48 protein-coding genes and 2 pseudogenes (1 of these 50 running past the window's edge) are annotated in these 57,671 nt (G+C 64.8%); 29 read left to right on the top strand and 21 right to left on the bottom strand.

The genetic code is table 11. From position 1 onward, the window contains the following. Positions 1-309 carry the 5' end (the start) of a winged helix-turn-helix domain-containing protein gene (locus FJV80_RS20350; RefSeq protein ID WP_185975235.1) on the bottom strand. Its footprint begins 1,206 nt before the window's first position, so 309 of the gene's 1,515 nt are visible here — the first part of the coding sequence; the start codon lies at positions 307-309; its stop codon lies off the left edge, out of view. Between the two features lie 230 nt (positions 310-539). Between FJV80_RS20350 and FJV80_RS20345 the strand changes: the two genes are divergently transcribed. The 8 genes from FJV80_RS20345 (at position 540) to FJV80_RS20300 (ending at position 8,782) form a co-directional block, all read left to right on the top strand. Beyond that, a complete protein-coding gene (locus FJV80_RS20345) occupies positions 540-782 on the top strand; it encodes a DUF1127 domain-containing protein (protein WP_245318143.1) in 243 nt (80 codons plus the stop codon). 141 nt (positions 783-923) lie between these two features. After that, positions 924-1,295 carry a hypothetical protein gene (locus FJV80_RS20340; protein ID WP_095773373.1) on the top strand — a complete coding sequence of 124 codons (372 nt, stop codon included), beginning with the start codon at positions 924-926 and terminating at the stop codon, positions 1,293-1,295. Positions 1,296-1,406: 111 nt separating this feature from the next. Continuing rightward, the gene (locus tag FJV80_RS20335) at positions 1,407-2,033 is read left to right on the top strand and encodes a CDGSH iron-sulfur domain-containing protein (protein ID WP_142877247.1); all 627 of its coding nucleotides are present in this window, start codon (positions 1,407-1,409) and stop codon (positions 2,031-2,033) included. Positions 2,034-2,091: 58 nt separating this feature from the next. Next, positions 2,092-2,394: a cupredoxin family copper-binding protein gene (locus FJV80_RS20330; protein WP_095773371.1), complete on the top strand. Its 303-nt coding sequence runs from the start codon at positions 2,092-2,094 to the stop codon at positions 2,392-2,394. Positions 2,395-2,570: 176 nt separating this feature from the next. Beyond that, a complete protein-coding gene (locus FJV80_RS20325) occupies positions 2,571-4,613 on the top strand; it encodes a hydantoinase/oxoprolinase family protein (protein ID WP_142877246.1) in 2,043 nt (680 codons plus the stop codon). A gap of 299 nt (positions 4,614-4,912) precedes the next feature. After that, positions 4,913-7,096 carry a malate synthase G gene (locus tag FJV80_RS20315; RefSeq protein WP_142877245.1) on the top strand — a complete coding sequence of 728 codons (2,184 nt, stop codon included), beginning with the start codon at positions 4,913-4,915 and terminating at the stop codon, positions 7,094-7,096. Between the two features lie 379 nt (positions 7,097-7,475). After that, entirely contained in the window at positions 7,476-8,066 is a 591-nt protein-coding gene (locus FJV80_RS20305; protein ID WP_142877244.1) for a DUF308 domain-containing protein, read from the top strand. A 128-nt stretch (positions 8,067-8,194) separates the two neighbouring features. Beyond that, a complete protein-coding gene (locus tag FJV80_RS20300) occupies positions 8,195-8,782 on the top strand; it encodes a TetR/AcrR family transcriptional regulator (protein WP_142877243.1) in 588 nt (195 codons plus the stop codon). A gap of 60 nt (positions 8,783-8,842) precedes the next feature. Here FJV80_RS20300 and FJV80_RS20295 read toward each other — a convergent pair. Then, a pseudogene (locus tag FJV80_RS20295) lies at positions 8,843-10,376 on the bottom strand (YifB family Mg chelatase-like AAA ATPase). A gap of 181 nt (positions 10,377-10,557) precedes the next feature. Further along, a complete protein-coding gene (gene gshB, locus FJV80_RS20290) occupies positions 10,558-11,502 on the bottom strand; it encodes a glutathione synthase (protein WP_142877242.1) in 945 nt (314 codons plus the stop codon). 223 nt (positions 11,503-11,725) lie between these two features. Between gshB and FJV80_RS20285 the strand changes: the two genes are divergently transcribed. The 4 genes from FJV80_RS20285 to FJV80_RS20270 all read left to right on the top strand — a co-directional run bounded on the left by FJV80_RS20285 (position 11,726) and on the right by FJV80_RS20270 (position 16,865). Then, the gene (locus FJV80_RS20285) at positions 11,726-12,970 is read left to right on the top strand and encodes a glycosyltransferase family 2 protein (protein WP_142877241.1); all 1,245 of its coding nucleotides are present in this window, start codon (positions 11,726-11,728) and stop codon (positions 12,968-12,970) included. After that, entirely contained in the window at positions 12,967-13,428 is a 462-nt protein-coding gene (locus FJV80_RS20280; protein WP_142877240.1) for a GtrA family protein, read from the top strand. Before FJV80_RS20285 ends, FJV80_RS20280 begins: the two co-directional genes overlap by 4 nt. A gap of 60 nt (positions 13,429-13,488) precedes the next feature. After that, on the top strand, positions 13,489-15,306 hold the full coding sequence (locus FJV80_RS20275) for a GtrA family protein (protein WP_142877239.1): 1,818 nt from the start codon (positions 13,489-13,491) through the stop codon (positions 15,304-15,306). Between the two features lie 209 nt (positions 15,307-15,515). Then, positions 15,516-16,865, top strand: a complete 1,350-nt coding sequence (locus FJV80_RS20270; protein WP_095773360.1) for an EAL domain-containing protein — start codon at positions 15,516-15,518, stop codon at positions 16,863-16,865. 18 nt (positions 16,866-16,883) lie between these two features. Here the strand turns inward: FJV80_RS20270 and FJV80_RS20265 are convergent, their stop codons facing one another. Then, positions 16,884-17,075 carry a hypothetical protein gene (locus tag FJV80_RS20265; protein ID WP_142877238.1) on the bottom strand — a complete coding sequence of 64 codons (192 nt, stop codon included), beginning with the start codon at positions 17,073-17,075 and terminating at the stop codon, positions 16,884-16,886. 57 nt (positions 17,076-17,132) lie between these two features. On the opposite strand from FJV80_RS20265, the gene FJV80_RS20260 reads away from it, so the two are divergent. The 5 genes from FJV80_RS20260 to FJV80_RS20240 all read left to right on the top strand — a co-directional run bounded on the left by FJV80_RS20260 (position 17,133) and on the right by FJV80_RS20240 (position 21,594). After that, positions 17,133-17,900, top strand: a complete 768-nt coding sequence (locus FJV80_RS20260; protein ID WP_095773452.1) for an SDR family oxidoreductase — start codon at positions 17,133-17,135, stop codon at positions 17,898-17,900. Beyond that, the gene (locus FJV80_RS20255) at positions 17,897-18,856 is read left to right on the top strand and encodes a 2-dehydro-3-deoxygalactonokinase (protein WP_185975234.1); all 960 of its coding nucleotides are present in this window, start codon (positions 17,897-17,899) and stop codon (positions 18,854-18,856) included. Before FJV80_RS20260 ends, FJV80_RS20255 begins: the two co-directional genes overlap by 4 nt. After that, on the top strand, positions 18,853-19,491 hold the full coding sequence (locus FJV80_RS20250; protein WP_142877237.1) for a 2-dehydro-3-deoxy-6-phosphogalactonate aldolase: 639 nt from the start codon (positions 18,853-18,855) through the stop codon (positions 19,489-19,491). The genes FJV80_RS20255 and FJV80_RS20250 overlap by 4 nt, the downstream gene beginning before the upstream one ends. Then, entirely contained in the window at positions 19,488-20,363 is an 876-nt protein-coding gene (locus tag FJV80_RS20245; RefSeq protein ID WP_095792421.1) for an SMP-30/gluconolactonase/LRE family protein, read from the top strand. The genes FJV80_RS20250 and FJV80_RS20245 overlap by 4 nt, the downstream gene beginning before the upstream one ends. 157 nt (positions 20,364-20,520) lie before the next feature. After that, on the top strand, positions 20,521-21,594 hold the full coding sequence (locus tag FJV80_RS20240) for a D-alanine:D-lactate ligase-like protein (protein ID WP_142877236.1): 1,074 nt from the start codon (positions 20,521-20,523) through the stop codon (positions 21,592-21,594). Positions 21,595-21,601: 7 nt separating this feature from the next. Here FJV80_RS20240 and FJV80_RS20235 read toward each other — a convergent pair whose 3' ends face one another. Then, positions 21,602-22,138 carry an autotransporter gene (locus FJV80_RS20235; RefSeq protein ID WP_142877235.1) on the bottom strand — a complete coding sequence of 179 codons (537 nt, stop codon included), beginning with the start codon at positions 22,136-22,138 and terminating at the stop codon, positions 21,602-21,604. Positions 22,139-22,220: 82 nt separating this feature from the next. Between FJV80_RS20235 and FJV80_RS20230 the strand changes: the two genes are divergently transcribed. After that, positions 22,221-22,967 (top strand): GntR family transcriptional regulator, encoded by a 747-nt coding sequence (locus FJV80_RS20230; protein ID WP_142877234.1) that lies wholly within the window; start codon positions 22,221-22,223, stop codon positions 22,965-22,967. 22 nt (positions 22,968-22,989) lie between these two features. On the opposite strand, the gene FJV80_RS20225 is transcribed toward FJV80_RS20230, so the two are convergent. The 6 genes from FJV80_RS20225 to dnaK form a co-directional block, all read right to left on the bottom strand. Beyond that, the gene (locus tag FJV80_RS20225) at positions 22,990-23,277 is read right to left on the bottom strand and encodes a DUF1330 domain-containing protein (protein ID WP_095773354.1); all 288 of its coding nucleotides are present in this window, start codon (positions 23,275-23,277) and stop codon (positions 22,990-22,992) included. 15 nt (positions 23,278-23,292) lie between these two features. Continuing rightward, positions 23,293-24,006: an orotidine-5'-phosphate decarboxylase gene (pyrF, locus tag FJV80_RS20220; RefSeq protein ID WP_185975239.1), complete on the bottom strand. Its 714-nt coding sequence runs from the start codon at positions 24,004-24,006 to the stop codon at positions 23,293-23,295. Between the two features lie 11 nt (positions 24,007-24,017). After that, positions 24,018-24,614 (bottom strand): NADPH-dependent FMN reductase, encoded by a 597-nt coding sequence (locus FJV80_RS20215; RefSeq protein ID WP_142877233.1) that lies wholly within the window; start codon positions 24,612-24,614, stop codon positions 24,018-24,020. A 153-nt stretch (positions 24,615-24,767) separates the two neighbouring features. Further along, positions 24,768-25,373, bottom strand: coding sequence for a phospholipid N-methyltransferase PmtA (pmtA, locus tag FJV80_RS20210; RefSeq protein ID WP_095773352.1), 606 nt, complete (start codon positions 25,371-25,373; stop codon positions 24,768-24,770). Between the two features lie 151 nt (positions 25,374-25,524). Next, entirely contained in the window at positions 25,525-26,655 is a 1,131-nt protein-coding gene (gene dnaJ, locus FJV80_RS20205; RefSeq protein ID WP_095773351.1) for a molecular chaperone DnaJ, read from the bottom strand. A 223-nt stretch (positions 26,656-26,878) separates the two neighbouring features. Further along, a complete protein-coding gene (gene dnaK / locus FJV80_RS20200) occupies positions 26,879-28,795 on the bottom strand; it encodes a molecular chaperone DnaK (RefSeq protein ID WP_010912682.1) in 1,917 nt (638 codons plus the stop codon). A 212-nt stretch (positions 28,796-29,007) separates the two neighbouring features. Here dnaK and FJV80_RS20195 point away from each other — a divergent pair, with 212 nt between their 5' ends. The 5 genes from FJV80_RS20195 to FJV80_RS20175 all read left to right on the top strand — a co-directional run bounded on the left by FJV80_RS20195 (position 29,008) and on the right by FJV80_RS20175 (position 38,763). After that, positions 29,008-31,239 carry a hypothetical protein gene (locus FJV80_RS20195; protein ID WP_142877232.1) on the top strand — a complete coding sequence of 744 codons (2,232 nt, stop codon included), beginning with the start codon at positions 29,008-29,010 and terminating at the stop codon, positions 31,237-31,239. 10 nt (positions 31,240-31,249) lie between these two features. Then, a complete protein-coding gene (locus tag FJV80_RS20190) occupies positions 31,250-35,107 on the top strand; it encodes a hypothetical protein (RefSeq protein ID WP_142877231.1) in 3,858 nt (1,285 codons plus the stop codon). A 188-nt stretch (positions 35,108-35,295) separates the two neighbouring features. Continuing rightward, entirely contained in the window at positions 35,296-35,973 is a 678-nt protein-coding gene (gene rpe / locus FJV80_RS20185) for a ribulose-phosphate 3-epimerase (protein WP_095773449.1), read from the top strand. A 352-nt stretch (positions 35,974-36,325) separates the two neighbouring features. Then, on the top strand, positions 36,326-37,069 hold the full coding sequence (locus tag FJV80_RS20180; protein ID WP_095773348.1) for a GntR family transcriptional regulator: 744 nt from the start codon (positions 36,326-36,328) through the stop codon (positions 37,067-37,069). A 179-nt stretch (positions 37,070-37,248) separates the two neighbouring features. Further along, entirely contained in the window at positions 37,249-38,763 is a 1,515-nt protein-coding gene (locus FJV80_RS20175; protein ID WP_095792429.1) for a malonyl-CoA synthase, read from the top strand. 117 nt (positions 38,764-38,880) lie between these two features. Here FJV80_RS20175 and FJV80_RS20170 read toward each other — a convergent pair whose 3' ends face one another. The 6 genes from FJV80_RS20170 to FJV80_RS20145 all read right to left on the bottom strand — a co-directional run bounded on the left by FJV80_RS20170 (position 38,881) and on the right by FJV80_RS20145 (position 45,996). Further along, the gene (locus FJV80_RS20170) at positions 38,881-40,938 is read right to left on the bottom strand and encodes an ABC transporter ATP-binding protein/permease (RefSeq protein ID WP_142877230.1); all 2,058 of its coding nucleotides are present in this window, start codon (positions 40,936-40,938) and stop codon (positions 38,881-38,883) included. 75 nt (positions 40,939-41,013) lie between these two features. Beyond that, positions 41,014-42,126 carry an NAD(P)/FAD-dependent oxidoreductase gene (locus tag FJV80_RS20165; RefSeq protein ID WP_142877229.1) on the bottom strand — a complete coding sequence of 371 codons (1,113 nt, stop codon included), beginning with the start codon at positions 42,124-42,126 and terminating at the stop codon, positions 41,014-41,016. A 9-nt stretch (positions 42,127-42,135) separates the two neighbouring features. Further along, complete coding sequence (nagA, locus tag FJV80_RS20160) at positions 42,136-43,308, bottom strand: N-acetylglucosamine-6-phosphate deacetylase (protein ID WP_142877228.1); 1,173 nt, start codon at positions 43,306-43,308, stop codon at positions 42,136-42,138. Beyond that, positions 43,305-44,339, bottom strand: coding sequence for an SIS domain-containing protein (locus tag FJV80_RS20155; RefSeq protein ID WP_095773343.1), 1,035 nt, complete (start codon positions 44,337-44,339; stop codon positions 43,305-43,307). The genes nagA and FJV80_RS20155 overlap by 4 nt, the downstream gene beginning before the upstream one ends. After that, positions 44,336-45,118 (bottom strand): GntR family transcriptional regulator, encoded by a 783-nt coding sequence (locus FJV80_RS20150; RefSeq protein ID WP_095773342.1) that lies wholly within the window; start codon positions 45,116-45,118, stop codon positions 44,336-44,338. The genes FJV80_RS20155 and FJV80_RS20150 overlap by 4 nt, the downstream gene beginning before the upstream one ends. Beyond that, positions 45,115-45,996, bottom strand: a complete 882-nt coding sequence (locus tag FJV80_RS20145) for an N-acetylglucosamine kinase (protein ID WP_142877227.1) — start codon at positions 45,994-45,996, stop codon at positions 45,115-45,117. Before FJV80_RS20145 ends, FJV80_RS20150 begins: the two co-directional genes overlap by 4 nt. Before the next feature lie 198 nt (positions 45,997-46,194). On the opposite strand from FJV80_RS20145, the gene FJV80_RS20140 reads away from it, so the two are divergent. The 6 genes from FJV80_RS20140 to FJV80_RS20115 all read left to right on the top strand — a co-directional run bounded on the left by FJV80_RS20140 (position 46,195) and on the right by FJV80_RS20115 (position 52,546). Beyond that, positions 46,195-47,154 carry an N-acetylmuramic acid 6-phosphate etherase gene (locus tag FJV80_RS20140; protein ID WP_142877226.1) on the top strand — a complete coding sequence of 320 codons (960 nt, stop codon included), beginning with the start codon at positions 46,195-46,197 and terminating at the stop codon, positions 47,152-47,154. 2 nt (positions 47,155-47,156) lie between these two features. Next, on the top strand, positions 47,157-48,416 hold the full coding sequence (locus FJV80_RS20135; protein ID WP_010912695.1) for an ABC transporter substrate-binding protein: 1,260 nt from the start codon (positions 47,157-47,159) through the stop codon (positions 48,414-48,416). A 236-nt stretch (positions 48,417-48,652) separates the two neighbouring features. Next, positions 48,653-49,582: a sugar ABC transporter permease gene (locus FJV80_RS20130; protein ID WP_095773339.1), complete on the top strand. Its 930-nt coding sequence runs from the start codon at positions 48,653-48,655 to the stop codon at positions 49,580-49,582. 9 nt (positions 49,583-49,591) lie between these two features. Further along, on the top strand, positions 49,592-50,431 hold the full coding sequence (locus FJV80_RS20125) for a carbohydrate ABC transporter permease (RefSeq protein WP_010912697.1): 840 nt from the start codon (positions 49,592-49,594) through the stop codon (positions 50,429-50,431). After that, complete coding sequence (locus tag FJV80_RS20120) at positions 50,428-51,489, top strand: Gfo/Idh/MocA family oxidoreductase (protein ID WP_142877225.1); 1,062 nt, start codon at positions 50,428-50,430, stop codon at positions 51,487-51,489. The genes FJV80_RS20125 and FJV80_RS20120 overlap by 4 nt, the downstream gene beginning before the upstream one ends. Before the next feature lie 58 nt (positions 51,490-51,547). Beyond that, a complete protein-coding gene (locus tag FJV80_RS20115; RefSeq protein WP_095773337.1) occupies positions 51,548-52,546 on the top strand; it encodes an ABC transporter ATP-binding protein in 999 nt (332 codons plus the stop codon). Positions 52,547-52,757: 211 nt separating this feature from the next. Here the strand turns inward: FJV80_RS20115 and FJV80_RS20110 are convergent, their stop codons facing one another. The 4 genes and pseudogenes from FJV80_RS20110 to FJV80_RS20095 form a co-directional block, all read right to left on the bottom strand. Continuing rightward, positions 52,758-53,603, bottom strand: a complete 846-nt coding sequence (locus tag FJV80_RS20110) for a fumarylacetoacetate hydrolase family protein (protein WP_095773336.1) — start codon at positions 53,601-53,603, stop codon at positions 52,758-52,760. Positions 53,604-53,795: 192 nt separating this feature from the next. After that, a complete protein-coding gene (locus FJV80_RS20105) occupies positions 53,796-54,527 on the bottom strand; it encodes an SDR family oxidoreductase (RefSeq protein WP_095788573.1) in 732 nt (243 codons plus the stop codon). A gap of 191 nt (positions 54,528-54,718) precedes the next feature. Further along, a complete protein-coding gene (locus FJV80_RS20100; protein WP_142877224.1) occupies positions 54,719-57,091 on the bottom strand; it encodes an aldehyde dehydrogenase family protein in 2,373 nt (790 codons plus the stop codon). Between the two features lie 67 nt (positions 57,092-57,158). Beyond that, positions 57,159-57,671 (bottom strand): annotated as a pseudogene (locus FJV80_RS20095) (deoxyribose-phosphate aldolase); the annotation flags it as partial.

Raw genomic sequence — 57,671 nt, 5'->3', positions numbered from 1 at the left:
CGTGAAGCGGTAGCCGACGCGCGGAACCGTCGATATCCATTCGCCGCCATCGGCGGGCGAACCAAGCAGCTTGCGCAGCTGCGCGATCTGGACGGTGAGGTTGCCTTCCTCGACCGCCGTCCCAGGCCACGCCGCGTCCATCAGCTCGGCTTTCTCAAGGATTTCGCCGGGCCGTCCGACGAGCGCGGCAAGCAATTTCAGTCCGCGATAGCCGACGGCAACGGGATCGTCGTTCCGAAGCAGCGTTCCCGCCCCCGGATCAAGCACGAACGGACCAAAGGCAAAGCGCGATCCCTGCATAGGGCGCATCTATAGAGCAATTCCGGGAAAAGTGTGAGGCGGTTTCACCGGGAAAAAGCGCACCGCCCTTTCTCAGGGAATGACGCCAAAACAACGCGTTAGGGCATGTTTGGAACTTTTGAGAACTATTTGGCAGGGCTTAATTACGGCGCCCTTCATATCCTGCAGAATTCAGCCTCGTTCAGATCGAAGGCCGCCCATTCTCAAGCCTGTGGGCGCCAAACCATATGGAGGTTGTCATGACCAATATTCTTGCATCGGCTCCCCATCGGGCAGTGCGGCGGGGAATGGGGCAGGCATCGCGCCGGCGCTACAGCCTTGCCACCCTGCGCAACACCATCGCGGCCTGGCGTCAACAGACACGCTTTCGCTGGGATCTCAAGCGGATCTCGGAAGTCAACCCGCATCTGATCGACGATATCGGCCTGACCAGACGGCAGGTCGATGAAGAGATCGCCAAGCTGCCTTTCTGGCAACGATAGGCGAAGGGCGCAATGGCGCCGGTTCGTCGTTTAACTCCTGCGATTATTTCAGGGATTGTCGTCATCCCCCTTTAGCACCGGCCCCCGTCATGGCATGATGACCCCATCGGCCGTGGGGGCCGATTCTTCATCGGGGGTTCCATGTCTTTCATACCAGCGCGCCGGCTTGCCGCCGCGTTTTCTCTCGCCATCCTGTTTGCACCAGCCGCCCATGCCGGCGACGTCACCTTCGCCGTCAAGAACAGCCATCCCAACGCCATGCGCCTCGAGCTCTACAGCCAGGACCGCGACTATGTCTGGCCGGGCAACGGCAAGGACTTCTATCTCGATGACGGCGAGACCAAGTCGCTGCCGATCTCCTGCAACGAGGGCGAATCGATCTGCTACGGCGCCTGGGTCGATGGCGATGAGGGCACCTATTGGGGCGTCGGCCCCGGCAACAAGGAAAAATGCGAGGATTGCTGCTACACCTGCAGCGGCGGCGAGACCGAGGAGATCAATCTCGTCCCCTGACCGGTTTGCCAGCTTGACGGTTTTCCCCATGGGAGCCATAGCCTGTGCCGATACCCAAAGCGCGCCGCGTCTGTTCAGCCGCGACGCGGCCCAGGCAAGAGGAGCACGGCAATGGCAGGCACGGTCGAGGGCGGGAAGATCGACGTCGGCTTTTCCGGCAAGCGCTGCATCCACTCGCGCAATTGCGTGCTCGGCGACCCGCATGTCTTCGAGCCCAACGCGCCGGGACAATGGATTCATCCCGACGCGGCCGGTGTCGAGAAGATCGTCGCCATAGCCGAAAGCTGTCCGTCCGGCGCCATCACCTATGTCAGGAAGGATGGCGGGCCGCAGGAACAGCCGCCGGTGGTCAACACCGTGCGGCTGCGCGAAAACGGCCCGCTCGCCGTGCATGCCGAGATCGTGCTCGACGGTGAAACCTTCTATCGCGCCACGCTGTGCCGCTGCGGCGCGTCGGAAAACAAGCCGTTCTGCGACGGCAGCCACAGCAAGGCCGGCTTCACCGCCACCGGCGAACCGGCGCTGAAGGACGCGCCGGCGCTCGAAGCGCGCAATGGCCCGCTGAAAGTGACGCCGACCACCAACGGGCCGCTCAAGCTCGAAGGCAATGTCGAGATCGTCACCGGCACCGGCCACACGATCGACCGCACGCAACGCACCTTCCTCTGCCGCTGCGGCCATTCGGCCAACAAGCCGTTTTGTGACAATACGCATAAGAAGATCGGCTTCGTGGCATAAAAGGCCGTTCGCCAGCGTTAGTGCAGGATGAGGGTTCGCGCTCAGGAGGAAATCCATCATGCGCACCATGCTCGTTCTTGCTCTGCTTGCCTTTGCCATGCCCGCCTATGCCGCCAATCATGCGGTCCAGATCAAGGGCATGAAATTTAACCCGGCGAAAATCTCGGCCGCCGTTGGCGATACCATCACTTTCACCAATGCCGACCCGATGACGCACACCGCCACGGCGCTCGACGGCTCCTTCGACACGGGCCATCTCGCCACCGGCAAGAGCGCCAAGGTCAAGGTATCGGCTGCCGGCGCACATCCATTCCATTGTGCGATCCACAGCTCGATGAAGGGCATTGTCACGGCGAAATAGCGGCATCCTCGCCAGAGGGTCCCTGGCGCTGTGGTCAAGGCCGCCGATCTCCTCCCAGGGGGAGATCGAGGCTCCTATTGCGGTCATCGCGTGTTGGCCCAGCGCTCGTGGCTTTATCGGCCGGCCGCGATAGGCTAAGGGCGGGGAAGCAAAATTCCCCACCGCCCGGACTGCCAATGACCGCCAAGACCAAGCCAAAACCCCTGTTCCTCGGCATCGACACCGGCGGCACCTATACCGATGCCGTGCTGTGGTCCGAGACCGAAGGCCCGCAGCGGGAGCCGAACAAGGGCAAGGTGCTGGCCAAGGCCAAGGCGCTGACCACCAGGCATGATCTCGCCGTTGGTATTTCCGGCGCGGTCGACGCGGTGCTCGAAAAGGCCGGCACCGATCCGGCCGCGATCAAACTGGTCTCGATGTCGACGACGCTTGCCACCAATGCGCTGGTCGAGGGCCAGGGTGGCCGCGTCGCGCTCGTCATGATCGGCTTTTCCGAAGCCGACCTCGCCCGCGACGGGCTGAAGACGGCGCTCGGCACCGATCCGGTGGTGTTTTGCCTGGGCGGCCACGATGTCCACGGCAATGCCGCCAACCTTGATCTGTCAGAACTGGAAGAGGCCTTGCCGGAACTCGGCGCCTCGGTGTCCGGCTTTGCCGTCTGCGCCTATTTCGCCACCCGCAACCCGGCGCACGAGATCGCCGCCCGCGAGCTGATCCGCGACAGAACCGGCCTGCCGGTCACCGCGAGCCATGAACTGTCGGCCAAGCTCGGCGGCCCGCGCCGGGCGCTGACCACGCTGCTCAACGCCAGGCTGATTTCGATGATCGACCGGCTGGTGGCCGCGACCGAAGGGTTTTTGCAAGCCCGCGACATCGCCGCCCCGCTGATGGTGGTGCGCGGCGACGGCGCGCTGGTCTCGGCGGCGTTCGCCCGCCAGCGGCCGATCGAGACCATTTTGTCCGGTCCGGCTGCCAGTCTGGTGGGCGCCCGCCACATGACCGGGCTCGACAATGCCGTGGTCTCCGACATTGGCGGCACCACCACCGATGTCGCCGTGCTCGACAAGGGCCGGCCGCGCCTGGATCCCGAAGGCGCCACCGTCGGCGGCTTCCGCACCATGGTCGAGGCGGTCGCCATGCGCACCTTCGGCCTTGGCGGCGATTCCGAAGTGGCGCTGGAGGACGGCGCGCTCAATCCAAAGATCCTGCTTGGGCCGCGCCGCCTGGTGCCGCTGGCGCTGGCTGGCATGGCGCATGGCGAGGCCGTCAAATCGGAGCTCGAACGCCAGCTGCGTTCGCCCAATCCCGGCCGCATGGACGGCCGCTTCGCGGTTCGCACCGGCGTGCCGGACAGGCTTGCCGCCGGGCTGACCGCTCCGGAAGCGCGGCTTTACGAGGCGATCGGCGCGACCCCGCTGGCCCTCGACAGGCTGCTGACGTCGAATGCCCAGAACGCCACCTTGAACCGGCTGGTCTCGCGCGGCCTGGTGCATATCTCAGGCTTCACCCCCTCGGACGCGGCGCATGTGATGGGCAAACAGGCCAATTGGGATGCCGCCACCGCGCGCCTCGGCGCCGAGCTGTTCGCCCGCAAGCGCGATGGCCGCGGCCAGCCCATTGCCGCGTCGCCAGAGGTGATCTCAGAGCGCGTACTGGTGACGCTGACGCGCTGGTCGGCCGAATACATACTCGAAACCGCCTTCGCCGAGGACGGGCTCGATGGCGCGGCGACAGTGGCACACGCGCTCGTGCAGCGTGCCGTCGATGCCCATCCCGGCATCGCCCGGCTGAGCGTCGCGCTCGACCGCCCTGTCATCGGCCTCGGCGCCTCGGCGCCGCTGCACTATGCTGGCCTGGCGCCCCTGGTCGGCAATGACTGCTTGGTGCCCGAGGACACCGATGTCGCCAACGCGCTTGGCGCCGTCGTCGGCCAGGTCAGGGTCTCGGCCGAGGCGCGGGTCAGCCAGCCTAGGGAAGGGCTGTTCCGGCTTGCCTCGGGTGAGACGGTGCGTGATTTCCTCGACGAGGCAGCGGCGATCGCGGCCGCCGAGGCCGATGTGCGGGCCATCGTCGCCGGGCGCGCCCGGGACGCCGGCACCGACAATGCCGAGATCGACGTCGCGACCGAATTCAAGGTTTCCACGGTGGAAGCCCAGCGCATGTTCATCGAAGCGCATGTGGTGGCGGTGGCCTCGGGACGGCCAAGGATCGCCGTGTGAGGATGAGAGCGATCTCCCCACCTGTGGGGGAGATGGCCGGCAGGCCAGAGGGGGGCGCTGTCCCGCCGACCTATCAGTGGTTTTCAATCAAGCCTTTTGGCCCGGTCTCAAATCGATCACAGGGTAAAGGTTGCGATCCTTCACGCCCCCCTCTGCCCTGCCGGGTATCTCCCCCACAAGGAGGGAGATCGGCTGCTTCGCCAACCTTGCCTAAAGGTCCCCTTCACCTTAAGCCGAATTGACCCTGTAGACCTGACATGCCAAAGGCGCGCCCGAGCCTTTCGTCTGGAGACAAACTGATGACCGTTCGCATCGAGATCGCCGGATTGCGGATTGCCCGCGAGCTGCATGATTTTGTGGCTGGCGAGGCCCTGCCCGGCACCGGCATCGCCGCCGATGCGTTCTGGAATGGTTTTTCGGCCGTCGTCCACGACCTGGCGCCCAAGAACCGGGCGCTGCTCAAAAAACGCGACGCCATGCAGGAAAAGCTCGACGGCTGGTATCGCGACAATGGCGCGCCCGTCGACATGGAGGCTTACAGGGGCTTCCTGAAAGAGATCGGTTATCTCGTTCCCGAGGGGCCGGCCTTCAGCGTCTCGACGGAGAATGTCGATCCCGAAATCGCCGTCGTCGCCGGTCCGCAGCTGGTCGTTCCGGTGATGAATGCGCGTTATGCGCTCAATGCCGCCAATGCGCGCTGGGGCTCGCTCTACGATGCGCTCTATGGCACCGATGCCATTCCCGAGACCGGCGGCGCCGAAAAGGGCAAGGGCTTCAATCCGGCGCGCGGCGCCAAGGTCATCGCCTGGGCCAAGGATTTTCTCGACCAGTCGGCGCCGCTCACCTCGGGCAAATGGGCCGGCGTCAACGGGCTGTCGTTTGTCAACGGCATGCTGCGGCTGGGCGAGGGTGCCGGTGTCACGACACTCGCCAATCCCAAGCAATTCGCCGGCTATCGCGGCGACGCCGCCAACCCCGATGCCGTGTTGCTGGTGAAGAACGGGCTGCATGTCGAGATCGTCATCGACCGCGCCAACCAGATCGGCCGCACCGATCCGGCGGGCATTGCCGACGTCATCCTGGAATCGGCGCTGACCACCATCCAGGACTGCGAGGATTCGGTCGCGGCGGTGGATGCGCAGGACAAGGTCGTCGTCTACCGCAACTGGCTCGGCCTGATGAAGGGCGACCTCGCCGAGGAGATCAGCAAGGGCGGAAAGACGTTTGTCCGCAAGCTCAACCCCGACCGCGCCTACACCGCGCCGGCTGGGGGCCAGCTCACCGTGCCCGGCCGCTCGCTGATGCTGGTCAGGAATGTCGGCCACCTGATGACCAATCCGGCGATCCTGGACCGCGACGGCAACGAAGTGCCCGAAGGCATCATGGACGCCGCGCTGACGGCGCTGATCGCGCTGCACGATGTCGGGCCGAAAGGCCGCCGCGCCAATTCCCGCGCCGGCTCGATGTATGTCGTGAAGCCCAAGATGCACGGGCCGGAGGAAGTCGCCTTCGCCGTCGAGATCTTCGACCGGGTCGAGGCGCTGCTCGGCATGGCGAAAAACACCATCAAGATGGGTATCATGGACGAGGAGCGGCGCACCACCGTCAACCTCAAGGAGGCGATCCGCGCCGCGCGGGAACGCGTGGTGTTCATCAACACCGGCTTCCTCGACCGCACCGGCGACGAGATCCACACCTCGATGGAAGCCGGCCCGATGATCCGCAAGGGCGACATGAAGCAGGCCGCCTGGATCTCCGCCTACGAGGCGTGGAATGTCGACACCGGGCTCGAATGCGGGCTGGCCGGCCATGCCCAGATCGGCAAGGGCATGTGGGCGATGCCGGATTTGATGGCGGCGATGCTGGAACAGAAGATCGCGCATCCCAAGGCCGGCGCCAATACCGCCTGGGTGCCGTCGCCGACGGCCGCGACGCTGCATGCCACGCACTATCACAAGGTCGACGTGCACGCCGTGCAGGCGGCGCTGAAGAACCGGCCGAAGGCCAGGCTCGACGACATCTTGTCCGTGCCGGTGGCCGTGCGGCCGAACTGGACGCCGGACGAAATCCAGCGCGAACTCGACAACAATGCGCAAGGCATTCTCGGCTATGTCGCGCGCTGGATCGACCAGGGCGTCGGCTGCTCGAAGGTGCCCGACATCAACGATGTCGGGCTGATGGAAGACCGCGCCACGCTGCGCATCTCCTCGCAGCACATCGCCAACTGGCTGCGCCACAAAGTGTGCTCGGAGATCCAGGTGCGCGATTCCCTGCAGCGCATGGCGGCCATCGTCGACCGCCAGAATGTCGGCGATCCGCTCTACCGGCCGATGGCGCCGGATTTCGACACGTCCATCGCCTTCCAGGCCGCCTGCGACCTGGTGTTCAAGGGCACCAGCCAGCCCAACGGCTATACCGAGCCGGTGCTGCACGCGCGGCGGCTGGAGCTGAAGGCGAAGCAGGATCAAGCGGATTTGCGTTGAAACGGCCTGACGCAACGGGTCGACCAAGTATCGTCGGTCCGCGCTGCCCCTCAATTGCCCTGCCGGGCATTTCTCCCCGTAGTGACACCGTAGTGACGGGGAGAAAGACGCTTCTATCGCCGATTCGCCAATCACCAATGTCGCAAGAAGAGCGCCGAGGGCGCAGCAGCTCCCTTCTCCCCGTCACTATACGGGGAGAAGGTGCCGGCAGGCGGATGAGGGGCGGCGCTACAATTGGTTGGACAGCGAACTGGCGCCACGAGATCGAGCGCCGATCACACAAATGCGATGTCGAGGTGACCGGCAATCGTTTCCAGGCGCCTTGACGGTCACTTGGCTACCTACTAGTTGGTAGGAAGTGAAACGAGAGGTCCCCGCCATGTCTGGACAAATGAATGATCAGAGCCGCGCCCCGTCATCAAACGGTTGGCTCAAAAGCTACTACTATCTGCGGTTTGCCGTATCGGCGGCCTGGGTCGCGGCGGCTTTCACCGTCGCGAAAAGCAGCCCGCCGCTCGCCGCCGCCATGCTGGTTGCCTACCCTGCATGGGACGCGCTCGCGAATTACATCGACGCCCAGCGTACCGGCGGGCTCGGCCGCAACAAGTCGCAATTGCTGAACTTCGCCGTCAGCATCCTCGCCACGATTGCGGTCGCCATCGCGCTCGGTCACGGCATGAACGCGGTACTTTCGGTCTACGGCGTCTGGGCCGTTGTCTCCGGCGTGTTTCAGCTCCTGACCGCGGCGCGGCGCTGGAAAACCAACGGTGCGCAATGGCCGATGATCCTGAGCGGCGCCCAATCGGCGCTGGCGGGTCTCTTCTTCGTCAAGATGGCCGGCGGCACGGAGATCATTGGCATCGCCAATGTCGCGCCCTATGCCGCGTTCGGCGCCTTCTACTTCCTCGTGTCAGCTCTATGGCTGTCGGTCAGCGACATCCTTCGCAAGTCACCGCGGGTCGCAAGCTAGAGCGATTCCAGGAAGGGTGAGCGCTTTCCCTTGGGAATTGCGTCAAAACAAGAGTTAGAGCGGTTCGCCGGTTTCCATGAAACGGCGAACCGCTCTAAGTGCAGAGGAGCCCTCCGCCGGAGCAAGTCATGAGCAAGCCTTCGAACACCGCCGATGAGATCCTGGCCGCCGCGCGAAGCTTCATCGTCGCCGGCGGCTACAATGGCTTCAGCTACGCCGATATCGCCGAGGTGGTTGGCATCCGCAAAGCCAGCATCCATCACCATTTCCCCAGCAAGGTCGACCTCGTGCAGACCCTTCTCAAGCGGTACCTCGAGGATGCCCTCACGGGCATGGCAGGGCTCGAGCGCGATGTCCCCGGTCCGCCGGAGTTGCTTCGCACCTATGCCGGCATCTGGGCCCGGTGCATCGAGGATGCGAGCATGCCGTTCTGCGTCTGCGCACTGCTTGCCAGCGAGCTGCCGGCCCTTCCACCGGAGGTTGCCGTTGAAGTCCGGGCGTATTTTCAGTTTCTCTCGGGATGGCTGACTGGCGTCATCGAGCGCGGTGCCGAAAAAGGCACGCTGGCAATTTCCGCTTCGCCACGCGTTGAGGCCGAGGCCTTCATGGCGACCGTGCATGGCGCAATGCTTTCCGCGCGAGCCTATGGCGATGTCTTGACCTTCGGCATGATCCTGACGCCGACGCTGCAGAAGTTGATCCCCGCGACCGAATGATCCGGGCAAAGACGGATCGACCCGGAGAAACGGACCTGGCGTAGCTGCCGATGCCTTCGCCTACGCCGCCTGCGCCACGCGCTCCGAACTCATGCGATAGGAGATCGCCTCGGCCAGATGGATGCAGCCAACGGTTTCGCTGGCGTCGAGATCGGCCAGCGTGCGCGCCACTTTCAGCACGCGGTGGTAGGCCCGCGCCGAAAAGGCGAGCTTTTCGCTGGCGTCCTTGAGCAGCGACAGGCCTGACGCGTCGGGCATGGCGATCTCCTCGATGACGGAGGGCGCGCAATGGGCGTTGGTGGTGGCGCTGGCCACGCCGAGCCGTTCGAAACGCTCGCGCTGGAGGGTGCGGGCGCGTGCCACGCGCAACGCCACATCAGCACTCTTCTCCGCCCGGTCCGGCCTTATCAGGTCGCTGGCCGAGACCGCAGGCACTTCGATCCGCAGGTCGATGCGGTCGAGCAGCGGACCGGAAATGCGTGCCTGATAATCGGTGCGGCAGCGCTCGCCGCGCAGGCAGCGATAGCCCGGCTCGCCGGCCATGCCGCAGCGGCACGGGTTCATCGCCGCCACCAGCTGGATGCGCGCCGGATAGGTGACGCGGTGGTTGGCGCGCGCGATCATGCAGTCGCCGGTCTCCAGCGGCTGGCGCAGCGCATCGAGCGTCTGCGGCGTGAATTCGGGGAACTCGTCGAGGAACAGCACGCCGTGATGGGCGAGCGACACTTCGCCAGGTCGTGCGCGCAACCCGCCGCCGACCATCGCCGCCATCGAGGCCGAATGGTGTGGCGCGCGGAACGGCCGCCGGTCGGTCAGCTTGCCTTCGCCGAGCTTCGCCCGCCACCGAGGCGATCATCGAGACTTCGAGCAATTCCTTCGGCATCAGGGGCGGCAGGATCGACGGCAGCCGCTGCGCCAGCATCGACTTTCCCGATCCGGGCGGGCCGACCATCAGCAGATTATGGCCGCCGGCCGCCGCCACTTCCAGCGCCCGCTTGGCCGTCTCCTGGCCCTTGATGTCGGCAAGGTCGGGCAGGTCGCGCGCCGCGGCGTGGATGCCGGCCTCAGGGCGCGACAGCACCTGCGTGCCGCGGAAATGATTGGCGATGGCGATCAGGCTGCGCGGTGCCAAAATGTCGAAATCCTTGCCGGCCCACGCCGCTTCCGGCCCGCAGGCGAACGGACAGATCAGGCCCTTGCCCTCGGCATTGGCGCCGATCGCCGCCGGCAAGGCACCGGCGACGGCGGCAATGGTGCCGTCGAGCGACAATTCGCCAAGCACGACATAACCGGCCAGCATGTCGCCCGGAATGGCGCCAAGCGCGGCCATCAGGCCAAGCGCGATCGGCAAATCGTAGTGGCTCCCTTCCTTGGGCAGGTCGGCCGGCGCCAGATTGACCGTCACCTTCTTCGACGGCATCGACAGGCCGGACGCATGGAGCGCGGCCTGTACCCGCTCGCGGCTTTCGGCCACCGCCTTGTCGGGGAGCCCGACGATCTGCATGCCGACCTTGCCGGGCGCGATCATCACCTGCACGTCGACCGGCACGGCCTCGATGCCCTGGAAAGCGACCGTGCGAACCCGCGCCACCATTTTCCCACCCCGGATATGAGCCGCAACCCATGCGATAGGCCTGGAACGTGGCCCCGGCAGAAGACAATCACAGATTGCCAGTCAAATCAAGAACATTACAAGAACAAGGCAATCGCTCTGGTTGCAGCCGGATTGAGCCCGGTTGAAAAGGCGGAACATGGTTAATACGACCGAAAACGGCCTACTTGCGCCGCTTCCCCTCGACCGCGTCCCAGAACAGGCTGGCGATGTCGGCGCCGCCAAAGCGCTGCACTTCGCGCACGCCGGTCGGCGAGGTCACGTTGATCTCGGTCATGTAGTCGCCGATGACGTCGATGCCGACCAGGATGAAGCCGCGTTCCCTGAGCGACGGGCCTATGCGGGCGCAGATCTCGCGCTCGCGCTCGGTCAGTTCGGTCTTTTCGGCGCGGCCGCCGACATGCATGTTGGAGCGGGAATCGTGCTCGGCCGGAACGCGGTTGATGGCTCCGACCGGCTCGCCGTCGATCAGGATGATGCGCTTGTCGCCCTTGCGCACGTCCTTGAGATAGCGCTGCACGATATAGGGCTCGCGGAACATCTGGCCGAACATTTCGAGCAGCGAGGCGAGGTTGCGGTCGGCCTCGTGCAGATGGAAGATGCCGGCGCCGCCATTGCCGTAGAGCGGCTTGACGATGATGTCGCCGAACTCCTTGCGGAAGGCTGCGACTTCTTGGCTGTCCTTGGTGATCAGCGTGTCCGGCATCAGGTCGGCAAACTCGGTGACGAAGATCTTTTCCGGGCTGTTGCGCACCCAGGCCGGGTCGTTGACCACCAGCGTCTTCGGGTGGATGCGCTCGAGGATATGCGTGGTGGTGATGTAGTTCATGTCGAAGGGCGGATCCTGGCGCAGCAGGACCACGTCCATCTCCGACAGATCGGTGCGCACCTTCTCGCCCAGCGAGTAATGGCTGCCCTTCTCGTCACGCACCTGCATCTCCTCGATGCGCGCAAACACCTTGCCGTCGCGCAGCGACAGCCGGTCGGGCGTGTAGTGGAACAATTGATGGCCGCGCCGCTGCGCTTCCAGCGACAGCGCGAACGAAGTGTCGCCGGCGATCGACACGGTGGAGATATGGTCCATCTGGACGGCGATTTTCAGCTTCATGGCGGGTCCCCAGCGCAGTCGACGAGAGCGATATAAGGGTCGCCGCGCCTTCTGCCAATCGCGACGTCTGAAGAACGGCAACGGCAGGACGCAACCCCCGCCAGCCCGATCGCGACAAGGCGAGCGGCCGCGTCATCGTTTTCTTAAGCCTTGCCGTACAAGAATAAGCCTCGAATACCCCAACGGCAGGCGCCGGATGGGGGTCCTCGATGGAACAACGACCATGAACGCGCTCACCGCCATCCGCGCCGCCGCGACCGACCAGCTTGAACTCACCATCCTGATGCCGTGCCTCAACGAGGCCGAGACGCTGGCCGTTTGTGTCGGCAAGGCCAGGGCCTTCCTCGACAAGGCCGGCATCCTGGGTGAGGTGCTGATATCAGACAATGGCAGCACCGATGGCTCGCAGGAGATCGCGGCCCAGGGCGGCGCCCGTGTCGTTCCGGTGGCGCAGAAGGGCTATGGCGCGGCCCTGCTGGGCGGCATCGCCGCCGCCAGGGGACGCTTCATCATCATGGGCGACGCCGACGACAGCTACGATTTCGGCGCGCTGGATGCCTTCATGACGCGCCTGCGCGACGGCGCCGACCTGGTCATGGGCAATCGCTTCCAGGGCGGCATCGAAACCGGCGCCATGCCGCCGCTGCATCGTTATCTCGGCAATCCGCTGCTGAGCTTCGTCGGCCGCCTGTTTTTCCGCATCAAGACCGGGGACTTCCACTGCGGCCTGCGCGGCTTCAACGCCGAGAGCATCCGCAAGCTCGACCTGCAGACGACCGGCATGGAATTCGCCAGCGAAATGGTGGTGCGCAGCGCGCTTGCCGGGCTACGCATCGAGGAAGTGCCGACCACGCTCAAGCCCGACGGCCGCAGCCGGCCCCCGCATCTCAGGACCTGGCGTGACGGCTGGCGACATCTCAAATTCCTGCTCGTCTACAATCCGCGCTGGATGTTCTTCATCCCGGGCGCGGCGCTGTGCGGCCTGGGCACGCTGTTCGCGGCCCTGTTGGTGTTTGGACCGCTGCGGGTGATCGACAATCTTTCGCTCGACCTCAACACCTTCGTCGCCGCCTGCTTCATGATCATCACCGGCATCCAGCTCATCACCTTCGGCGCCATATCGCGATACTATGCCGAGATCACCGGCATCCTGCCGCGCAGCCGCGGGTCCGACTGGCTGAGAAGGACCATCAGCACCGACCGTCTTGCCGCCAATGCCGGCATCTGCTTCGCCGGCGGTGTCCTGTTCTTCGGCTATGCGGTGCTGCGCTGGGCGCATCTTGGCTTCGGGCCGCTGAACGATTCCGAAATCCCGCGCATCGTCGTGCTGGGCCTGAGCCTGATCGTCATTTCGTTCCAGGCCTTCTTTTCGGCATTCCTGCTCGGTGTCCTGGAGATTCCGGTCAAGCGGCTGAAAGCCGGCCAGCCCGGCGGATCAGGCGAAGCCGCCGCGACTGCTGAAAAATGAGCCGGCTTCTACGAAAATTCGCCGCCATACGGCTTGTCCGATTTGTCATCGTCGGCATTGGCGCGGCGCTGCTGCTCTTCGTACTGTCATGGGCGTTGGTGTCGGCCGGGATGCCGCCATTCGTCGGAAGCGTCATCGCCTACATGCTGGCCTTTGTCGTGGCATATTCGGCACAGCGTGGCTGGACGTTCGAGGGACGGCACGACCACGCCCATGCGCTGCCACGGTATCTCGCCACCCAGCTGGTCTGCGCAGGGTTTGCAGGCCTGTCCGCCCATGTCGCGGTGTCGATATTTTCCGCCTCGCCGCTGATCATGTCAGCCATCATCACGATCGCCGCAAGCGCCGCGAGCTATGTGCTCTCATCGGTCTGGGTTTTCGCGACGATCAAAGAGCCGCGTGAAGGCATTCGACGGCGGCCCGCCGGCGCGATGCGACGAAGCGCAAGGCTGGTTTAAGATTTGCGCAGTGAGTTCGCGATAACTTCCGTCACGAAAAGAGCGCCCAGAGGCCGTCCCTTGACTCCTGCCGATACCATGGTCTCCGCCGAGGCCGCACCACTTCCGTCACGGCGCAACGACCTCGCGCTCGTGCTCGTCGCCACGCTGGTGATGGTTGCCGTCAGCGCTCTCAGCGGATTCCGTGACTTGACCGACGCCGGCGGCGACAATGACAATCTGCTGCGCCTGGTCGAGGTTCGCGACATGCTGGCCGGCCAGGGCTGGTTCGACCTGCATCAGTACCGGATGGGTCTCGAAGGCGGCTTCGTCATGCACTGGTCGCGGCTGGTCGACGCACCGCTTGCCGCCATCGTTCTCGTAGCCTCGGCGCTGACCGGCAGCATGGCAAGGGCCGAGACAATCGCCGAGGTGCTCTGGCCGGCACTGCTCTTCTCCCTCGCTTTGCTCTTTACCGCCCGCGCGGCGCGCAGTTTCGCCGGTGCCGCCGCCGTGCTGCCGGCCGTCGTCATCGGCGCCGCGGCGCTGCATTTCATAGGCATCTGTTCGCCCGGCTCGCTCGATCATCACAATGTCCAGCTGACGCTGACCATGGCCTGCCTGAGCCTGCTGCTCGATGCACCCGTGCAGCGCTGGGCCGCGCTGCTCGCGGGCCTGTGCGCGGCGCTGATGCTGGCGGTCGGCATGGAAACGGCGCCCTACGTCGCCACCATCGGCGCGTGCATTGCCTTGCTGTTTGTCGCCGACCCCGGCGGCGAGGGGCGGATCGCCAGGGATTTCGGCCTTGGCTTTGCCGGCGTTTCAGGGCTGGTCTTCGTCACCACCATCGCCCCGTCGGCGTGGGGCCAGCCGCAATGCGATGCCTTTTCGACAGTGCAGTTCGTGGTGGCCGCGCTCGCCGGATGCGGCCTCGCCGCCGCGGCATCGCTCGATATGGCCAAAGCCACGCTCGGCCGGCGTCTCGTGGCACTCGGCCTGCTTGGCGTGGTGCTTGCCGCTGTCGTGGTGTCGCTTTTCCCGCAATGCCTGGCGGCTCCCTATGCGAACCTCGATCCGCGCCTCAGGGAATTGTGGCTCGACAACATCGAAGAGGCGCAGTCGCTGTACAAGCTTGTCATCTACAATCGGGTCGCGGTGGTAGAGCGTTTTGCCACGCCACTGGTGGCGATCCTGCTGATGGCGCTTGGCCTGGGTCGTGGCGGCTCGCGGCGGCAGGACAGCCTGGTTGGCGCGCTGCTGGTGGTGGCGTTCCTGGTCAGTGCCTGGCAAGTGCGCGGCTCGACCTTCTCCATTGCCCTGGCGGTGATCCCGCTTTGCGCCTGGATCGCCAAATGGCGGCAGCGGGCCGAAGCCAGCCCGTCGCGCGGCTCCGCGCTCAGGGTGGCCGCGGCCTGGCTGGTCTCGGTCAACGCACTCTGGGCGTGCGCGGCCGTGGCTGCGTCAAGCGCCTTCGAAACCGGTGCGGCCGTCAACGCCGCCAGTGTCAATGGGAACTGCCAAGGCAAGACCTCGTTTGCGGCGCTCAGCCAGCTGCCGGACACCACCGTGCTCGCTATTTCCAATCTCGGCTCGCCCATCCTGGCCTATTCCGGACATCGCGTTTTCGCCGGGCCGTATCATCGCAACGTCGCGGGAAACCTGCTTGCACTCGATACCTTCCTCGGATCGGACGCCGATGCAAGGTCGGTGGTCGAAAGCCACCATGTCGGGCTTGTCGCGCTCTGCCGTGGCAACCCGGAAACCCGCCTGCTCGTCGGCAGGGCGCCTGACGGATTCCTGGCCAGGCTGGCGCGCGGCGACGTGCCGGACTGGCTGGAGCCAGTGGCGGAGACGGGCAGGCCCCTGCTTGAGCTCTATCGCGTCAAGCTTGGCGGCTGAAAATCACCGCGAAAACAAGGGTTTGACGCTCAGCTTAGCCGGCTTTCCCTGGGCGTCCGGCTCTTTGCCGCGGCAACATCGCCGGAGAAACCGGATTGCGTTTTCCGGACCGTGTCCCGGCCGAAAAAAATCGATTTTCGAGATACGTTTCCTAAAGGGTTTGCTGCCAGTCTCCGATATAAATTCCGACGTCAAAAACAGGGACACCGATGCAAACTCCGTTTGGCACCGGTCAGGCAAACAGGGAGAGCACGGATCTGGCCTTCACCGATCCGTTGACCGGGCTTGGCAACCATCGCCGCTTCTTCGACAAGGTCGATCGCCTGATCAGCGACCGCGCCGATGATCCCGCGCCTTTCACCGTCGGCATTCTCGACCTCGACGGCTTCAAGCCGATCAACGATCTGTTCGGCCACAAGGCCGGCGACGACATCCTGATCCAGGTCGCCATGCGGCTGCGCGCCTCGATGGACGGCCATTCGACGGTCTGCCGCATCGGCGCCGACGAATTCGCCTTCCTCTATCCGCTGGTGTTCTCCGAGGAAGCGGCGGCGGAAAAATCCCGCATGCTGATCGAGATCCTGTCGGCGCCATACGATGTCGGCGAACGCACCGCCAGGCTGTCGGCCTCGGTCGGCTGCTCGCTGTTCTATTCCGGCGACGAGACCACCGAGATCCTCATCAACAAGGCCGAAACGGCTCTCTACCACGCCAAGCGCTCCGGCCGTGGTCGGGTCGTCGTCTACACCCGCGAGATGGAAGAGGCGGCCAAGCGCGTCACCCGCATCGAACAGGCGCTGCGCCGCGCCGTCTCGGCCGGCGAGGTGGAGCCGCATTTCCAACCGATCGTCGACCTCACCACGCGCCGCACCATCGGCTTCGAGACGCTGGCGCGCTGGACCGATCGGGACCTCGGCGCCGTGCCGCCGACCGTCTTCATCCCCATCGCCGAAGAGCGCGGCATCATCGGCCCGCTGTCGCAGCTCGTGCTGCGCAAGGCGACCGAGGCGGCCAGGAACTGGCCGAGCGACCTGTTCCTGTCCTTCAACCTGTCGCCCTCGCAGCTCGTCGACCAGAACACCGGCCTGCACATATTGGCGATCCTCGACCGCACCGGCTTTGATCCGCGCCGCCTCGAGATCGAGATCACCGAGACCGGCCTGATGAACGACCCGGCCTCGGCCGCGCAGATCGTCGAGGATCTGCGTCGCGTCGGCATCCGCGTCTCGCTCGACGATTTCGGCACCGGCCAGTCCTCGCTCGGCCGCCTGCGCGAATTCCATTTCGACAAGCTCAAGATCGACCGCGCCTTCGTCTCCTCCATTCTCGACGACCGCCCGTCCGAACACATCATCCGCGCCATTCTCGCCATGTGCGAAGGGCTTGGCATGGATGTGGTCGCCGAAGGCATCGAAGAGGAAGCGCAGGCCGATCGCCTTGTCCAGTTCGGCTGCGCCGGCGGGCAGGGCTATCTCTTTGGCAAGCCGGTCGATGCCGATGCCACGCTCGGCTATCTCCGCGATTCCTTCCGCGGCGCCCTGCGCGCCAAGGCGATCTGACCGGCGATTTCGACGTAATCAGCATTCCGCCGATGTCGCGGCGCGCTTCCACTGCGGCGCATTGTCGTTTTGTCCGACATGAGCCTGCAAATCCGACGTTTCGCCCTTGCCCGCGCGACTTGCGTGGCTAGGATGCGCGCCGTTCACGCCTACAGCGCCGTGCGTCCTTGGGACGCGCAAAGGACGCTGTTGCAACTTGTATTTGCGCATGATCCCTATCCGAAAATCGATCCGATTTTCGGGGTCATGCGCTGGGAGACAAGAAAGATGATGCCATCGGCGGATTTTGCCGACCTCAAGGGCGCCTCGGTGCTGATCACCGGCGGCGGTTCCGGGATCGGCGCGGCGCTGACCGAGGGTTTCGTGCGCCAGGGCGCCAATGTCGCCTTCATCGACATCGCCGAGGGTCCGAGCACGCTGCTTGCCGACCGCATCGAGAAGGAATTCGGCCGGCGGCCGCTCTATCTCAAGACCGATCTGCGCGACATCGAGGCGCTGCGCGCCTCGGCGGCCAAGGCGGCACAGGCGCATGGCGATGTCACCGTGCTGATCAACAATGCCGCCTGGGACGAGCGCCACGCCGTCGAGGACGTGACGGTGGAGTTCTGGGACAACAACCAGGCGATCAACCTCAGACCACATTTCTTCACCGCGCAGGCGGTGGCGCCGGGCATGAAGCGGGCCGGCGGCGGCTCGATCATCAACTTCACCTCGACATCCTACCTCATCAACCATCCCGACATGCCGGCCTACACCGCCGCCAAGGCGGGCATCCTCGGCCTCACCAAAGGGCTGGCCGGCAAGCTCGGGCCCGACCGTATCCGCGTCAACGCCGTCGCGCCCGGCTGGGTGATCACCGAGCGGCAGCAGGAACGCTGGGTGACCGAAGGGGCGCTTGCAGCCCATGTCGCCAAGCAGTGCATCAAGGAGGTCATGCGCCCGGACGACATGGTCGGCACGGTGCTGTTCCTGGCCTCGGATGCCTCGCGCATGCTGACCGCGCAGATGCTGATCGTCGACGGAGGTTTTCTGTGAGCCCGGAATTTGCCGGCGATATGCCGGCGGTAGCCGCGCTTGATTGGGGCACGACCCGGCTTCGCGCATGGCTGATCGACGGCAGCGGCAAGGTGCTTGCCGAGCGCCGCGGCGATGACGGCCTGATCACCGCGCGCGAAAAAGGTTTTTCGAACGTTCTGGAAGGCCATCTGGCCGCCCTGGGCGCGCCGGAAACACTGCCCGTCATCATCTGCGGCATGGCCGGCTCCCGTCAGGGCTGGATCGAGGCGCCCTATGTGAGCGTGCCGGCGCCGATCGGCGCCATCCTCGGCGGTGCCGCCCGCGTGGCTGATCAGAAACGCGACATCCGCATCGTGCCGGGCCTTGCCCAGCGCCTGGCCGATGCGCCCGATGTCATGCGCGGTGAGGAAACACAATTGGCTGGCGCCGGTTTGCCGCCGAAGGGGCGGCATCTCGCCTGCATGCCCGGCACCCATTCGAAATGGGTGCTGGTCGAGGACGGCGCGGTTGCCGGCTTCGGCACATGGCCGACCGGCGAGTTGTTCTCGGTGCTTTCAGCGCATTCCATCCTCAAACATTCGCTGGGCGAGCATCCGGCTCCCGTCGCTGCGGGCAATCCGTTCTTCCGGCAGTGGTGCGAACGCGCGCTCGGCGAGGGCGGTGACGTCACCTCGAAGCTGTTTGCCATCCGCGCCGCCGGGCTCCTGCAGGACCTGAAGTCGGAAGATGCGGCTTCCTGTCTGTCCGGGCTTCTGATCGGCGGCGAGATCGCCTCGGCGAAGCTCCGCTATGGCGCCGGCGCTGCGCCCGTCGTGCTGATTGCCTCGGGCGCGCTCGCTGTGCTCTACCAGGCCGCACTCGGCTTTGCAGGGCTTGCCGTCCGCACCGTCGACGCCGATGAAGCGGTGCGCGCCGGCCTCATCGAAGCCGCGCGCGAAAACGGCATGATCGCCAGAACCGGAGCCTTGGCATGACCGAGACCGCAGTCTTTCCAAAACTCAAGCGCGGGCTGGTCGCCATCCTGCGCGGCCTGAAACCCACGGAGGCGATGGCCATGGGGCAGGCCCTGTTCGATGCCGGCATCGAGGCGATCGAAGTGCCGCTCAACTCGCCCCAGCCATTCTCGTCGATCGCCAGGATTGTCCAAGTGCTGCCGAAAACCGCCCTGGTCGGTGCCGGCACGGTGCTGACGGCGGCCGACGTCGACGGCCTGCACCAGGCAGGCGGGCGGCTGCTGGTCAGCCCCAACATCGATGCCGAGGTGATGGCGCGCGCCATGCACTACGGCATGGTGACCATGCCCGGCGTGTTCACGCCGACGGAAGCTTTTCAGGCGATCCGGCTGGGCGCTTCGGCCCTGAAATTCTTTCCGGCGAGCGCGCTCGGCGCATCAGGCATTTCCGCCATCCGGGCGGTGCTGCCGGCGCAGACCCTGGTCGGCGCCGTCGGCGGCGTTTCGGAGAAGGACTTTGCCGGCTACAAGGCGGTGGGCGTCTCGGTCTTCGGCCTGGGCTCCAGCCTGTTCAAACCCGGCATGAGCGTCGACGACGTCGCCGCCCGTGCGCACGCCGCCGTTGCGGCCTGGGACGCGGTGTTCGGAGAAGCATGATGAGCGCGGTTTCGATTTTTTCCGATCACATCTGCCAGCTCGGCGAAGGCCCGAGCTACGATCCCGCTACCGATGCGCTGTTCTGGTTCGACATCGTCAACGGCCAGCTTCTGGAAAAGCCGCTCACGGGCGCCCTGAAGATCCACGAGCTTGGCCAGATGGCCAGCGCCATTGCCATCATCGACGAGCAGCGCCAGCTGATCGCCACCGAGACCGGGCTTTTTGTCCGCGATGTCGCGACCGGCACGATGACGCTGCACACGCCGATCGAGGCCGATAATCCGCTCACCCGCTCCAACGATTCCCGCGTCCATCCCTGCGGTGCCTTCTGGGTCGGCACGATGGCCAAGGACGAGAGCAAGGGCGCGGGCTCGATCTACTGGTTCTCTAAGGGCGAACTGCGCCGCCTGTTTTCGGACATCACCGTGTCGAACTCGATCTGCTTTTCCGAGGACGGAACGATCGCCTACTACACCGACACCGCGACCGGCCTATTGATGCGCGTCGGCTGCGATCCGGTGACAGGCCTGCCGGTTGGCGAACCGAAAGTGTTCGTCGACCACCGCTCGTCGAAGGGCTACGTCGACGGCTCCGTCGTCGACCGCGATGGTGTGCTGTGGAATGCCGTCTGGGGCGGCAAGGCGGTGAAGGCCTATTCGCCCGATGGCACATTGTTGCGCGAAATTCCCATGCCGGCGACGCAGGCGTCCTGTCCGGCCTTTATCGGCGCCAAGGCCGACCGGCTGGCGGTGACCTCGGCCTGGAAGGGCAAGGACGACAAGCAGCGCAAGCTCGATCCGCAGGCGGGCATGACCTTCCTCGTCGATATCCCCGTCAACGGCCGGTTCGAACCGCGCGTGCTGATCGCCTGAACACCCGCGGCAGGTAATTGTTTTCGCGGGCGTTGTCACGCAAGCGCCCGGCACGGTCGGTTTCGCGAAAGCCGATGGCAGGCGCCGTGGGATGGTAATGCATGTCGTTTCGACGCGACGCGCTCCAAGCCATCGCACCGCTGGAATCCGCCCCATCATGGCAAAGCATAAGCCGAAGCTGATCCTTGTCTACGAGCCGGAGAAGGCTTGTTTCGATCGTCTGATCGCCGACGGCTTCCCATCGCAGCGCGCCACCGAGATCTCATCCTACCTCGCGCAGTCGACGGACATCGCCCCCGAATTCGCCGCACTCGCCGCCGCCTGCGAGGCGCGGGGTCTCGCCTTTGCGCCGGTGGCGCTCGACGATGCCGCCGAGGCGCTGGAGGGTGCGGATGCGCAGAGCACGCTGGTCTGGACATTGTCCGACGGCGTCGCCTATTTCCGTGGCGGCGCGGCTCCCGCACTGGCCCGGCTCAAGGGGTTGCGGACGATCGGCGCCGATGATTCGCTGTTCGCGCTCTGCCAGGACAAGTTCCGCTCCGGTGCCGTGCTTGGCGCGCTCGGCCTGCCGGCGCCGCAGGCTGGCCTTGCCCGTGATGGCAAATGGCTGGTCGAGCCGCCGGCCTCCGCCGCCGGCTGGTTCGTCAAGCCCAACCGGCTTGGCGCCAAGATCGGCATCTGGCCGGATTCACGTGTGGCTGATCTCGGCCACGCGCTGGAGCTTAGCCGGCGGGTCTTCGCCGCCTATCGCGACGATGTCGTCGTCCAGCCCTATGTCGCCGGCCGCAATGTGCGCGCCAGCTTTCTCGCACTGACGCCGCAAACCGGTGTCGAGGCGCTCGGCGTCGCCTTTGTCGATTCCGGCGCGGATTTCCAGACCATGGCGGACAGTATGGCGCTCTACGGCGAGACCGGCGAGGCGGCGAAGGCGGCAGGATTTTATGCCGAACCAGAGCTCGTCGCCGTCGCCGATGTCCAGCCGGTCGCCGACGCCAGGATCAGAGCGATCGCCGGGCGGCTGATCGGCGGGCTCGGCCTGCGCGACGTGTTTTCCATCGACCTGCGCGTCGAGGCCGACGACACGGTTCACCTGATCGAATTCGAGGTCTGCCCCGGCCTTCCCTGCTTCGATTTCCGCGCCTACTGCCGCCGGCAATGGGGCCTGGAGCTTGCCGACGTGATGGCCGAGACGGCGGCAAGCCGATTTATCGGCGAGCGCCACGGCGGCTAGGCTCGGCCTATATCGGCCGTGCGCCGGCCATGTACCTGGCGTTGTCGAACGGCTCCGGCCGGTTGTCGGCCAGGCTCCACAATTGGCGGTCGGTGCCGGGCAGATCGCCGAGATAGACATGCAGGGCGCCTGAGCGGGCACTGCCGGTATTGGCGACCGAGTGAATGGTGCTGGAAGACATGTGCACCAGCGCGGGCGCTGAAAAATCCTGCCGCTCCGGTTTGTCGACCTTTTGGCCGGCGAGCGGGTAGATGAAATTGGTCTCGCCGCCCCAATAGATGCCGATCAGGGCGTCCATCAGATGGTTATGTGGCGGATACTGCACCCCGGGCGAGAGCGTGATGTGATAGATCGTCAGCTGCGGGCTGGCATGCAGCAAAAGCTCGTCGTCCTCCTCCTCGTGAGCCAGTCCGCCGCGCGCATGGAAGCGGTTGGTATAGTCGCTCAGCACGGCCTTGACGTCCTCGAAGGGATTGGCGCCAGCCGCCGCGTTGACGATATCCCTGATCGCGGGGTAGAGAGGGGAGTCGGCCAATAGCGGCATGCCACAGCTCCTGACTGAGATGCTCAGCGAGCATAACTAAGATGGCCAATGCGCGTCAAGGCCGACGCGAAGCGAGAGAAGCATGGGGCCGACCAAAACCACGCCATCGAAATCGGCCGCGCCCCCGGACGGGACGCCGGCGCTGTCGACGGCCGATGTGCTGCGCAGCGAACAGGCCTACGAACAGCTGAAGAGCGACATCGTCGCCTGCGTCCTGTCGCCCGGTGAAGCCTTGACCGAAAAACAGATCGAGGCGCGCTACGGCATCAAGAAGGCGACGATCCGCTCCGCACTTGCCCGACTCATGCAGGAAGGGCTGGTCAGGAGCGAGCCGCGTCGCGGCTATGTCATCACCACGCTGACCCTGCGCGATGTCAACGAGATCTTCGACGTGCGCGGCCTGGTCGAGCCGGAAGTGTTCCGGGTTGCCACCACCGGCATTACCGAGCGCGGGCTGGACGAGATCAGGCTGGCGGCGAGAAAGGTGCTGAAGCCGGAGACGCTGCGCAGCCCCGTTGCGTTCCTCGCGGCCGACCGTGCCTTCCGCCTGGCGATCGTCGAGCTTTCCGAGAATTTGCGGCTGGTACAGCTCCTCAGCCAGATCCTCGACCAGTCGGAACGGGCGCTCCATCTCGGCTTCAAGTCGCGCGATTTCATGCCGCTGATCATCGAACAGCAGAGGCAATTGCTGCAGGCCTGCGAAAAGAGCGACGTTCCCGGCATCGTGAAACTCGCCCGCTCGCAGTGCCTTGCCCTCAAGCACCAGCTGGTGGGGGCGCTGCTTGGCGGAGCCAAGCTGCGGGACGTGAACCTTCAGGACTTCGTCTGAAGCCTGTGGGCCGCGATAGGCTTCAGGCCCCTTCGACCAGCACGATCTCACCGTCGGCGACCTTCTGGCGAATGGCCACCGCGCGCTGATATTCCGGCGAGTGGTAGCAGTCATGCGCGATCGCAAGCGATTCGAATTCGATGATCACGTTGCGGGCGCGGCCAGGCCCTTCGGCCAGCTCATGGGCTCCGCCGCGCGCCAGGAATTTCGCGCCAAAACGGTCGAAGGCGAGCTTCGAAGCGGCGATATAGGCCTTGTAGCCTTCGGCATCGCGCACATCGACGCGGGCGATCCAGTATCCCTTCGGCATTCTTCTCTCCCTTGTCTACGCAGAGCGCATTTCGTCGAGGATCGCCTGCGCTGCCGCGCGGCGGTCGTTTGCCGCGACGATCGGGCGGCCCACCACAAGATGGCTGGCGCCGTTGCGGACTGCTTGCGCCGGCGTCACCACGCGTTTCTGGTCACCATGGTCGCTGCCGGCCGGCCGGATGCCGGGCGTTACCACCGCCATGTCGGGGCCGACGATGCGGCGCACCGCGTCTGCCTCCGCCGCCGAGCAGACGATGCCGCCCATGCCGGCATGCAGCGCCTGTTCCGAGCGCCTCAGCACCAGCGTGTGCGGGTCATATTCGTAGCCGACATCGATCATGTCCTGCTCGTCCATCGAGGTCAGCACGCTGACGGCGAGCAGGCAAAGGTCGCTGCCCCTGGCCGCTTCCACCGCTGCATGCATCGCCTTGGGATAGGCGTGGATGGTCAGCATGGTCATGCCCATCTTGACGATGTTCTCGACGCCCTTGGCCACCGTATGGTCGATGTCGAGCAGCTTCATGTCGAGGAAGATCTTGGTTCCGCCGCTCGCCAGTTCCCTGGCGAAGTCGAGCCCGCCGGCGAAGGCCAGCTGATAGCCGATCTTGTAGAAGGAGACGACGCCGTCGAGTTCGCGCACCGCCTGCTCGGCTTCCCGCACGGTCGGCACGTCGAGGCCGACGATCAGTCTTTCCTGGATGGACTGGGCCCGGATGGATTTGGCCTGCATGGTCGTGGCGGTCACGCCTCGACCCGGGTCGACAGCATGCGCGAGGTTTCGATCAGCGTGCGGCATAAATGCTCCATCGATTTGTACAGTCTTTCGTCACGGAAATTGCCGCCTTCGTCGAAGGCATCGCCGCCGTCCGGCACCGAGCATTCCGGTGTCACCACCTCCATCTGGCAGCGTACCAGCACGGCGCGCAGATGGTTGATGCAGCGTATGCCGGCAAAACGGCCGTTGGAGGACGAGCACAGCCCGGCGACCTTGCCGGCAAGCGGCCTCACCGATCGGCCGCCATCGCGGCGCACCCGGCTCACCCAGTCGATAGTGTTCTTGAGCAGCGGCGGGATCGAGCCGTTATACTCCGGCGTGGCGATCAGCAATCCGTCATGGGCTGATATCAGACGGCCGAGTTTGACGGCGTTTTCGGGGACGCCTTTTTCCTTCTCGAGATCCTCGTCGAGGATCGGCAAGGGATAATCGGCGAGCGAAATGCGGGTCACCTCGGCGCCTTGCACCGCAAGTTCCTTCTGCGCCACATCGGCGGTCCTGCCGCTATAGGCGCCGCGGCGCACCGAGCCGGCGAAGACGAGGATTTTCGGGATCACTGCCATTGGCCACCCTTGTTCCCGGACAGGTACAGCCAGAGGCAGCTCAAATCAACGGCTGGGTCGGTGAATAGGGGAGTAAGGCGGTAAGGCAGTAGGTCAGCAGGGAACAGTCCGGAAATCGAATCGTCATTTCCTACTCCCTTACTCCCCTCTCACTTAATGCGCTTCGCGGCGGTAGATCCACAGCTGCGTCGGCGGGATGTTGCGGAAGATGAAATCGAAATGCTTGACCGTATAGTCGCCGCGACCGGCCGGGATCGGCGACATCGGGCCATAGGTCAGCTGCACGATCGGACGGCCCGCCGGAATGCGGTCGAGCAGGCTCTCTATATAGGCGATGCGCTGGGCGACCGGGAAATTGAGCAGCGGCACGCCGGACACGACGGAATCGAAAATCATCCCGCTCCTCTCGCCAAGCGTGGCGTTGAGGTTGAAGGCGTCGCCCTCGATGACGTTGACGCCGGGATAGAGCTGGCGCAGATGGCGCACGAAATCCGCGCTGTATTCGACGGCATAGAGGTTTTCGGGCCGCACGCCCTGGGCGAGGATGGCACGGGTGATGACACCGGTGCCGGGACCAACTTCAAGCACCGGCAGGCCGGACCTGGGATTGACGATCGAGGCCATCTTGCGCGCGGTGATCGAACTGGTCGGCACGATCGAACCGACCGTCTTCGGCTTGTCGATCCAGCCCTTGAAGAATTTGAGTTCGTCGTCGAACTTCTCGGCAAGCGCCTTCCGCAGTCCGTGACCACGTGTCATGCAAGCTCTCCTCAAGGCTCCCCCGCAAAGCTACTTAACACCTGGTTGACGCAAGGCAAGGCGTTGCGAGACGCATGTCGTGGATAAGATAGATTTCGTCGCGTCTCAAAACACGGCGCGTTTCATCGATTCCCGCGCCGTTCTTGCACCATCAACGTTCGCTGAAGGACTCGAAGAAATCCTTCATGCGGGCGAAAAACCCGCTCGATTGGGGCGAATTGTCCTGCGAGGACAGCTGCTCGAACTCCTCCAGCAACTCGCGCTGGCGGCGCGACAGGTTCTGCGGCGTCTCGACAGCGGTCTGGATATAGAGGTCGCCGATATTGGGCTGGCGCAGCACCGGCATGCCCTTGCCCTTGAGGCGGAACTGGCGGCCATTCTGCGTGCCTTCGGGCACTTTCACCTTGGTCTGGGTGCCGTCCAGCGTCGTCACCTCGAAGGAGCCGCCAAGGGCCGCCGTCGTCATCGAGATCGGCACCTTGCAATAGAGATCGGCACCATCGCGCTGGAAGAATTCGTGCGGCTTCACCGCCAGGAAAATATAGAGATCGCCCGAGGGCCCGCCGCGCAGGCCGGCCTCGCCCTCATTGGCAAGGCGGATGCGGGTGCCGTCCTCGATGCCGGCCGGAATGTTGACCGACAGCGAACGCTCCTCGGTGACGCGGCCCTGGCCGGCGCATTTCGGGCACGGATCCTTGATCGTCTGGCCGCGGCCCTGGCATTGCGGGCAGGTGCGCTCGATCGAGAAGAAGCCTTGCGTCGCCCGCACCTTGCCATGGCCATGGCACATCGAGCAGGTCACCGGCTGGGTGCCGGGCTTGGCGCCGCTGCCGGAGCATTCCGAGCACGAGATCGAGGCCGGCACACGGATCTGCGCGGTCTTTCCCGCGAAAGCCTCTTCCAGCGAGATTTCCATGTTGTAGCGCAGGTCGGCGCCGCGCTCGCGGCCGCCCGACGAGCGGCGCTGGCGCCCACCCATCATGTCGCCGAAAATATCCTCGAAGATGTCGGCGAAACCGCCGGCGCCAAAGCCCTGCGCCCCGCCATTCATGCCGCCCTGTTCGAAGGCGGCGTGGCCGAAACGGTCATAGGCCGCGCGTTTCTGCGGGTCTTTCAGCGTCTCGTAGGCTTCGTTGATTTCCTTGAACTTGTGCTCGCAGGAGTGATCGCCGGGGTTGCGGTCAGGATGGAACTGCATGGCGAGCTTGCGGAAAGCGCTCTTGAGCTCCTTCTCGTCGGCGCCCTTTTGTACGCCCAGCGTTTCGTAGAAATCAGCTTTCATTTTTTCCCGCTGTCCGGATGCTCAACGTCTTGATGCATTGTTGCGTCGTTTGCCGGCACGTCGCCTCGATTTAGGAGCGGTGCTGCCCCGATGCTAGGGCCGGCGCGAACTTGTCCGTGGTTTTCAGTGATTTTTTCGGCAGGCCCCGCACTTTTTTCAGCGAGGGTTGCAAAAAAGCCCGGCTTTACGCCGGGCTTTCCGCTTTATCTTGCCGTCAAGCGGCTCAGGCCGACTTCTTCTTGTCGTCGTCCTCGTCGATTTCCTCGAAATCGGCATCGACCACGTCGGAGTCCTTGGCGGCATCCGCCTTGGCGTCGGCTTCCGCCGCTTCCTTCTGCGAGGCCTCGTACATGGCCTGGCCGAGCTTCATCGAAGCTTCGGCGAGCGCCTGGCTCTTGGCCTCGATGTCGGCCGCGTCGTCGCCCTCGGCGGCGGTCTTCAGTGCCGCGATGGCATCGGAAATCGCCGTGCGCTCGGCTTCCGAGACCTTGTCGCCATATTCCTTCAGCGACTTCTCGGACGAATGCACCAGCGCCTCGGCCTGGTTACGGGCCTCGACCACGGCGCGCCGCTTCTTGTCGGTCTCGGCATTGGCTTCGGCGTCCTTCACCATCTTCTCGATGTCGGCGTCCGAAAGGCCACCCGAGGCCTGGATGCGGATCTGGTGCTCCTTGCCGGTGCCCTTGTCCTTGGCCGAAACGTTGACGATGCCGTTGGCGTCGATGTCGAAGGTGACCTCGATCTGCGGCACCCCGCGCGGCGCCGGCGGAATGCCGACCAGGTCGAACTGGCCGAGCGCCTTGTTGTCGGCGGCCATTTCACGCTCGCCCTGGAAGACGCGGATGGTCACGGCCGACTGCGAATCTTCAGCGGTCGAGAACACCTGGCTCTTCTTGGTCGGGATCGTCGTGTTGCGCTCGATCAGCCGGGTGAACACGCCGCCCAGCGTCTCGATGCCGAGCGACAGCGGCGTCACGTCGAGCAACAGCACGTCCTTGACGTCGCCCTGCAGCACGCCGGCCTGGATGGCGGCGCCGAGAGCAACGACCTCATCCGGGTTGACGCCCTTGTGCGGCTCCTTGCCGAAGAACTGCTTCACGATCTCCTGGATCTTGGGCATGCGGGTCATGCCGCCGACCAGGACCACTTCGTCGATCTCGCCAGCCTTCAGGCCGGCATCCTTGAGTGCTGCCTTGCACGGGTCGATGGTGCGCTGGACGAGATCCTCGACCAGGCTTTCGAACTTGGCGCGCGTCAGCTTCAGCGTCAGGTGCTTAGGCCCGGTCGCGTCGGCGGTGATGAAGGGCAGGTTGATTTCGGTCTGCGTGGTGGACGACAGCTCGATCTTGGCCTTTTCAGCCGCCTCCTTGAGCCGCTGCAAGGCGAGCTTGTCGTTCTTCAGGTCGATGCCCTGTTCCTTCTTGAACTCGGCCGCCAGATACTCGACCAGGCGCATGTCGAAATCCTCGCCGCCGAGGAAGGTGTCGCCATTGGTCGACTTCACCTCGAACACGCCGTCGCCGATTTCGAGCACCGAAATGTCGAACGTGCCGCCGCCAAGGTCATAGACGGCAATGGTCTTGCCATCCTTCTTGTCGAGGCCGTAGGCGAGCGCGGCGGCCGTCGGCTCGTTGATGATGCGCAGCACTTCGAGGCCGGCGATCTTGCCGGCGTCCTTGGTGGCCTGGCGCTGGGCGTCGTTGAAATAGGCCGGAACGGTGATGACCGCCTTCTCGACCTTCTCGCCGAGATAGGCTTCCGCCGTTTCCTTCATCTTCTGCAGGATCATGGCCGAGATCTGGCTGGGCGACTGCTTCTTGCCGCCGGCTTCGACCCAGGCATCACCATTGTCGCCCTTGACGATCTTGTAGGGGACAAGCTTCTTGTCCTTTTCCGTCACCGGATCGTCATAGCGGCGGCCGATCAGGCGCTTGACCGCGAAGATGGTGTTTTCAGGATTGGTGACCGCCTGGCGCTTGGCCGGCTGGCCGACCAGACGTTCGCCGTCGCCCGAGATGGCGACGATGGAAGGCGTCGTGCGCGCGCCTTCCGCATTCTCGATAACCTTGGGCTCCTTGCCATCCATGATGGCGATGCAGGAATTGGTGGTTCCGAGATCGATACCGATTACTTTTGCCATTTTTCTAGTCTCTCCGCTAAGCAGGCTTTCAGGACCCGTGAAGGCGTTCCGACGAAAGCCCCTGTTCACAAGAAATCCCGTCCGGCCACCGGAGTTCCGGCGTCGGACGGCTTGGCGCGTATATAAGAACACGCGACAGCGGGCGCAAGCATTCTGCGCAAGGCTTCCATGAACCTTTCCACCTCCGTCCGCGACAGAGGTCAAGGTGCCGCATGGTGCGGCCCGGAAAGGAAGCCCCCATGACCAGCAACCCAGAGACTCCCAGGTCTCCGGGAACAACAGGAACTCGGCGCGACCACCGCCTTCGGGACGGGGTCGATGCGCTGGGCTTCCTGCTGATTCCGTTGACCCTGCGTAAGAGCAGGCGTATCGTGACAATGAGGAAAGCAGACAATTCGAGCAGGGAAGAACGAGCCGGACCGCCGCGCCTTGCCCTGGTTCGCGCGGCACAGCCGGAGGCTCCTCCCGCAGACTTCGGGGGGAGTTCCATGTCTTGCGATCACGGCCCGTTCGTGCCTTCTCGCGCCAGCCGTTTGCACCGCCTGATCAAGGCAACCGGCGGACTTCTTGTGATTGCCCTGACCGCCGGCCTTTGGCTTGGCGGCGTCGCCCGGGCGCAGGACACCCAGATCATCTATCCCGGCTCGATGGCGGTCACCGGATTTTCCGGCACCGTCATTCCGAACTTCGACGCAGGCCTGCCGCCCGGCGTCGATCCGGTCGACGAAACCTTCATCGACACCACGCGCGCCACCTTGCGCGTTTTCGACGTTTCGCATCTCGGCGGGCCGGCCTCGGGCCAGCTCGTCTTCACGCCGCCGCCCTTCGAGGTGACGGCCGGCCAGATCGGCCAGGTTTTCGGCCTCACCTATGATGACGGCGTGCGCGACGGGGTTCCGTCGGGCGTTCCCAATCTTTACGCCGCCGCAACCTCGCTGCACGGCATCCGCATCGTCACGCCGGACGCCGACAGTGACGGCAGGCCGGAGCGGCAGCGCCGCGGCACGGCAGGCGCCACTTTCATGGATGGCCAGTTCGGCACCGAAAACGGCGGCGGCCCGGGCACCATCTGGAAGATCGACGGCATCACCGGCCAGGTCGCCAAATTCGCCGACATCGACACCGACAGCGGTCCCGGCATCGGCAATCTCACCTTCGATCCCAACCACCGCCAGTTCTTCGCCTCGGATCTCGACACCGGCCTGATCCATCGCATCGACGCCACCGGCAGATTGATCGACACGTTCGATCATGGCGTCGCCGGGCGCCCGGCGCATGGCCTGGCTCCCGTCGCCGACGATGCCGCGGTGATGGACATTCAGGGTGCCGCCTTCGACACGGAAGACCCCGAGACCTGGGGCTACACCCAGGACGAGCGCCGCGTTTGGGCCGTCTCCTACCATGGCGGCCGGCTCTACTATTCGGTCGGCGAAAAGTCGGAAATCTGGTCGGTGGGCATTGCCCGCGACGGCGGCTTTGCCGGCGACCCGCGCTGGGAACTGACGGTCAAGGCCGACAAGGACTACGCCGTCACCGATATCGCCTTCGACAACAGCGGCTTCATGTATCTCGCCCAGCGCGGCCCGGTCGAAAACCGCTATGATTACAGCCAGTTCGCCGATTCCGGCAAAGGCGAGGTCATCCGCTACTGGCACGAGAATCCGGACGATCCGGCAACGGAATCGGTCTGGGTGGAAGTGCCGCAGGAATATGCGGTCGGCTTCCCGCAAGGCAACCGGCAGTCGGCCGGCGGCCTCGACCTGCAATATGGCTATGACGCCGACGGCAATCTCGACACCTCGGTGTGCACGCAGACGCTGGTCAACACCGGCGACAAATTGCGCGACAATCCGACGCTTGCCGAGCAGCTCTCAGCCGGCGGGCCGCTCGCCGTGCATGGCGTGCAGATCACGCCCAAGGTCAAGCCGGCCAACGTGCCGCCCTTCGGTTCCTGGTTCGTCGATTTCGACGGCTATTTCGAAGATCCCGAGGTGGAAGGCCATGTCGGCGACGTCGCCGTCTGGCACCCCTGCGAGGGCCGCGCCGGCTATTATGAAGAAATCCCGGGCGGCTATCTGCCACCCTTCTACCCGCCGGACTTCCCACCGCCCGGCAACCTGCCTCCCTGTCTCGATGTCGAGGACGTCCAGTATTACTGCACGCCTTCGGGCCTCGAGGCCGATCTCTATCTCCATGACCATGCCGGCTTCGGCGGCGATTCGATCAAGGCCCAGTCCAGGACGCCAGGCGTCGCGGTGACCTCACCCATGTCGCATGCGCCCGGCACGCCTTACACGATCGGCATCACCGGCCACTATCCGGGCGACAGAGTGGATGTTGGACTATGCTTCTACAGGAAGTCCGACAAGGACAAGGGTGGCTACTACCCTTGCTGCAAGATGACCTTGCCGCTCCGCACCCCAGCCGTCAGCTGCGAACGTTGAGGAGGGGAAGATGAACAATCTCGCACTCTCCCCGTTCGCGCAAAACCACTCAACCGTCATGGAGACGATCATGAAACCCCTGTCATATGCCAGGCGCGGCGCGCGCTGGCTGATGGCGGCCGGTATCGCGGTCGCCATGCTCACCCCGGTGCACGGCTTCGCTGAAGACCTTGCTCCGGCCGGTCAACTCGAAACCGTCAGTCCGGAGCCACGGCTCGAACTCGACAATCCCCGGGTGATCAATCCGGAGCCCGGCCGGATCGTGCCCTTCTTCACCAAGAAAGGCGGCCAGCGAAGCTGCGACTATGTCGAATATTTCCTGAGCTTCGGCCTGCGCGGCGATCCGAAAGGCTTCGACAATCCGAGCCTCGCCGCCTTGCTGAAAGCCGCAAGGATCGACTTCAAGGACCAGCTGCCGCACGGACTGTCGATCGTCAACGTGCAGGTCGCCGGCGACGGCACGGACGCTTCTGGCGGACCGCTGCCGGCGGCCGTCATCAGCAATTCGGCCGGACCCGACGATACCGCCGATGTTTCCGATTTCCGGATTTCCGCCTCCGACCTCGACGGGTCAGGCGCCGTGAACGAACGCATCATCACCTTCCGGATCACCGCCAAGATAGACCATGCGGCGTTTCCTGCGCCGACGACGGTCGACAACCAGGGCCAGATCAGAGTGAGCCTGAGGGGCGGCCCGGCGACCGTCATCCCGTCGCAGGATCCGGGCAAGCCGGACGACGGCGACTATAAGACCGGTGTGAAGACCTCGATCAAGATCGACGTCACCAAATGCAACCCGCCGCCGCCACCTCCCGGCAAGGAATGCTTCAAGGTGGAACGCGGCACCGTCGATTGCGTGCCCGGCGGCGGCGCCTTCATCTACCACATGCCGGTCGGCCCGGAGATGGGCGGCAAATGGGTGCAGGTTTCGACGACGACGCCCGGCATCACCATCATCCCTGACACCCAGCTGGTGCCTCCAGGCGGCGGCGTGCTGAACTGGAAGATCGTCGGCGCATCGCCCGGCGACGTCATCCACGTCATCGTCACCGGCATCGAGACCTATGCCGGGCCGAAGGAAGGCTGGGGCCTGTGCTGCACGCAGACCATCGACATCGTCATCCCGCGCGACGTCAGATGCCCGCCTGAAAAGCAGCCGGACCTCAAGGTCGAGAAACGCGCCGACGTGCCACGTTGCACGATGGCCGGCGGCTGTGACTTCACCATCCGGGTCACCAATGTCGGCACCGCACCCTACAACGGCAAGATCGTGCTCGACGAGGTGACGCTGCCGGCCGGCTCGACGCTGAGTTCGGGGCCCAATCCGCCCTGGGTCTGCGTGCCCGGCACCACCCCGATGACGTGCACCTATCCGGTGACCACGCTCAACCCGGGGGCCTTTGTCGACCTCAAGCTCGGCTTCAAGCCGGCCGGGGGCTGGCAAGGCAGTGCACTGCGCAACTGCGCGACCTACAACTATGCCGCCAGCGGCAAGCCGTTGTTCGGCAGCCAGTCGAACGACCGTGGCTGCGCCTCGATCCCGATCTGCCGCCGTGGCGATCGTGACCGCGACTGCCAGCCGCCGGTCCAGAAGAAGGTCGACCTGATCCTGAAGAAGCGGGCCCGTACCGAAATCTGCACGCCGGACGGCGTCTGCACCTTCGTGATCGACATCATCAACAACGGAACATCGACCTATAACGGGCCGTTGACGGTGATCGACAACTATCCCAGCGGCGCGCCGAGCTCCTCGACCTTCGGGCCGAGCCCGCCCTGGACATGCGGTCGGAACGGCCCCGGCCAGTTCCGCTGCGACAATGCCGGCATCTCGCTGCCCGCGGGCGCCTCGACGCCGATCTTCGTCAAGGCGGTCATGCCGGCCGGCTACCAGTCGGATACGGTCGAGAACTGTGCCGCGGTGAAGGCCATTCCCGGTGAGGTCGACCTCACCAACAACAAGGCCTGCGCCAAGGAACGCATCCGTCGTCCCAATGGCGGCAAGCCTGGCCTGCGTATCACCAAGGTGTGCAACGGCTCGCTGGCCGGTGCCGCGCTCGTCTCTTGCCGCATCACCGTCTCCAACGCCGGCACGGCCGCCCCCACCGGTCCTGTGCGGGTCAACGATGCCGCCACGCTGGTGTCGGGCGGGGCGCCGGTCCAGATCCAGACCGTCACCCCCGACGGCGCGGAATGGGCGTGCGGACCGCTTCCGGCCAACACGCTGTCGTGCCAGATTCCCGGCGCCGTCATGACGCCCGGAACCAGCAGGCACTTCGACGTCACCGTCTCGGCCAATGGCGAGTTCGAGAACTGCGCGCGCGGCTCCTATGGTCCGGCGCCTGGCGACGACATCGTCTATCCGATCGGCCAGGCCTGCGCCAAGGGTGGCGGCTCCTCGACCATCCGTGTCGAGAAGACCGGCGACCGCGAATGCCGGCTCGGCCAGCCCTGCTCGTTCGACATCACCATCACCAATGACGGGACGAGTCCCTTCTCCGGTCCGGTTCGCATCGGCGATGCGATCGGCGTGGAGGGTCTCGGCCGGCTGGACGGCGTTGCGATCACCTCGATCGACCCGCCCTTCGGCTGCTCGCCCGAACCGGCGACCCTGCCTCTGTCCTGTATTGCCAACTTGACGCTCGGCGCCGGCGAGAGCCAGTCGCATCACGTCACCGTGGTCATTCCCGACGACGGGCGTCTGGCCAATTTGCAGGGCAACGTCAATGGCCAGAACTGCGTTGGCGTCCTGTCTCCCGATACACGGGTGCAGGGCGGCGGCGATGTGCTGTCCAAGGATGCGGCCAATGTGCAGGGCGATCGCGGCAAGGCCTATGCGTGCCATCCCTTCAACATCACCCATGAGGTGAAGAAGGAATGCTCGCCGGGCTTCGTCATGAACGATGCCGGCCGCTGCGTCTGCCCGGAAGGCACCACCTTCCGCAACGGCCAGTGCACCGGCGGCGGCACCAACATTCTGCCGACGCCACCGCCGAAGCGCTGCGTGCTGCTCGAAGGCCAGATCCGCACCGAGGACGGGCACTGCATCTGCCCGCGCGGCACGGCGCTGGAGAACGGCACGTGCGTCAGGACCGACAGGCCCGAACAGTGCACCATCCGCGGCCAAATCCACAATGCCGATGGCGATTGCGTCTGCCCGCAAGGGACCGAGGTGCGCAACGGCGCCTGCCGCCCGGTGCGGCCAAAGCCTGAGGAGTGCCGCATCCCCGGCCAGATCCGCAATGGCGATGGCGACTGCGTCTGCCCGCAAGGGACCGAGGTGCGCAACGGCGCCTGCCGTCCGGTGCGGCCGAAGCCTGAGCAGTGCCGCATCCCCGGACAGATCCGCAATGGCGATGGCGATTGCGTCTGTCCACAGGGCACCGAGGTGCGCAATGGGGCCTGCCGGCCGGTCCGGCCGAAGCCCGAGCAGTGCGCTATCCGCGGCCAGGTGCACGATGCCAATGGCGATTGCGTCTGCCCGCGTGGGACCGAGGTGATCGACGGCGCGTGCCGGCGCAAGCAGCCGCAACTGGAGCAATGCGACATACGCGGCCAGGTCCACAACAAGCGCGGCGAGTGTGTCTGTCCGCGCGGCACCGAGGTGATCGACGGCGCATGCCGCAGGCCCAGGCAGCAGACGGAGTGCGCGCCGGGCACGCAGATGATCAATGGCCAGTGCCAGCCGATCTTCAAGCGGCGCTGCCCGGAAGGCACGATTGGACGGTATCCGAACTGCCGGCCGATCCGGGGACAACCATCGCTGGAGATCAACCCGGGATTGCTGCTGCAGCAAGTGCTGCCACGGCGTCAGCCGCAGGTCGACCAGCAGCAGGATCCAAACAGAATCCTGAAGCTCCAGCAGCAGTAACCAGCTGCTCGACACCAGACCAGAAACCCGCCGGAGCGATCCGGCGGGTTCTTTTTTGATCCTTGGCAATCCTGCCGCGCCATACGCTGCAGGCGGCGCCCGTACCTGCGCCCTCGACAAGTCATCTGGAGCGCATTAGGCAGTCGGTTCAGAGCCCGATGAAAAAGGACGCTTGGAAAGGCCGCAGGATGAGCAGAAAGACCTTGATCGCACCGTCGGTGCTGGCTTCGGACTTTTCGAGGCTCGGCGACGAGGTCGAAGCCGTCGCGGCGGCAGGCGCCGACTGGATCCATCTCGATGTCATGGATGGCCATTTCGTCCCCAACATCACCTTCGGCCCGCCCGTCATCAAGGCGATCCGCAACCGCACCAAGGCCTTCTTCGACTGCCATCTGATGATTGCGCCGGCCGATCCCTACCTCGCCGCTTTCGCCGAAGCCGGCTGCGACGGCATGACCGTGCATGCCGAGGCCGGGCCGCATCTCGACCGCTCGTTGCAGACCATCAGGAATCTCGGCAAGAAGGCCGGTGTATCGCTCAATCCGGCGACGCCGGAAACGATGATCGAATATGTGCTCGACCGGCTCGACCTGATCCTGATCATGACCGTCAATCCGGGTTTCGGCGGCCAGGCCTTCATCCCGGGGATCGTCGACAAGGTGAGAAGGGTCAAGGCGCTGATCGGCGACCGGCCGATCCGCATCGAGATCGACGGCGGCGTTTCGCCCGAAACAGCCCCCCTGGTCACGGCAGCCGGCGCCGATGTGCTGGTGGCGGGCGCGGCCATCTTCAAGGGCGGCAGCATCGAAGCCTACCGCGCCAACATCGAGGCGATCAGGACAGCGGCCGACAAGGCCGCCGGCTAAGGATTCGTGCGGGCCGCCTTGTGCATCCATGCGCCGAGTGTCGAGCCCGGACAAGGCTGATTCGGCCGCCCGATCCGGCATCTTTGCGCGCGGCAGAAAAGACGCTCGCACGAGCACACGAAGAACAGATGATTCTGCGTGCATACGAAACACGTTAAGTTTCCGCTGGTTGTGGAGATGAGCGAGTTTGCCCGACCCGCCAGCGGTTTGGGGTATATTTCTTTGTGCTAAAGTACAATAACGCGATCTTCTGCTTGAGCGCCCGACGGCAGAGGCTGTATAATACATGTACGGAGAGGGACGTTTTTCGGACTCGAATTGCCCAGGCCAGAAATTGGGACGAGGAGTCGCTTTGACGTACGGAGCTGCCAATCTGAACGACGACGGCACAGGATCCAAGAGCACGCTTGCCAGCACCGTCTATCATCAACTGCGGGAGGATCTGCTCAGCGGCGCTCTTGAAACCGAAAGCAAGCTGCGGGTCGAGTGGGTTGTTTCCAAATATGGCGCCGGCGCTTCCCCGGTTCGCGAAGCTCTCAATCGTCTTGCCTCCGAAGGACTTCTTGGTCGCCACGACCAGCGTGGCTTTTTCATCATGCCGGTCAGTGCGGCGGAGCTCGAGGAGCTGACGCGCACCCGCTGCTGGCTCGAGGAGCGGGCGCTGCGCGAATCCATCGACCATCGCACCGCCGAATGGGAGGAACAGCTGGTGCTGGCGCTGCATCGCCTGGGCCGCGCCTCACGTCTTTCGCTGCAAAATGCCACGTCGCTCGATTCCGATTGGGAGAAACTGCACCGCACCTTCCATCGGGTGCTGATTTCGGCCTGCCGGTCGCACTGGCTGGTGGGTTTCTGCGATCAGCTTTCCGATCACGCCTACCGCTACCGGCAAATGGCCAATGACGGCGAAAGCATCCCGCGCGACGATTTCGCCGAACACCGGCTGATCGCCGAATGCGCACTGGACGGCAATGCCGACGGCGCGGTCAAGGCCTTGATCGAGCACTACCAGCTGACCGCTTCCATATGCATGGAGCGTTTCAAGCAAGGCGAAGTCTCAAAGGTCGCCGCCTCGGCCGCACGCGCCCGGCCGTAACGATCTTTTCCCTTGGCGCCTTGTCGCGATCCTTAGCCACCTTTCGGCGGACGTGACGTGCTGGACCGCCGTTTGCGGCCTTGACGGCATGGCCGGGAAACGCGAACTCTTCGCCGCCGACTCATGTCGCCCCAGAGGCACTGCCGGCGTCGCCATTGCCGTCACCGCAGGAAGACTTCATGAGCAATCATCTGTTCGACGCGTTCCGGTCCCGGATGCCGGCGCCCGGGCATCTGTTGATGGAAACCGATGACGGGCGCGCGCTCGGCTATGGCGACATGCTGGCGCGGTCGGCGCAGCTCGCGCATGCGCTCCTGCAGTTGGATGTCGAGCCCGGCGACCGGGTCGCCGTGCAGGTCGAGAAGAGCCCGGAAGCGCTGCTGCTCTATCTCGCCTGCGTGCGCGCCGGCGCCGTCTTCCTGCCGCTCAACACCGCCTACACGCTGACCGAGCTCGACTATTTCTTCTCGGATGCAGCGCCGCGCGTCATCGTCTGCGATCCGGCAAAGGCGGCCGATATCGGCCGCATGGTCGAGCCATCCGGCGCCGTCGTCGTCACGCTCGACCGCTATGGCCGGGGATCGCTGGCGGACCAGGCCTCGCATCTGCCGTCGGATTTTCACGATGTGGTGCGCGGGCCGGATGATCTCGCGGCAATCCTCTACACGTCGGGAACGACAGGCCGCTCGAAAGGCGCCATGCTCAGCCACGAAAACCTGGCCTCGAATGCGCGGGTGCTGGTCGAGCAATGGCGCTTCACGTCGGGCGATGTGCTGATCCACGCTTTGCCGATCTTCCACACCCATGGCCTGTTCGTCGCCACCAATGTCGTCCTGATGGCGGGCGCCTCGATGCTGTTCGAACAGAAATTCGATCCGGCCCGCATCGTCGCGCTACTGTCGCGCGCCACCGCGCTGATGGGCGTGCCGACCTTCTATGTGCGGCTGCTGCAGCAGGATGGACTGGACCGACAGGCGACGAAGACCATCCGGCTGTTCGTATCCGGTTCGGCGCCGCTGCTGGCCGACACGCACAAGGCCTGGCGCGAACGCACCGGCCACGCCATCCTCGAACGCTACGGCATGACCGAGACCAACATGAACACCTCGAACCCCTATGAGGGCGAACGGCGCGCCGGCACGGTCGGCTTCCCCTTGCCTGGCGTGTCGCTGCGCATCGCCGACCCGGACAGCGGCAAGCCGCTGGCCCAAGGCGAGGTCGGCATGATCGAGGTCAAGGGTCCGAACGTTTTTGGCGGCTACTGGCGCATGCCGGAAAAGACCAAGGCGGAATTCCGCGCCGACGGTTTCTTCATCACCGGCGATCTCGGCATGATCGACACCGACGGCTATGTCCATATCGTCGGCCGTGGCAAGGACCTGATCATTTCGGGCGGCTTCAACATCTATCCGAAGGAACTGGAAAGCGAGATCGACGCGCTTGACGGCGTGAGCGAGAGCGCCGTCATCGGCGTCGCCCATCCGGATTTCGGCGAAGGCGTCACCGCGGTCGTCGTGCGGGCGCCGGGGGCGGCGATCAGCGGAGCCGAAATCCTCGGCGCCATCGCCGAGCGCCTGGCCAGGTACAAGCACCCGAAGCAGGTGATCTTCGTCGACGAATTGCCGCGCAACACGATGGGCAAGGTCCAGAAGAATCTTCTGCGCGACGCCTACAAGGATCTCTACACGTCCTAGAGCGTTTCACCGTTTCATGGAAACGGCGAACCGCTCTAACTCTTTGTTTTGACGCAATTCCGGACGGAAAACCGCTCACACTTTTCCTGGAATTGCTCTAGGTAGTGGGGGGCCCCGTTACTTCGTCTTACGCGGCTTTTCGGTCCTCGTGCCGGAGCCCCACAAGGCGCGCTGAAATAGGCCGCGTTTGCGGTTGCGCGGCACGAGGTCGATATCCCCGACCAGTTTCGCGCCGCCCTTACGCCGCTCCAGCGTGATCTTGCGGGTGTGGAACGCTTCCAGTTCGGCGCGATGCGCCACGCTGACGATGGTCACCTCTGGCAGTTCGCGGATCACCGTTTGCATCATCTGGTCCTGGCTCTTTTCGTCCAGCGCCGACGTCGCCTCGTCCAGCACGACGATGTCGGGGCGATGCAGCAAAAGGCGCGCGAAGGCGACACGCTGTTTTTCGCCGCCCGACAGCGTCTGGTCCCAGGGCGCTTCCTCCTTGATCCGGTCGGCGAGGTAGCCGAGGCCGACCTTGTCGAGGGCGGCCTTGATCTGGTCGAGCTTCCACTTGTTGGGGGCCGCTGGGTAGGCGACCACCCGGCGCAGTGTGCCCGAAGGGACGTAGGGCCGCTGCGGCAGCATGAACAACCGCTTGTCGGGATGGAAATCGACGCTGCCGCTTCCCCACGGCCACAGACCGGCGAGCGCCCGCACCAGCGTTGACTTGCCCGAGCCGGATTCGCCTGAAACCAGCACCCGTTCGCCCGATTCGACGGCGACCTCCGTCTCCTTGACCACAGACGTGCCGTCGTCGAGCGTCACGCAGAGCTCGTTGAGGGAAAGCATCGTATCGCCCTTGGTCTCGCCGTGCTGGATGCGCCCGAGCTCGTCGCTCTGCTCGGCGCGCTCCAGCCCGTCGAGCGACATCATCAGCGAGGCGATGCGGCGCGCGGAGGCGTTCCAGTCGGCGAGGCGCGGATAATTGTCGACCAGCCAGCCGAAAGCGCCCTGCACGATGGCGAAGGCGGAGGCCGCCTGCATGACCTGGCCGAGCGACATCGAGCCTTCAAGGAACTTTGGAGCACAGAGCAAGACCGGCACGACGGGTGCGAATAGGCTCGAGCCCTGCGAGACCAGGGCCGTGCGCATATGCTGGCCGGTCAGTTGCGCCCATCGCTTCAGCACGCCGCCGAAGGTCCTGTCGATGCCGCTGCGTTCCTCCTCCTCGCCGCCGAGCAAGGCGATGCTCTCGCCGTTTTCGCGCACGCGCGTCAGCACGTAGCGGAATTCGGCTTCCGTCTGGTTCTTCTCTTCGGACAGCCGCACGAAATCGCGGCCGATGACGAACATCGAGGTGGAGGTGATCGCGGCATAGATCACCGCCGTGACGACGAGGAAGCCGGGCACGGTGAAGGTCGAGCCTCCCAGGGTGAAGCTCAAGGCCCCGCCAATCGTCCACAGCACCACGATGAAGGTCGACGCCGACAGGGTGGCAACGATCACGCCGGCGACGAAATCGACCGGCGCCTCGGTGGCGACGCGCAGATCTTCCGAGAGGCGGGCCTCGGGGTTCTGGTGGTCGCCCTGCACGAGATTCAGCTGGTAATAGCGGCCGTTGGCGAGCCAACGCGCTATCACCGAGGCGGTCAGCCAGGAGCGCCAGCGGCGCTGCATGGTCATGCGCAGATAGACCTGCGCGACGACAAGGCTGATGCTGCCAAGCACGACAGGCACGAACACCGCGCTCAGGAAATAGACGGTGTGGGCGTCGCGCTTCTCGATGGCGTCGAAGATCGAGCGGTTCCAGACGTTGATCCCGTACTGGAAGCCGAGATTGACGACGATCAGGACCAGCAGTCCGACCGTCAACGGCCAGCCGAGCTTGTCGCCGTGCCGCCCCCAATAGCCGCGTCCGCTGATCCAGAACCGCTTCAGCAGGTACTTCTTGCGCGCCTCCTCTGCCTGCTTGGGCGTCAGTTCGGGATCGGGTTCGACGGCTTCCGGCGGCGGAGCTTCGCTGGCAGTCCCGGACGCGGCCGCTTCGACGGTCGACATCCTCTTGTTGCGTGGCTTCTTTTCGCGCGGCTCCTCGGCGCGCGAGCGATCGTCACGCTGCCGTCGCGGCTTGGGGGCGCCGCGCGGTTTGATGCCGTCGGCCGGTCTGGATCTGGGTTTCGCCTCGGACATACGCCCCGACAACGAGCTCGAAATCAAAAGGTTTCATGATGGCCGCTTGAGATGACAAATTCCTGACCGCGCCCGTTATCGCGGGTGCAGCAGTTCGACGACATGGTCGGCGATGGCCAGGCTTGCCGTCAGGCCGGGGCTCTCAATGCCGAACAGATTGACGATCCGCCCGGCGCCATGATCGGCCGGACCCTGGATGATGAAATCGGCGGCAGGCTGGCCGGGGCCAGACAATTTCGGCCTGACGCCGGCATAGGCCGGTAGCAGGGCGCCCTCGGCAAGGTCGGGCCAATAGCGCCGGATCGCTTCGTAGAAGACGGCGCTTCGGCCGGGGTCGACCGTATAATCCACACGGTCGATCCATTCGACATCGGGCCCGAAGCGCGCACCGCCGCCAAGGTCGAGCGTCAGATGGACGCCGAGGCCGCCGTCGACCGGAACCGGATAGATCAGCCGCGAAAACGGCGAGCGGCCGGGAAGCGCGAAATAATTCCCGCGCGCCAGCCACTGCCGGGGGATGAAATCCTCGGGGAAACCGTCGATCCGGGCGGCCAGGGCCTGGGCCTCGAGGCCCGCGGCATTGATGAAGGCAGCCGCTTCCAGGGCGAAGGTCTCGCCATTGGCATCGCGCGTGTCGATCCGGATCCCGCCGGTCCCGATCGTCGCTCCGGCAACGGTGGTCAGGAAAGCCAAGGACGCACCGGCGGCTTCGGCCTCGCCGCGCAGCGACAGCATCAGCGCATGGCTGTCGACAATGCCCGTCGATGGCGACAGGAGCGCGCCCGCGCATGTCAGTGCAGGTTCCAGGTTTTCGGCTTCGTCACGCGTCAGGAACTGCAGGTCGTCGACCCCGCAGCATCGCGCATTGGCCTCGATCTTCCGCAATCCGTCGGTCTGGCTTGGCTCGCTGGCGACGATCAGCTTGGCGGTACGCTTATGGGCGATGTCGTGCTCGGCGCAGTAGGCGTAGAGACGCCGGCGCCCTTCGACGCAGAGCCGGGCCTTCAGGCTTCCCGGCGCATAATGGAGCCCGGCATGGATGACTTCGGAATTGCGTGAACTGGTGACGGTGCCGATCGCATCCGCCTGCTCGACCACCACCACCTCGCGGCCCGACACGGCAAGCGCCCTGGCGATGGCAAGCCCGACGACGCCTGCTCCGGCGACGACACAATCGATTGTCTGCATGGCCCGCCTTCAGCGTGAAGCGCCGGCCTCGAACACCTTGTCGCCGCCGATCCAGACGCTTCCTATGCCAAGATCGTCCGACAGCGCAACGATGTCGGCCGCCGTGCCGTTGGCCAGGCGGCCAAGCCGGTGCGATTGGCCTATCGCCTGCGCCGGATAGAGCGAAGCCATGCGCAAGGCCTCGGACAGATCGACACCGACGACATCGTGCATGAACCGCACAGCCGAGATCATGTCGAGATCGGCGCCGGCCAGCGTGCCGTCGGCAAGTCGGAGGCTCCCGTCCTTGCGGTAGATGGTGCGGCCGTTGAGCGTGAACGAGGTCATGTCGGTGCCGATCGTCGCCATCGCATCGGTGACCAGCACGATCTTGCCCGGCCCCCGTTTGGCGTCGAGCGCGATCCGGATGGTTGCCGGATGAACGTGGATGCCGTCGGCGATCAGCCCGGCTGACAATGTGCCGATGCTGACGGCCGCGCCGACGAGGCCGGGCTCTCGGTTGCCGATCTGGCTCATCGCGTTGAACAGATGCGTGACCACGCCGGCACCGGCCTCGGCAAAGGCTTTTGCCGTGGCATAACCCGTGTCGGAATGGCCGAGGCTGACGATGATGCCGGCCTTGACCAAGGCCGCAACGCGCGCCGGATCGACGGATTCCGGCGCGATCGTGGTGAGCAGCACCGGTAGTTTCGGCCGCGCCGCGATCAGCATTGCCTGGTCGGCATCCGTCATCGGCCGGATCAGCGCCGGGTCATGCGCGCCCTTGCGCGCGATCGACAGATGCGGGCCTTCGAGATGAAGGCCGAGGAATCCCGGCACCTTTTGTCGAGCGGCGGCCGCGCCGGCGGCGATGGCGGAAGCGGTGATCGCGGGCGTGTCGGTGATCAGCGTCGGCAAGAGCGCCGTCGTGCCGAAGGGCGCATGCGCCCGGCAGATGGTCTCGATCGAGGCCACATCGGGATGGTCGTTGAGCATGACGCCGCCGCCGCCATTGACCTGGATGTCGACGAAGCCCGGCACCAGCATGCCGCCGCCGGCGTCGACGGCACGGATATCCGAGGGAATGGCGCCCGAGGGTAAGATCGCCTCGACCAGGCCGTCGCGCACGACTAGGGCGTGGCCTTCATGCCAGTCGTCACCGTCGAAAATTCGGGCGCCAGTCAGGGCAAAACGGTCGCTCATACGGTCTCCGTCACCTTGCGAAGATTGCGCGGCGTGTCCGGGTCGAGGCCGCGATGGCGCGCGAAGGCCTCGACGAACACGTAGAACGAAACGATCAGCGTCAGCGGATCGGTCAGCGGGTGACCGGTGGCGACATGCGGCAGGCGCGTCGCGCGGTTGGCGAGCGTTGAGGTGACGAACACCGGCGCTCCCTTGGCCGCCAGGCCGTCGGCTGCTTCGGCGACGGACGGTTCGGACGCATCGCGCGCGGCCAGCGCCAGCACCGGGAAGTCGGGGCCGATCAGCGCCAGCGGGCCATGCATGACTTCGGCCGCGCTATAGGCCTCGGCATGCATGCCGCAGGTTTCCTTGAACTTCAGCGCCGCCTCGTTGGCCATCGCCGCCGACGGGCCGCGGCCAAGGATGAACAGCGATTTCTGCTTCTCGATGGTTTCGGCCAGCACGCTCATCCAGTCGCAGGCGATCGCCTTGCCGAAATGCTCGGGCAAGCGGGCCAGCGCTGCCAGAAGCGCTTCGTCGCCGGTGGAATGCGCCATCAAGGCGAGACCGGCGACGGCGGAATTGACGAAAGTCTTGGTCGCGGCGACGCTGCGCTCGGGTCCGGCAAGAATGTCGATCGAATAGTCGCAGGCGCGCGCCAGCGGCGAGTCGGCGGTGTTGGTGACGGCGATGGTCAGCGCGCCGCCGGCGCGTGCGGTTTCAGCCATGGCGACGATGTCGGGGCTCTTGCCCGACTGCGAGATCGCCAGACACGCCGAGCCGTCGAGCCTCAGCTTGCGGCCATAGATCGAGGCGATGGACGGACCGACCGAAGCGACGGCAAGGCCCGCCGTCAGCTCCACGGCATATTTCATGAAGGTCGCGGCATGGTCGGACGAACCGCGCGCCACGGTGACGACGAAATGCGGGTCGCGCTCCTTGATACCGCGCCCGGCCTCGGCGAGCACGGCGCCGGAGCCGTCGAGCAGGCGGGCGACGGCCTCGGGGATCTCCTCGATCTCGCGCTGCATATGGGTGATGTTGGAGATCATGGTCGGCCCTCTTCGCTCGGCCCTGTCAGCCGCAGTTCGGCGACGAAATCATAGGCGTCGCCCCGGTAGATGGAGCGGGTGAATTCGATCACCTTGCCGCTCGCCAGATAGGAGATGCGTTCGATGTGCAGGCCGGCGATACCCGGCGGTACCTCGAGCAGGCGCGCATCGCTGTCGCCGAGATTGGCGGCCGAGATGCGCTGCACCGCCCGCACCGGCCGGTTGCCGGTCAATTCCAGCGCGGCATAGAGCGAAGAGCCGATACCCGCCGGGTCGGGCAGCACGCTGGCCGACAGCGAGGCGCGTTCGATCGCCAGCGGCGTGTCGTTGGCGATGCGCAGGCGCGCCACGCGCGCCACCAGCTCGCTCGACGACAGGCCAAGCACCATCATCTCGTCGGGCGAGGGCGCATAGAGGCCGCGGTCCAGCCATGCCGAACGCACCGCCATGCCGCGCCGCGCCATGTCTTCGGTAAACGAGGTCAGCCGCGACAGCGATTGCTCGACGCGTTCCATGCGCGGCGCCACGAAAGTGCCGGAGCCGTGGCGCTGCACGAGAATGCCGCCCTTGACCAGGTCCTGCACCGCCTTGCGCACGGTGACGCGCGAAATATCGGCCTTGGTGGCGATATCGCGCTCGGAGGGCAGCGCATCGCCAGGCCCGATCAGGCCACGGTTGACGGCGTCCTCAATGCTCTTGCGCAGCTGCAGATAGAGCGGCGCGCCGCTTTGCGCGGATTGCCTCAGCGTGGCGAAGATCTGGTCGGCGGCGTCGCTCATCGCGCCGCCTCCACCGGTTTGGCGAAAAGCCGGACCGCCATCTGCACCGCGCCGCCCAGCGCGTCGTCGAGCGGCGGCTTGAGCAGTGCGCGGTAGCGCGCCGACAGGCGCGGCGCATAAAGCGGCGCCAGCCCGCCAAGCAGGCAAAGCGGCGCGTCATCCGAAAGGTCGAGTGCGCCCAGCGAGGCCTCGACATCGCCGACCGCCTTGTCGACGATCCAGTTGGCGACGGCATCGCCCTTTTGCGCATGCTCGAACACTTTGGGCGCGAAGCCGCCGAAATCGCCGGGCTTGGCGTTGGTGGTGAATTCGACCACGTCCTCGGGATTGTTGCGGAAGATCGCCATCATGGCGTCGGTCAGCGGCGAGCGTGCGCGCACGCCGTCATGGGCAAGCAGCGTTTGCTCCAGCAGGTCGCGGCCGATGCGGGCGCCGCTGCCCTGGTCGCCGACCTGGAAGCCCCAGCCGCCGATGGCGCGCGACCTGCCATGCTTGCGCGCCATATAGGCGGTGCCGGTGCCGAGGATGGCCATGGCGCCGTCACCGGAGCCGACGGCCCCTTCGAGCGCGATCTCGGCATCGGTCTCGACACGGCTGATGCTGAACGGCAGGATGGCTTCGAGCTGCTGCCGGTAGGTGCCGACATTGGCGCCGGCAAGGCCGAGAATGGCCGGTGTTTGCGGGATGAGTTCGGGATCCTGCCCGGCGGCAATGAAAGCCTGCCGCGCGGCGTCGACAATGTTCGAGCGCGCGCCGGTGAGATCGGTGCGGATGTTGGCGGCGCCGCTTTTGGCACGGCCAATGACCGAACCTTCAATTGTTGCCAGGGCGGCCCTGCAGCTGGTGCCGCCGCCATCGATGCCGAGCACGAATTTCACGCGATTTCTCCTCCGGGCGGATAATACCAATAAAATACCAATAGCCAAGAGTTAAATTCCGTTTCAAAAAGATTAAGCCGTATTTTATTGAAAACCCTGCACATTTCGCCGGCTCAGCGATTTCCTCTCCGCGAATTCGTTAATGCATGTGGACAAGTGGTATTTTTTTGGTATTGTTCTGGTATTGGAGGAACACGGATGGCTGAAACGCGCACCGAAGCGCTTCACAGGAATGCCGAGGGGCTGGATATCCAGGCTCCGGAAGCCATCCTTGTTTCGCTGGCCGATGCGCAGATCGAAGCCGCAAAGGCCGTCCGCAACGCCATCCCCGCCATTGCCAAGGCAGCCGAGATCATCGCCGGCCGGTTGAGCGGCGGCGGCAAGCTTGCCTATGCCGCGGCCGGCAGTTCCGGCCTGATGGCGCTGGCCGACGCCCTGGAACTTCCCGGCACTTTCGGCATCCGCCGCGACCGCATCGCCATCTTGATCGCCGGCGGCGACGAGGCCTTGAGGACACTGGCCGGCGGCCCGGAGGATGATACGGAGGCGGCGGCGGCTGCCGTCGCCAATGCCGGTATCGGCGTGGGCGATTGCCTGATCGCCCTTTCCGCCAGCGGCGCCACGCCCTATGCAGTGCGCGCCATCGAGGAAGCTGCCAGCCAGGGTGCAGCCACCATCGGCATTGGCAACAATCGGGACTCGGCCCTGCTGCGCCAGGCCGAAACCGCCATCCTCTTGGAAACGCCGCCGGAAGTGATCGCCGGCTCGACGCGCATGGGCGCCGGTACCGCGCAGAAGATCGCGCTCAACATGCTGTCGACGCTGACCGCCGTCCATCTCGGCCATGTCCATGACGGGTACATGGTCAATCTCCTGGCCGACAACATCAAGCTGCGCGACCGCGCCGCGCGCATCGTCGCCGCCATCAGCGGGCGCGACAGGGACGAAGCCGCCCGGCTGCTCGAAAAGAGCGGCGGCGCGGTTAAGACCGCCATTCTGCTCGCCGCCGGCGCCGACAGCGCCGACGTGGCGGAGAAACTGCTGGAAGGAACCGGCCAGAGGCTGAGGCCGGCGCTTTCCGCGATCGAGGGGAGCAAGGGGCGCACTGCCTCCGTTCTCATCAAAACCGAACCTGAAAAAGGTCAACAGGGAGACTGAGCATGACAACGAAACTACTGACGGCACTGCTTCTGGGCACCAGCATTCTCGGCTCGGCCGGGTTGGCTCACGCCGAGGACGTAACGCTCAACATCGAAAGCTGGCGCGGCGACGACCTTGCCATCTGGAAGGACAAGCTGATCCCGGCCTTCGAAGCCAAGAATCCCGGCATCAAGGTGGTGTTCGCACCATCGGCTCCGACCGAATATGACGCCGCCCTTGGCGCCAAGCTCGCCGCCGGCTCGGCGGGCGACCTGATCACCTGCCGCCCCTTCGACAAGTCGCTTGAACTCTACAAGAAGGGCAACCTCGCCGATCTTTCGGCGCTGCCCGGCATGGAGAACTTCTCGCCCGTCGCGAAGTCCGCCTGGCAGACCGATGACGGCAAGGCGAGCTTCTGCGTGCCGATGGCATCCGTCATCCACGGCTTCATCTACAACAAGGACGCCTTCGACAAGCTCGGCATCAAGGTGCCGACGACCCGCGACGAGTTCTTCGCCGCGCTTGACAAGATCAAGGCCGACGGCACCTACATCCCGATGGCGATGGGCACCAAGGACCTCTGGGAAGCCGCGACCATGGGCTACCAGAACATCGGCCCCAACTACTGGAAGGGCGAGGACGGCCGTCAGGCGCTGATCAAGGGCACGCAGAAGCTGACCGACAAGGACTGGGTCGCTCCCTATGAGGAACTGGCCAAGTGGAAGCCGTATCTCGGCGACGGCTTCGAGGCGCAGACCTATCCGGACAGCCAGAACCTGTTCACGCTCGGCCGCGCCGCCATCTACCCGGCCGGCTCGTGGGAAATCGGCCTGTTCAACACCCAGGCCCAGTTCAAGATGGGCGCCTTCCCGCCGCCGGTCGAGAAGGCCGGCGACACCTGCTACATCTCCGACCATACCGATATCGGCATGGGCCTGAATGCAGCCTCCAAGCATGCCGACGCGGCCAAGACCTTCCTGTCGTGGGTCGCCTCGCCGGACTTCGCCACCATTTACGCCAACGCGTTGCCGGGCTTCTTCAGCCTGAACTCCTCGCCGGTGAAGATGGCGGACCCGCTGGCGCAGGAATTCGTCTCCTGGCGCGGCAAGTGCAAGTCGACGATCCGCTCGACCTACCAGATCCTGTCGCGCGGCACGCCGAACCTCGAAAACGAGACCTGGGTTGAATCGGCCAACGTCATCAACGGCACCGACACGCCGGAAGCCGCGGCCAAGAAGCTGCAGACCGGTCTCGACAGCTGGTATAAGCCGGCGAAGTAAGAGCTCAGGCAACGGAACCGGCCGGGCGCATGCCTGGCCGGTTCCGGATACCCCGTTCAGATAGCGATTGTCGGCACCGCCTCGCGGCCTTACCCTTGCTCGTCTTGGGGAAGGCTAGCTGATCAGTCGCAGGCCTCTGTTCTTGCCGCACCGGGCAAGGATGTCTGGGGCCGTGCATCGAGGCATCATCTAGCAACAACATCGTCTGGAACCGAGAGACGGCGGGAACCGAACTCATGGCCGCAGATATCCGACCGAAAAGACCGTTTCGCTGGCACATCGCCATCTTCCTGGCGCCGGCCGTGCTCGTCTATACGGCAATCATGATCCTGCCACTCGCCGGCACGCTGCAGCTGTCGCTGTTCCGCAACATCGAGCAGCACCAGGTCTTTGTCGGACTGGACAATTTCCGCACGCTGTTCGGCGACCCCAACTGGTCGGTGAATTTCTGGAATGCGCTGCGCAACAACGTCTGGTTCTTCATCATCCATATGCTGGTGCAGAACCCGATCGGCGTGATGCTGGCAGCCCTGTTGTCCAGCCCGAGGCTAAGATTCGCGGCCTTCTACCGCACGGCGATCTTCGTGCCGACCATCCTGTCCTTCGTCATCGTCGGCTTCGCCTGGAAGCTGATCCTGTCGCCGCTCTGGGGCGTGGCGCCGCACATGCTGGACCTTATCGGCCTGAAAAGCCTGTTCACGCCGTGGCTCGGCAAGGAAGAATACGCGCTGACCGCGCTCAGCCTGATCTCGGTGTGGCAGTTCGTCGGCATCCCGATGATGCTGATCTACGCAGCACTCCTGTCGATCCCCGACGAGGTGATCGAGGCCGCCGAATGCGACGGCATCACCGGCATGTCGCAGTTCTGGAAGATCAAGCTGCCGCTGATCCTGCCGTCGATCGGCATCATCTCGATCCTCACCTTCGTCGGCAATTTCAATGCCTTCGACCTGATCTACACCGCACAGGGCGCGCTCGCCGGGCCGAACTATTCGACCGACATTCTCGGCACCTTCCTCTACCGCGCCTTCTTCGGCTTCCAGCTGCAGGTCGGCGACCCCAACATGGGCGCGGCGATCGCCACGATGATGTTCCTGATCATCCTCGGCGGCGTCTGTGTCTACCTCTTCCTCGTCCAGACGCGCCTGCGTCGCTACCAGTTCTGAGGGCAAGAGATGAGCACTGCCACCCGTTCGCTGCCCCGCACCATCGGCGCCCACGCGATTCTGTTGACCTATACGGCGATCGCGCTGTTTCCGGTGATCCTGGTCATCATGAATTCGTTCAAGTCCCGCGCCGGCATCTTCGGCGCGCCGCTGACGCCGCCGACGCCGAAGACATTCGACCTGATCGGCTACACCACGGTGATCGGCCAGGGCGACTTCATCCACTATTTCCAGAACAGCCTCGTCGTCACCGTCGCCTCGCTGTTCTTCGTGCTTTTGTTCGGCGCCATGGCGGCCTTCGCACTGTCGGAATACCGCTTCCGCGGCAATTCGCTGATGGGGCTCTATCTGGCGCTCGGCATCATGATCCCGATCCGCCTCGGCACCGTCGCCATCCTGCAATTGATGGTGGCGAGCGGGCTGGTCAACACGCTGACCGCACTCATCCTGGTCTACACCGCGCAAGGCCTGCCGCTCGCCGTCTTCATCCTGTCGGAATTCATGAAGCAGGTGTCCGACGACCTGAAGAATGCCGGCCGCATCGACGGCCTGTCGGAATACACCATCTTCTTCCGGTTGGTGCTGCCGCTGGTGCGGCCATCGATGGCGACGGTCGCCGTCTTCACCATGATCCCGATCTGGAACGATCTGTGGTTTCCGCTGATCCTGGCGCCCTCGGAAGAGACCAAGACGGTGACGCTCGGCGCGCAGCTCTTCCTCGGCCAGTTCGTCACCAACTGGAACGCCATCCTGGCGGCACTCTCGCTGGCGATCATGCCGGTGCTGATCCTCTACGTCATCTTCTCGCGGCAGCTGATCCGCGGCATTACGTCTGGAGCCGTCAAGTGAGCTCAAAACCACCCCTTCGCGTCGTCGTCGCCGGCCTCGGCAATATGGGCCGCAGCCATGCGCTGGCCTATCACACCAATCCTGGCTTCGAGATTGCGGCACTGATCAACCGTTCCGACGTGCCGCTGCCGGAAGGCCTGTCGGCCTATGGCATCAGGCGTTCCTTCGACGAGGCGCTGCGCGACGAAAAGCCTGATCTCGCCTGCATCGCCACCTATTCCGACAGCCATGCCGACTATGCGGTCAGGGCGTTCGAGGCCGGCTGCCATGTCTTTGTCGAAAAGCCGCTGGCAACGACGGTGGCCGACGCAAAGCGCGTCGTCGCGGCCGCCAAGGCCAACGACAGGAAACTGGTGATCGGCTATATACTGCGCCACCACCCGTCCTGGATCAGGCTGATCGCCGAGGCGCGCAAGCTCGGCGGCCCCTATGTCTTCCGCATGAACCTCAACCAGCAGTCCTCAGGCCCTACCTGGGAGACGCACAAGCAATTGATGCAGACGACGTCGCCTATCGTCGATTGCGGCGTCCACTATCTCGACGTCATGCTGCAGATCACCGACGCCAGGCCGGTCGAGGTGCGCGGCATGGGCGTGCGGCTGACGCAGGAGGTGGCGCCGACGATGTACAATTACGGCCACCTGCAGGTGCTGTTCGATGACGGTTCGGTCGGCTGGTACGAAGCCGGCTGGGGGCCGATGATTTCCGAAACCGCCTTCTTCGTGAAGGACGTCATCTCGCCGAATGGCTGCGTGTCGATCGTCATGAAAGAAGGTGTGAAGTCGGACGACATCGACACCCACACCAAGACCTCGACCATCCGCCTGCACAGTGCGGCGACCGGTCCGGACGGCAAATTCGTCAAGGCGGACGAGATGCTGTCCATGGCCGGCGAACCCGGACATCAGGACCTCTGCGACCTCGAACAGGCCTTCGTCCTGAAGGCGATCCGCGAGGACATGGATCTCACCCGCCACATGGACGACGCGGTCAAGTCGCTCGCCGTCTGCCTTGCCGCCGACGAGAGCGTGCGCAGCGGAAAGGCGGTGCGATTGTGACCGGGGCATTGTCATCGGGGGGTGCCTTGGCGCTCACTCATCAATTTGGAGGACTGCCGTGGGCTCGCTGAAGATCGAAAATGTGAAGAAGGCCTTCGGGCCGGTCGAGGTGCTGAAAGGCATCAACCTCGAAGTGACGGATGGCGAATTCGTCGTCTTCGTCGGTCCGTCGGGCTGCGGTAAGTCGACCTTGCTCAGGGTCATCGCCGGGCTGGAGGATTCGACCTCGGGCCGGGTGGTGATCGACGGCGCGGATGTGTCGGCCACACCGCCGGCCAAGCGCGGCATCGCCATGGTGTTCCAGACCTATGCGCTCTACCCGCATCTGACGGTGAAGAACAATATGGGCCTCGGCCTGAAACAGGCCGGCACGCCGGCGGCCGAGATCGACCGCCGCATCGGCATCGCCTCGTCCATGCTGTCGCTGGAGCCGTATCTCGAAAGGCGCCCGGCCGAACTCTCCGGCGGCCAGCGCCAGCGTGTCGCCATCGGCCGTGCCGTGGTACGCGAGCCAAAACTGTTCCTCTTCGACGAGCCGCTGTCGAACCTCGACGCCGCCCTGCGCGTCAACACCCGGCTTGAGATCGCGCAGCTGCACCGCCGGCTGAAGGCAACGATGATCTACGTCACCCACGACCAGGTCGAGGCGATGACCCTGGCCGACAAGATCGTCGTGCTGAACGCCGGCAGGATCGAGCAGATCGGCGGTCCGATGGAGCTCTACAATTCACCGGCAAACGAATTCGTCGCCGGCTTCATCGGCTCGCCGAAGATGAACTTCATCGAGGGTGCGCGTCTCGGCGAGACGGCCAAGACCATCGGCGTGCGGCCGGAACATCTGACCGTCGACACGAAGTCAGGCGCCTGGAAGGGCACGGTGGTGCATGCCGAACATCTCGGCGCCGACACCAATCTTTATCTCGACTGCGAAAAGGCCGGGCTGATTACGGTGCGCATCTTCGGCGTCTATGACGCGGAGCCAGGCGCGACGCTTTATGCGACACCGGATCCGGCAAAGACCTATCGGTTTGGCGCGGATGGGAAGACGATAAAGTAGCGCCCTGACCTTCTCCCCTTGTGGGAGAAGGTGGATCGGCGCGCAGCGCCGAGACGGATGAGGGGTGTTCCAGCGGAGTGAGGCGTGAAAAGATCGAAAGATTTCAGGCGCTTACTTCTGCAAACCTAAGATCCTTCGCGCGCCCCTCATCCGACCTCGCTTCGCGAGGCCACCTTCTCCCGCAAGGGGAGAAGGTCAGGAGCCGCCGCGCCTACACGTCAGCCCTAAACGTCTGCTTCTGCTGGCCGAGGCCTTCGATGCCCAGTTCCACCACGTCGCCAGCCCTGAGGAACACCGGTGGCTTCATGCCCAGGCCCACGCCGGGCGGGGTACCTGTCGAAATGATGTCGCCGGGGTGCAGCGACATGAACTGGCTGAGGTAGGACACCAGATATTTGACGCCGTAGACCATGGTCTTGGTCGAGCCGTTCTGCATGGTCTTGCCGTTGACGGTCAGCCACATCTTCAGGTTCTGCGGATCGGCGACTTCGTCCTTGGTCACCAGCCACGGGCCGGTCGGGCCAAACGTGTCGCAGCTCTTGCCCTTGGTCCACTGGCCCTGACGCTCGGCCTGGAAGGCGCGCTCGGAGACGTCATGCGCAACGGCATAGCCGGCGACATAGTCGAGCGCATCGGCTTCGCTGACATATTTGGCTTTTCTGCCGATAACCACGGCGAGCTCGACTTCCCAGTCGGTCTTTTCAGAGCCGCGCGGGATCAGCACGTCGTCATCCGGACCGACAATGGCCGAGCTTGCCTTCATGAAGATGATCGGCTCCGGCGGCACGGTGGCGCCGGTTTCGGCGGCGTGGTCGGAGTAGTTGAGGCCGATGCAGATGAATTTTCCGGTGCCGCCAACGCAGGCGCCGAGGCGAGGCTTGCCGGAAACCGCCGGCAGCGACTTCGGATCGAGCTTGCCCAGCATCTCCAGCGAGGCCGGATGAAGCGTGGTGCCGGCAATGTCGGCGACATGGGCGGAGAGATCGCGGATCGTTCCATCCGCATCGAGCAGGCCGGGGCGTTCGCTCCCCGCCTCGCCATAGCGCAGCAGTTTCATCTAAATCCTTCTCCTGGTTGCGGCCTCGCGGCCTTTTGCAAACTCTCCGCCGAGGCGATGGCTCCCCAGGGAGCCGGGCGGACCGTACCCATCGACCTCTTCCCGGGCAAGCACGGACAGCTGTTGGGCGGGCCGGCGCGCCGGATTTTCAGACTTCCCGATCCACGGCAAAAATTAGGGCGCAGCCCGATCTCAGATCGACCAGCCGCCGTCGATATTATAGGCCTGCCCGGACGTGTAGGTCGCGCCGGCCAGATAGACGGCGAGATCGGCGATTTCCTCCGGCGTGCCGAGCCGGCCCATCGGCTGGCGGGCGATGAAGGCGGCGCGGGCGGCTTCGTAGTCGCCCTGCGCATGCATGCGGTCCTGCAACGACGGGCTCTCGACCGTGCCTGGGCAGATGGCGTTGCAGCGTATGCCCTTGCCGACATAGTCGGCGGCAATCGCCTTGGTCAGGCCGATGACGGCGGCCTTGGTGACGCCATAGGCAAAGCGGTTCGGCACGCCTTTGCCGGCGCCGGCGACGGAAGACATGTTGACGATCGATCCGTCGCCGCGCTCCAGCATGCCGGGCAGCACGGCCCGGATGGTGCGGATCATGGCGCGGACATTGAGGTTGAAGGCGAAATCGAGATCGCCATCCTTCATCTCCAGGATCGATCCGGAATGGACGAAGCCGGCGCAGTTGAACAGCACGTCGACGCGGCCGATCTCGGCGAAGGCGGCGTTGACCGCCTCGTCGTTGAGGACATCGAGCTTGCGGGTTTTAATCCCTGGCGTCTTGGCGAGTTCGGCGAGAAGAGTCTCGTTGATGTCGGTGGCGTGGACGGTGGCTCCAGTCTTGGCGAAGGCCAGCACGCTCGCCTTGCCGATGCCTTGCGCCGCCGCCGTGATGACAACGACCTTGCCTGCCAGATCCGCCATGCCTTTTTCCTCGCCTGCTTGGGTGTCAACTGCCTTTATCGGCGACCGGCCGAGGCGTCATGTGCCAGTCAGGCTCGATTGTGCGGCCTGCGTCGCAGCCAGTTCACTGATAAAGATGTTTTTTCTCGTTAAAGAACATATGTCCGGGCGTCAAGCCCGAACACGATCACCATTGCGACAGCCGGGAAATGTCAGTCGCCGTAAGGCACCCAGACATTCTTGACCTCGACGGCGCGGCGCAGGAAAGCATCGCCGGCCGCCTCGTCGGATGCCCAGTCGAGGCCGCGGCCATTGCCGCTCCAGACGCGCTTGAGGTTGCCGATGGACTCGGCTTCCGCCTTGGCGCAGGTCTCGGCATCGGCGAACACCCAGAGCCCGTCGACATCGTCATGCTTGGCCAGCACGCCGGCAAGCTCGGCGGTGCGGCCGGTGACGATGTTGATGGCGCCGGCCGGAACGTCCGAATATTCGATCACCTGATAGAGATCGGTGGCGAGCAGCGGATAGCGTTCCGAAGGCACCGCGACCACCGTGTTGCCCATGGCCAGCGCCGGCGCCACCAGCGAGATCAGGCCAAGCAGCGGTGATGCGTCCGGTGCGACGATGCCGACGACGCCGACCGGCTCATGCAGCGCCAGCGTCACCGCGCGGGCCGGCGGCTGGTGCACGCGCCCCTCGAACTTGTCGGCAAGACCAGCATAGAGGAACAGTCGTTCGATCGATTGGTCGACCTCCTCGCGCGCCGCCTTGGGCGTAGCCCCGGTCAGCTCGCTGAGACGGGCGGCAAACTCGCCAGCGCGGCCGGAAAGATTCTCGGCCAGGTAATAAAGCACCTGGGAGCGATTGTAGGCGGTGGCTTCCGGCCAGCCTTTGCAGGCGCGGGCGGCCGCGACGGCGTCACGGACATCCTTGCGGTTGCCAAAGCCGACTTCGCCGGCCAGCTTGCCCTTGGCGGTGGCGACAGCCAGCGAATAATTGCCGTCGGGCCGAATTTGCTTGCCGCCGATGAACAATTTTGCCGTGCGGTCAATGGCCGCGCCGTCAGCCTGCTCGACCGGTTGCGCCGAGACCGCCGCCGGCTTGATGACCGGTCCGAGCGGCAGATTTGCCGCGAGATATTCGAACATGCCTTCGCGCCCGCCCTCGCGGCCGAAACCGCTTTCGCGGTAGCCGCCGAAGCCGCAGGCGGCATCGAACATGTTGGTGCCGTTGACCCAGACGACGCCGGCCTTCAGCTGCGGCGCGACATGGAGCGCGAGGTTGACATTCTCGCTCCACACGCTCGCCGCGAGCCCGTAGCGCGTGTTGTTGGCAAGCTCGATCGCTTCCTCGGTGTTGCGGAAGGTCATGGTCGCCAGAACTGGCCCAAACACCTCTTCCTGCGCCAGGATGTTAGCCGGCGAAACACCGGTGGCGAGTGTCGGGAGGTGATAGTAGCCGGTGGCCGGCAGCGCCGCATCCGGCTGCCAGCAGACGGCGCCCTGCTTCGCGCCTTCGGCGACCAGACCCTTGACGCGGTCGAGCTGCGTCGGATCGACCAGCGGGCCGATATCGGTGTTCTTGTCGAGCGGACTGCCGACGCGCAGCCGGCTCATCCGCATCTTGACCTTGGCGATCAGGGCTTCGGCAATGCCTTCCTGCACCAGGAGCCGCGATCCGGCGCAGCAGACCTGGCCCTGGTTGAACCAGATGCCATCGACCAGACCTTCCACGGCGCTGTCGAGATCGGCATCCTCGAAGACGATGAAGGCCGATTTGCCGCCGAGCTCCAGCGACAGTTTCTTGCCCGATCCGGCGGTGGCCTTCCTGATGATCTTGCCGACTTCCGACGAGCCGGTGAAGGCGATCTTCTGGATGCCGGGATGGTTGACGATGGCCGCGCCCGCTTCCGGTCCACCCTGCACGATGTTGACGACGCCCTTCGGTACGCCGGCACGCTCGCAGATCTCGGCGAACAGGATGGCTGTGAGCGGCGTGAACTCGGCCGGCTTCAGCACCACCGTGCAGCCGGCGGCCAGTGCCGGCGCGATCTTCCAGGCCAGCATCAGCAGCGGGAAATTCCAAGGGATGATCTGGCCGACGACGCCGACACCCTTGTGCCCGGGAAAATCCTTGTCCAGCGCCTGCGCCCAGCCGGCGTGATGGATGAAATGGCGGATCGCCAGGGGCACGTCGATGTCGCGGCTTTCGCGGATCGGCTTGCCGTTGTCGATGGACTCGAGCACCGCGAACAGGCGCTGATGCCGCTGCATGACACGGCCGATGGCATAAAGCACCTTGGCGCGCTGGTAGCCTGAACTGGCGCTCCATTTCGGCAGCGCCTTGGTGGCGGCCGCAACCGCCGCGTCGATATCGGCGGCACTGGCGTCGGAGACCTTGGCCAGCAGCTTGCCGGAAGACGGCTCGCTGGTTTCGAAAGTCTTGCCGCCGGAAGCGGCTTTCCAGCCGCCGTCGATGAACAGCGCCTTGCCGAAATCGCGCGCGGCAAGCCACGCATCGGCCTCGTTGCGGGCTTCCGGCGCCGGTCCGTATTCCATGGCGTGATAGCGGTCGAGAATATTCATGGGGTGCCTCCTTCACCCTTCCCCTTGGCGGGGAGGGTCGATCGGCCAGGCCGATCGGGGTGGGTGCTCAAGCCATTGCGTGGCGGTGATTGGCCGAATAGTGCCCGGTCAGATGATGCTCGAGCTGCCGCTCGATGTCGGTCAAAAGGCTCGACGCGCCGAAGCGGAACAGTTCCGGTTCCAGCCATGGCCGGCCGAGCTCTTCCTTCATCAGCACCAGCCAGTCGAGCGAGGCTTTTGCCGTGGATATGCCGCCGGCCGGCTTGAAGCCGATGAGATAGCCGGTTTCCTCGAAATAGGCCCTGATGGCGCGCACCATGGCGAGGCCGACGGGCAGCGTGGCGTTGACGCTTTCCTTGCCGGTCGAGGTCTTGATGAAATCGGCGCCTGCCATCATCGCCACCATCGAGGCCAGCATGACATTGCGCAAAGTGGCGAGGTCGCCAGTGCCCAGAATGACCTTTAGATGCGCATCGCCGCAGGCAGCACGCATCGACACGATCTCATTGTAGAGCTCCCGCCACTTGGCGCCGAACACCAGCCCGCGCGGAATGACGACGTCGATCTCGTCGGCGCCGTC

It is taken from the genome of Mesorhizobium sp. WSM4310 (assembly GCF_007003935.1).
GTDB lineage: Bacteria > Pseudomonadota > Alphaproteobacteria > Rhizobiales > Rhizobiaceae > Mesorhizobium.
This window is presented reverse-complemented; position numbering and strand designations above follow the sequence as displayed.

Excerpts from the sequence above, each read along its gene's own strand:
- FJV80_RS20345 (WP_245318143.1), top strand. The coding sequence starts at position 540 with ATGACCAATATTCTTGCATCGGCTCCCCATCGGGCAGTGCGGCGGGGA.
- FJV80_RS20340 (WP_095773373.1), top strand. The coding sequence starts at position 924 with ATGTCTTTCATACCAGCGCGCCGGCTTGCCGCCGCGTTTTCTCTCGCC.
- FJV80_RS20335 (WP_142877247.1), top strand. The coding sequence starts at position 1,407 with ATGGCAGGCACGGTCGAGGGCGGGAAGATCGACGTCGGCTTTTCCGGC.
- FJV80_RS20330 (WP_095773371.1), top strand. The coding sequence starts at position 2,092 with ATGCGCACCATGCTCGTTCTTGCTCTGCTTGCCTTTGCCATGCCCGCC.
- FJV80_RS20325 (WP_142877246.1), top strand. The coding sequence starts at position 2,571 with ATGACCGCCAAGACCAAGCCAAAACCCCTGTTCCTCGGCATCGACACC.
- FJV80_RS20315 (WP_142877245.1), top strand. The coding sequence starts at position 4,913 with ATGACCGTTCGCATCGAGATCGCCGGATTGCGGATTGCCCGCGAGCTG.
- FJV80_RS20305 (WP_142877244.1), top strand. The coding sequence starts at position 7,476 with ATGTCTGGACAAATGAATGATCAGAGCCGCGCCCCGTCATCAAACGGT.
- FJV80_RS20300 (WP_142877243.1), top strand. The coding sequence starts at position 8,195 with ATGAGCAAGCCTTCGAACACCGCCGATGAGATCCTGGCCGCCGCGCGA.
- gshB (WP_142877242.1), bottom strand. The coding sequence starts at position 11,502 with ATGAAGCTGAAAATCGCCGTCCAGATGGACCATATCTCCACCGTGTCG.
- FJV80_RS20285 (WP_142877241.1), top strand. The coding sequence starts at position 11,726 with ATGAACGCGCTCACCGCCATCCGCGCCGCCGCGACCGACCAGCTTGAA.
- FJV80_RS20280 (WP_142877240.1), top strand. The coding sequence starts at position 12,967 with ATGAGCCGGCTTCTACGAAAATTCGCCGCCATACGGCTTGTCCGATTT.
- FJV80_RS20270 (WP_095773360.1), top strand. The coding sequence starts at position 15,516 with ATGCAAACTCCGTTTGGCACCGGTCAGGCAAACAGGGAGAGCACGGAT.
- FJV80_RS20265 (WP_142877238.1), bottom strand. The coding sequence starts at position 17,075 with ATGCGCAAATACAAGTTGCAACAGCGTCCTTTGCGCGTCCCAAGGACG.
- FJV80_RS20260 (WP_095773452.1), top strand. The coding sequence starts at position 17,133 with ATGATGCCATCGGCGGATTTTGCCGACCTCAAGGGCGCCTCGGTGCTG.
- FJV80_RS20250 (WP_142877237.1), top strand. The coding sequence starts at position 18,853 with ATGACCGAGACCGCAGTCTTTCCAAAACTCAAGCGCGGGCTGGTCGCC.
- FJV80_RS20245 (WP_095792421.1), top strand. The coding sequence starts at position 19,488 with ATGATGAGCGCGGTTTCGATTTTTTCCGATCACATCTGCCAGCTCGGC.
- FJV80_RS20240 (WP_142877236.1), top strand. The coding sequence starts at position 20,521 with ATGGCAAAGCATAAGCCGAAGCTGATCCTTGTCTACGAGCCGGAGAAG.
- FJV80_RS20235 (WP_142877235.1), bottom strand. The coding sequence starts at position 22,138 with ATGCCGCTATTGGCCGACTCCCCTCTCTACCCCGCGATCAGGGATATC.
- FJV80_RS20230 (WP_142877234.1), top strand. The coding sequence starts at position 22,221 with ATGGGGCCGACCAAAACCACGCCATCGAAATCGGCCGCGCCCCCGGAC.
- FJV80_RS20225 (WP_095773354.1), bottom strand. The coding sequence starts at position 23,277 with ATGCCGAAGGGATACTGGATCGCCCGCGTCGATGTGCGCGATGCCGAA.
- pyrF (WP_185975239.1), bottom strand. The coding sequence starts at position 24,006 with ATGCAGGCCAAATCCATCCGGGCCCAGTCCATCCAGGAAAGACTGATC.
- FJV80_RS20215 (WP_142877233.1), bottom strand. The coding sequence starts at position 24,614 with ATGGCAGTGATCCCGAAAATCCTCGTCTTCGCCGGCTCGGTGCGCCGC.
- pmtA (WP_095773352.1), bottom strand. The coding sequence starts at position 25,373 with ATGACACGTGGTCACGGACTGCGGAAGGCGCTTGCCGAGAAGTTCGAC.
- dnaJ (WP_095773351.1), bottom strand. The coding sequence starts at position 26,655 with ATGAAAGCTGATTTCTACGAAACGCTGGGCGTACAAAAGGGCGCCGAC.
- dnaK (WP_010912682.1), bottom strand. The coding sequence starts at position 28,795 with ATGGCAAAAGTAATCGGTATCGATCTCGGAACCACCAATTCCTGCATC.
- FJV80_RS20195 (WP_142877232.1), top strand. The coding sequence starts at position 29,008 with ATGGTGCGGCCCGGAAAGGAAGCCCCCATGACCAGCAACCCAGAGACT.
- FJV80_RS20190 (WP_142877231.1), top strand. The coding sequence starts at position 31,250 with ATGAACAATCTCGCACTCTCCCCGTTCGCGCAAAACCACTCAACCGTC.
- rpe (WP_095773449.1), top strand. The coding sequence starts at position 35,296 with ATGAGCAGAAAGACCTTGATCGCACCGTCGGTGCTGGCTTCGGACTTT.
- FJV80_RS20175 (WP_095792429.1), top strand. The coding sequence starts at position 37,249 with ATGAGCAATCATCTGTTCGACGCGTTCCGGTCCCGGATGCCGGCGCCC.
- FJV80_RS20170 (WP_142877230.1), bottom strand. The coding sequence starts at position 40,938 with ATGTCCGAGGCGAAACCCAGATCCAGACCGGCCGACGGCATCAAACCG.
- FJV80_RS20165 (WP_142877229.1), bottom strand. The coding sequence starts at position 42,126 with ATGCAGACAATCGATTGTGTCGTCGCCGGAGCAGGCGTCGTCGGGCTT.
- nagA (WP_142877228.1), bottom strand. The coding sequence starts at position 43,308 with ATGAGCGACCGTTTTGCCCTGACTGGCGCCCGAATTTTCGACGGTGAC.
- FJV80_RS20155 (WP_095773343.1), bottom strand. The coding sequence starts at position 44,339 with ATGATCTCCAACATCACCCATATGCAGCGCGAGATCGAGGAGATCCCC.
- FJV80_RS20150 (WP_095773342.1), bottom strand. The coding sequence starts at position 45,118 with ATGAGCGACGCCGCCGACCAGATCTTCGCCACGCTGAGGCAATCCGCG.
- FJV80_RS20140 (WP_142877226.1), top strand. The coding sequence starts at position 46,195 with ATGGCTGAAACGCGCACCGAAGCGCTTCACAGGAATGCCGAGGGGCTG.
- FJV80_RS20135 (WP_010912695.1), top strand. The coding sequence starts at position 47,157 with ATGACAACGAAACTACTGACGGCACTGCTTCTGGGCACCAGCATTCTC.
- FJV80_RS20130 (WP_095773339.1), top strand. The coding sequence starts at position 48,653 with ATGGCCGCAGATATCCGACCGAAAAGACCGTTTCGCTGGCACATCGCC.
- FJV80_RS20125 (WP_010912697.1), top strand. The coding sequence starts at position 49,592 with ATGAGCACTGCCACCCGTTCGCTGCCCCGCACCATCGGCGCCCACGCG.
- FJV80_RS20110 (WP_095773336.1), bottom strand. The coding sequence starts at position 53,603 with ATGAAACTGCTGCGCTATGGCGAGGCGGGGAGCGAACGCCCCGGCCTG.
- FJV80_RS20105 (WP_095788573.1), bottom strand. The coding sequence starts at position 54,527 with ATGGCGGATCTGGCAGGCAAGGTCGTTGTCATCACGGCGGCGGCGCAA.
- FJV80_RS20100 (WP_142877224.1), bottom strand. The coding sequence starts at position 57,091 with ATGAATATTCTCGACCGCTATCACGCCATGGAATACGGACCGGCGCCG.